Source organism: Sphingomonas sp. C3-2 (assembly GCF_033025475.1).
Taxonomy (GTDB): domain Bacteria; phylum Pseudomonadota; class Alphaproteobacteria; order Sphingomonadales; family Sphingomonadaceae; genus Sphingobium_A.
In genome coordinates, this window is record NZ_CP130322.1 from 3,305,686 (window position 1) to 3,362,371 (window position 56,686).

At 63.9% G+C, this 56,686-nt stretch carries 51 protein-coding genes and 1 riboswitch (1 of these 52 cut by a window edge); of the genes, 24 read left to right on the top strand and 27 right to left on the bottom strand.

All coding sequences use genetic code 11. The features are described 5' to 3' along the window. Nucleotides 1-18: 18 nt before the first annotated feature. The 5 genes from QYC26_RS15880 to QYC26_RS15900 all read right to left on the bottom strand — a co-directional run bounded on the left by QYC26_RS15880 (nucleotide 19) and on the right by QYC26_RS15900 (nucleotide 3,284). Nucleotides 19-636: a 50S ribosomal protein L25/general stress protein Ctc gene (locus QYC26_RS15880; protein ID WP_317513193.1), complete on the bottom strand. Its 618-nt coding sequence runs from the start codon at nucleotides 634-636 to the stop codon at nucleotides 19-21. 110 nt (nucleotides 637-746) lie between these two features. Then, nucleotides 747-1,631: a TraB/GumN family protein gene (locus tag QYC26_RS15885; protein ID WP_317513194.1), complete on the bottom strand. Its 885-nt coding sequence runs from the start codon at nucleotides 1,629-1,631 to the stop codon at nucleotides 747-749. 68 nt (nucleotides 1,632-1,699) lie between these two features. Further along, the gene (locus tag QYC26_RS15890; protein WP_317513195.1) at nucleotides 1,700-2,611 is read right to left on the bottom strand and encodes a TraB/GumN family protein; all 912 of its coding nucleotides are present in this window, start codon (nucleotides 2,609-2,611) and stop codon (nucleotides 1,700-1,702) included. 48 nt (nucleotides 2,612-2,659) lie between these two features. After that, nucleotides 2,660-3,079, bottom strand: a complete 420-nt coding sequence (locus QYC26_RS15895) for a hypothetical protein (protein ID WP_317513196.1) — start codon at nucleotides 3,077-3,079, stop codon at nucleotides 2,660-2,662. Beyond that, the gene (locus tag QYC26_RS15900; protein WP_317513197.1) at nucleotides 3,072-3,284 is read right to left on the bottom strand and encodes a helix-turn-helix transcriptional regulator; all 213 of its coding nucleotides are present in this window, start codon (nucleotides 3,282-3,284) and stop codon (nucleotides 3,072-3,074) included. Before QYC26_RS15900 ends, QYC26_RS15895 begins: the two co-directional genes overlap by 8 nt. 279 nt (nucleotides 3,285-3,563) lie before the next feature. Here QYC26_RS15900 and QYC26_RS15905 point away from each other — a divergent pair, with 279 nt between their 5' ends. The 3 genes from QYC26_RS15905 to ppdK all read left to right on the top strand — a co-directional run bounded on the left by QYC26_RS15905 (nucleotide 3,564) and on the right by ppdK (nucleotide 9,288). Next, complete coding sequence (locus QYC26_RS15905; protein ID WP_317515089.1) at nucleotides 3,564-4,418, top strand: glycine--tRNA ligase subunit alpha; 855 nt, start codon at nucleotides 3,564-3,566, stop codon at nucleotides 4,416-4,418. Further along, complete coding sequence (gene glyS / locus QYC26_RS15910) at nucleotides 4,418-6,529, top strand: glycine--tRNA ligase subunit beta (protein WP_317513198.1); 2,112 nt, start codon at nucleotides 4,418-4,420, stop codon at nucleotides 6,527-6,529. The genes QYC26_RS15905 and glyS overlap by 1 nt, the downstream gene beginning before the upstream one ends. A 95-nt stretch (nucleotides 6,530-6,624) precedes the next feature. Then, the gene (gene ppdK / locus QYC26_RS15915; RefSeq protein WP_317513199.1) at nucleotides 6,625-9,288 is read left to right on the top strand and encodes a pyruvate, phosphate dikinase; all 2,664 of its coding nucleotides are present in this window, start codon (nucleotides 6,625-6,627) and stop codon (nucleotides 9,286-9,288) included. A 96-nt stretch (nucleotides 9,289-9,384) separates the two neighbouring features. Here the strand turns inward: ppdK and QYC26_RS15920 are convergent, their stop codons facing one another. The 7 genes from QYC26_RS15920 to QYC26_RS15950 all read right to left on the bottom strand — a co-directional run bounded on the left by QYC26_RS15920 (nucleotide 9,385) and on the right by QYC26_RS15950 (nucleotide 16,329). Continuing rightward, entirely contained in the window at nucleotides 9,385-10,380 is a 996-nt protein-coding gene (locus QYC26_RS15920) for a type II secretion system F family protein (protein ID WP_317513200.1), read from the bottom strand. A gap of 17 nt (nucleotides 10,381-10,397) precedes the next feature. Continuing rightward, nucleotides 10,398-11,366 carry a type II secretion system F family protein gene (locus tag QYC26_RS15925; protein WP_411197610.1) on the bottom strand — a complete coding sequence of 323 codons (969 nt, stop codon included), beginning with the start codon at nucleotides 11,364-11,366 and terminating at the stop codon, nucleotides 10,398-10,400. 62 nt (nucleotides 11,367-11,428) lie between these two features. Next, on the bottom strand, nucleotides 11,429-12,706 hold the full coding sequence (locus QYC26_RS15930) for a pilus assembly protein CpaE (RefSeq protein ID WP_317513202.1): 1,278 nt from the start codon (nucleotides 12,704-12,706) through the stop codon (nucleotides 11,429-11,431). Nucleotide 12,707: 1 nt separating this feature from the next. Continuing rightward, nucleotides 12,708-13,349, bottom strand: a complete 642-nt coding sequence (locus QYC26_RS15935; RefSeq protein ID WP_317513203.1) for a CpaD family pilus assembly protein — start codon at nucleotides 13,347-13,349, stop codon at nucleotides 12,708-12,710. Nucleotides 13,350-13,363: 14 nt separating this feature from the next. After that, nucleotides 13,364-14,833, bottom strand: coding sequence for a type II and III secretion system protein family protein (locus QYC26_RS15940; RefSeq protein ID WP_317513204.1), 1,470 nt, complete (start codon nucleotides 14,831-14,833; stop codon nucleotides 13,364-13,366). A gap of 1 nt (nucleotide 14,834) precedes the next feature. Beyond that, nucleotides 14,835-15,827: a Flp pilus assembly protein CpaB gene (gene cpaB / locus QYC26_RS15945; RefSeq protein WP_317513205.1), complete on the bottom strand. Its 993-nt coding sequence runs from the start codon at nucleotides 15,825-15,827 to the stop codon at nucleotides 14,835-14,837. Between the two features lie 52 nt (nucleotides 15,828-15,879). Continuing rightward, nucleotides 15,880-16,329, bottom strand: coding sequence for a prepilin peptidase (locus QYC26_RS15950; protein ID WP_411197655.1), 450 nt, complete (start codon nucleotides 16,327-16,329; stop codon nucleotides 15,880-15,882). Nucleotides 16,330-16,402: 73 nt separating this feature from the next. Between QYC26_RS15950 and QYC26_RS15955 the strand changes: the two genes are divergently transcribed. Both QYC26_RS15955 and QYC26_RS15960 read left to right on the top strand, forming a co-directional pair. Next, complete coding sequence (locus tag QYC26_RS15955; protein WP_317513207.1) at nucleotides 16,403-17,347, top strand: alpha/beta hydrolase; 945 nt, start codon at nucleotides 16,403-16,405, stop codon at nucleotides 17,345-17,347. Further along, nucleotides 17,344-18,435 (top strand): FAD-binding oxidoreductase, encoded by a 1,092-nt coding sequence (locus QYC26_RS15960; RefSeq protein WP_317513208.1) that lies wholly within the window; start codon nucleotides 17,344-17,346, stop codon nucleotides 18,433-18,435. The genes QYC26_RS15955 and QYC26_RS15960 overlap by 4 nt, the downstream gene beginning before the upstream one ends. 18 nt (nucleotides 18,436-18,453) lie before the next feature. On the opposite strand, the gene QYC26_RS15965 is transcribed toward QYC26_RS15960, so the two are convergent. Beyond that, nucleotides 18,454-19,215 (bottom strand): SDR family NAD(P)-dependent oxidoreductase, encoded by a 762-nt coding sequence (locus QYC26_RS15965; RefSeq protein ID WP_317513209.1) that lies wholly within the window; start codon nucleotides 19,213-19,215, stop codon nucleotides 18,454-18,456. Nucleotides 19,216-19,389: 174 nt separating this feature from the next. Between QYC26_RS15965 and QYC26_RS15970 the strand changes: the two genes are divergently transcribed. Continuing rightward, nucleotides 19,390-19,566, top strand: coding sequence for a YegP family protein (locus QYC26_RS15970; RefSeq protein WP_317513210.1), 177 nt, complete (start codon nucleotides 19,390-19,392; stop codon nucleotides 19,564-19,566). Nucleotides 19,567-19,602: 36 nt separating this feature from the next. On the opposite strand, the gene rnhA is transcribed toward QYC26_RS15970, so the two are convergent. Genes rnhA through ispH form a run of 3 tightly spaced genes read right to left on the bottom strand, consistent with a single transcriptional unit; the run spans nucleotide 19,603 to nucleotide 21,982 of the window. After that, a complete protein-coding gene (rnhA, locus tag QYC26_RS15975; protein ID WP_317513211.1) occupies nucleotides 19,603-20,052 on the bottom strand; it encodes a ribonuclease HI in 450 nt (149 codons plus the stop codon). Beyond that, nucleotides 20,049-21,011, bottom strand: a complete 963-nt coding sequence (gene thrB, locus QYC26_RS15980; RefSeq protein WP_317513212.1) for a homoserine kinase — start codon at nucleotides 21,009-21,011, stop codon at nucleotides 20,049-20,051. Before thrB ends, rnhA begins: the two co-directional genes overlap by 4 nt. A gap of 11 nt (nucleotides 21,012-21,022) precedes the next feature. Then, on the bottom strand, nucleotides 21,023-21,982 hold the full coding sequence (ispH, locus tag QYC26_RS15985) for a 4-hydroxy-3-methylbut-2-enyl diphosphate reductase (protein ID WP_317513213.1): 960 nt from the start codon (nucleotides 21,980-21,982) through the stop codon (nucleotides 21,023-21,025). A 124-nt stretch (nucleotides 21,983-22,106) separates the two neighbouring features. On the opposite strand from ispH, the gene QYC26_RS15990 reads away from it, so the two are divergent. The 8 genes from QYC26_RS15990 to QYC26_RS16025 all read left to right on the top strand — a co-directional run bounded on the left by QYC26_RS15990 (nucleotide 22,107) and on the right by QYC26_RS16025 (nucleotide 31,244). Next, nucleotides 22,107-22,748, top strand: coding sequence for a hypothetical protein (locus tag QYC26_RS15990; RefSeq protein WP_317513214.1), 642 nt, complete (start codon nucleotides 22,107-22,109; stop codon nucleotides 22,746-22,748). 68 nt (nucleotides 22,749-22,816) lie between these two features. Next, nucleotides 22,817-22,922: riboswitch (glycine riboswitch) on the top strand. Nucleotides 22,923-23,093: 171 nt separating this feature from the next. Beyond that, nucleotides 23,094-24,239 carry a glycine cleavage system aminomethyltransferase GcvT gene (gcvT, locus tag QYC26_RS15995; RefSeq protein ID WP_317513215.1) on the top strand — a complete coding sequence of 382 codons (1,146 nt, stop codon included), beginning with the start codon at nucleotides 23,094-23,096 and terminating at the stop codon, nucleotides 24,237-24,239. Then, entirely contained in the window at nucleotides 24,236-24,607 is a 372-nt protein-coding gene (gcvH, locus tag QYC26_RS16000; protein WP_317513216.1) for a glycine cleavage system protein GcvH, read from the top strand. Before gcvT ends, gcvH begins: the two co-directional genes overlap by 4 nt. Beyond that, nucleotides 24,604-25,374: a class I SAM-dependent methyltransferase gene (locus QYC26_RS16005; protein WP_317513217.1), complete on the top strand. Its 771-nt coding sequence runs from the start codon at nucleotides 24,604-24,606 to the stop codon at nucleotides 25,372-25,374. Before gcvH ends, QYC26_RS16005 begins: the two co-directional genes overlap by 4 nt. Continuing rightward, nucleotides 25,374-26,732: an aminomethyl-transferring glycine dehydrogenase subunit GcvPA gene (gene gcvPA / locus QYC26_RS16010; protein ID WP_317513218.1), complete on the top strand. Its 1,359-nt coding sequence runs from the start codon at nucleotides 25,374-25,376 to the stop codon at nucleotides 26,730-26,732. Before QYC26_RS16005 ends, gcvPA begins: the two co-directional genes overlap by 1 nt. Next, a complete protein-coding gene (gene gcvPB / locus QYC26_RS16015; protein WP_317513219.1) occupies nucleotides 26,729-28,297 on the top strand; it encodes an aminomethyl-transferring glycine dehydrogenase subunit GcvPB in 1,569 nt (522 codons plus the stop codon). Before gcvPA ends, gcvPB begins: the two co-directional genes overlap by 4 nt. Next, a complete protein-coding gene (locus QYC26_RS16020; RefSeq protein ID WP_317513220.1) occupies nucleotides 28,294-28,929 on the top strand; it encodes a DUF938 domain-containing protein in 636 nt (211 codons plus the stop codon). Before gcvPB ends, QYC26_RS16020 begins: the two co-directional genes overlap by 4 nt. Continuing rightward, nucleotides 28,926-31,244 (top strand): transketolase, encoded by a 2,319-nt coding sequence (locus tag QYC26_RS16025; protein ID WP_317513221.1) that lies wholly within the window; start codon nucleotides 28,926-28,928, stop codon nucleotides 31,242-31,244. Before QYC26_RS16020 ends, QYC26_RS16025 begins: the two co-directional genes overlap by 4 nt. Here QYC26_RS16025 and QYC26_RS16030 read toward each other — a convergent pair. Continuing rightward, nucleotides 31,234-32,358, bottom strand: coding sequence for a hypothetical protein (locus QYC26_RS16030; protein ID WP_317513222.1), 1,125 nt, complete (start codon nucleotides 32,356-32,358; stop codon nucleotides 31,234-31,236). The two genes, QYC26_RS16025 and QYC26_RS16030, sit on opposite strands and share 11 nt — an antisense overlap. 11 nt (nucleotides 32,359-32,369) lie before the next feature. Then, nucleotides 32,370-33,296: a DMT family transporter gene (locus QYC26_RS16035; protein WP_317513223.1), complete on the bottom strand. Its 927-nt coding sequence runs from the start codon at nucleotides 33,294-33,296 to the stop codon at nucleotides 32,370-32,372. A gap of 103 nt (nucleotides 33,297-33,399) precedes the next feature. Here QYC26_RS16035 and proS point away from each other — a divergent pair, with 103 nt between their 5' ends. The 3 genes from proS (at nucleotide 33,400) to QYC26_RS16050 (ending at nucleotide 36,306) form a co-directional block, all read left to right on the top strand. Further along, a complete protein-coding gene (gene proS, locus QYC26_RS16040; protein ID WP_317513224.1) occupies nucleotides 33,400-34,929 on the top strand; it encodes a proline--tRNA ligase in 1,530 nt (509 codons plus the stop codon). A gap of 174 nt (nucleotides 34,930-35,103) precedes the next feature. After that, nucleotides 35,104-35,805 carry a glutamine amidotransferase gene (locus QYC26_RS16045; protein WP_317513225.1) on the top strand — a complete coding sequence of 234 codons (702 nt, stop codon included), beginning with the start codon at nucleotides 35,104-35,106 and terminating at the stop codon, nucleotides 35,803-35,805. A gap of 75 nt (nucleotides 35,806-35,880) precedes the next feature. Next, the gene (locus QYC26_RS16050; protein WP_317513226.1) at nucleotides 35,881-36,306 is read left to right on the top strand and encodes a GFA family protein; all 426 of its coding nucleotides are present in this window, start codon (nucleotides 35,881-35,883) and stop codon (nucleotides 36,304-36,306) included. Nucleotides 36,307-36,706: 400 nt separating this feature from the next. On the opposite strand, the gene glpD is transcribed toward QYC26_RS16050, so the two are convergent. Further along, the gene (gene glpD, locus QYC26_RS16055) at nucleotides 36,707-38,197 is read right to left on the bottom strand and encodes a glycerol-3-phosphate dehydrogenase (protein ID WP_317513227.1); all 1,491 of its coding nucleotides are present in this window, start codon (nucleotides 38,195-38,197) and stop codon (nucleotides 36,707-36,709) included. Nucleotides 38,198-38,249: 52 nt separating this feature from the next. On the opposite strand from glpD, the gene QYC26_RS16060 reads away from it, so the two are divergent. Together QYC26_RS16060 and QYC26_RS16065 are read left to right on the top strand one after the other, a co-directional pair. After that, nucleotides 38,250-40,550: a ribonuclease R family protein gene (locus tag QYC26_RS16060; protein WP_317513228.1), complete on the top strand. Its 2,301-nt coding sequence runs from the start codon at nucleotides 38,250-38,252 to the stop codon at nucleotides 40,548-40,550. 461 nt (nucleotides 40,551-41,011) lie between these two features. Then, a complete protein-coding gene (locus QYC26_RS16065; RefSeq protein ID WP_411197611.1) occupies nucleotides 41,012-42,064 on the top strand; it encodes an LPO_1073/Vpar_1526 family protein in 1,053 nt (350 codons plus the stop codon). Nucleotides 42,065-42,378: 314 nt separating this feature from the next. On the opposite strand, the gene QYC26_RS16070 is transcribed toward QYC26_RS16065, so the two are convergent. The 3 genes from QYC26_RS16070 to QYC26_RS16080 form a co-directional block, all read right to left on the bottom strand. Next, nucleotides 42,379-43,437 carry a nitronate monooxygenase gene (locus tag QYC26_RS16070; protein WP_317513230.1) on the bottom strand — a complete coding sequence of 353 codons (1,059 nt, stop codon included), beginning with the start codon at nucleotides 43,435-43,437 and terminating at the stop codon, nucleotides 42,379-42,381. A gap of 84 nt (nucleotides 43,438-43,521) precedes the next feature. Continuing rightward, complete coding sequence (locus QYC26_RS16075) at nucleotides 43,522-44,043, bottom strand: phosphoribosyltransferase (protein ID WP_317513231.1); 522 nt, start codon at nucleotides 44,041-44,043, stop codon at nucleotides 43,522-43,524. A 111-nt stretch (nucleotides 44,044-44,154) separates the two neighbouring features. Further along, nucleotides 44,155-45,168: an LLM class flavin-dependent oxidoreductase gene (locus QYC26_RS16080; protein ID WP_317513232.1), complete on the bottom strand. Its 1,014-nt coding sequence runs from the start codon at nucleotides 45,166-45,168 to the stop codon at nucleotides 44,155-44,157. 247 nt (nucleotides 45,169-45,415) lie between these two features. Here QYC26_RS16080 and QYC26_RS16085 point away from each other — a divergent pair, with 247 nt between their 5' ends. Next, complete coding sequence (locus QYC26_RS16085; protein ID WP_317513233.1) at nucleotides 45,416-46,975, top strand: hypothetical protein; 1,560 nt, start codon at nucleotides 45,416-45,418, stop codon at nucleotides 46,973-46,975. On the opposite strand, the gene QYC26_RS16090 is transcribed toward QYC26_RS16085, so the two are convergent. Beyond that, nucleotides 46,922-48,088: a glycosyltransferase family 4 protein gene (locus QYC26_RS16090; RefSeq protein ID WP_317513234.1), complete on the bottom strand. Its 1,167-nt coding sequence runs from the start codon at nucleotides 48,086-48,088 to the stop codon at nucleotides 46,922-46,924. The two genes, QYC26_RS16085 and QYC26_RS16090, sit on opposite strands and share 54 nt — an antisense overlap. Before the next feature lie 259 nt (nucleotides 48,089-48,347). Between QYC26_RS16090 and rfbF the strand changes: the two genes are divergently transcribed. From rfbF to QYC26_RS16110, 4 genes are read left to right on the top strand one after another with little or no spacing between them, the layout of a single operon-like run. Next, nucleotides 48,348-49,157: a glucose-1-phosphate cytidylyltransferase gene (gene rfbF, locus QYC26_RS16095; protein ID WP_317513235.1), complete on the top strand. Its 810-nt coding sequence runs from the start codon at nucleotides 48,348-48,350 to the stop codon at nucleotides 49,155-49,157. After that, entirely contained in the window at nucleotides 49,150-50,283 is a 1,134-nt protein-coding gene (gene rfbG, locus QYC26_RS16100) for a CDP-glucose 4,6-dehydratase (protein WP_317513236.1), read from the top strand. The genes rfbF and rfbG overlap by 8 nt, the downstream gene beginning before the upstream one ends. Then, entirely contained in the window at nucleotides 50,274-51,491 is a 1,218-nt protein-coding gene (locus tag QYC26_RS16105; RefSeq protein WP_317513237.1) for a DegT/DnrJ/EryC1/StrS family aminotransferase, read from the top strand. Before rfbG ends, QYC26_RS16105 begins: the two co-directional genes overlap by 10 nt. Nucleotides 51,492-51,530: 39 nt before the next feature. Beyond that, nucleotides 51,531-52,754, top strand: coding sequence for a class I SAM-dependent methyltransferase (locus QYC26_RS16110; RefSeq protein ID WP_317513238.1), 1,224 nt, complete (start codon nucleotides 51,531-51,533; stop codon nucleotides 52,752-52,754). Between the two features lie 100 nt (nucleotides 52,755-52,854). Here the strand turns inward: QYC26_RS16110 and QYC26_RS16115 are convergent, their stop codons facing one another. The 4 genes in view from QYC26_RS16115 to QYC26_RS16130 are tightly spaced (at most 45 nt apart) and all read right to left on the bottom strand, a layout consistent with a single transcriptional unit that may run on beyond the window. Further along, nucleotides 52,855-54,249, bottom strand: a complete 1,395-nt coding sequence (locus QYC26_RS16115) for a pectate lyase (RefSeq protein WP_317513239.1) — start codon at nucleotides 54,247-54,249, stop codon at nucleotides 52,855-52,857. Nucleotides 54,250-54,294: 45 nt separating this feature from the next. After that, nucleotides 54,295-55,542, bottom strand: coding sequence for an outer membrane beta-barrel protein (locus QYC26_RS16120; RefSeq protein ID WP_317513240.1), 1,248 nt, complete (start codon nucleotides 55,540-55,542; stop codon nucleotides 54,295-54,297). A 27-nt stretch (nucleotides 55,543-55,569) separates the two neighbouring features. Further along, nucleotides 55,570-56,136, bottom strand: a complete 567-nt coding sequence (locus QYC26_RS16125; protein WP_317513241.1) for a polysaccharide biosynthesis/export family protein — start codon at nucleotides 56,134-56,136, stop codon at nucleotides 55,570-55,572. A 32-nt stretch (nucleotides 56,137-56,168) separates the two neighbouring features. Then, nucleotides 56,169-56,686, bottom strand: partial view of an O-antigen ligase family protein gene (locus QYC26_RS16130; protein ID WP_317513242.1) — the final stretch only. The gene runs 775 nt beyond the window's last position; 518 of the gene's 1,293 nt are visible here — the last part of the coding sequence; its start codon lies beyond the right edge, outside the window; its stop codon occupies nucleotides 56,169-56,171.

A 56,686-nucleotide genomic window follows, 5' to 3' on the forward strand; every position in this document is an offset into this window, starting at 1 on the left:
GCCGGCCCTTTGCCTGCGTTACTCGCCGGCTGCTTCTGCAGCGGCGTCTTCGCCTTCGCTCGACTTGAGCGCCGAAGGAGCAACGATGGTTGCGATCGTGAAGTCGCGGTCGGTGATGACCGATTCGGTGCCCTTGGGCAGCTTCACGTCGTTGATGTGGATCGCCGCGCCGACATCGAGGCCAGCAAGCGAGATCACGATTTCGTCGGGGATGTTCGCTGCGTCGCAAGCCAGTTCAAGCTCGTGGCGAACGATGTTCAGAACGCCGCCGCGCTTGATGCCCGGTGCGTCGTCTTCGTCGGTGAATGCGACGGGAACCTGAACGTTCACCTTGGCGTGCTCGCTGATGCGCAGGAAGTCCACGTGCATCGGACGATCGGTGACGGGGTGGAACTGGACGTCCTTGGGAAGCGTGCGAACGGCCTTGCCGCCGACTTCGACCATGATGACCGAGTTCATGAAGTGACCGGTGTTCAGGAGCTTAGTCAGCGCCTTTTCCTCGAGGTGGATCGAGGTCGGTTCTTCGTTGTTACCGTAAATGACGGCAGGTACGCGGCCTTCGCGGCGGTGAGCACGGGAGGCTCCCTTGCCAGCCCGATCGCGCGCCTCGGCCGACAGCTGAAGCAGATCGCTCATGTGCATGTCTCCAAATTGCTTGCTTGTTCAACCCGTCACGCCTCCAGGGATGACCATAACGGGAAGCGGGCCCTATAGGCGGCAGGCCCTCGAAACGCAAGCGCGGCGGCTCACTGGATGCGCTTCACCTTCAGCCCTTCGGCCTTCAGCATTTCCTGCACCGATTCCTTGCCGGCCAGATGGCCCGCGCCAACCGCCATCAGCACGGTTCCCGGCGTGTCCATCCGCGCCTTCACCCAGCGCGTCCAGTTCTGGTTGCGCTTGCGCAGCAGCACGTCGGTCAGCTCGGGGGTCATCTGCAGTTCGTCGTCAAAGGTCATCGCGATCTTCGACGTGTCGCCGCTCGCCCAGGCGCTCATCATCTTGTGAAACTCGCCCTCGGCATCCTTGCTGCTGTCGATGACGCTCAGCAGGAACTGGCGCTGCACCGTTTCGGGCAGCGTGTCGAAATAGCCCAGCTGCTGCTCGGTCGTCTCCAGCCCCGCCACGGTCTTGCCGGCCTTTTCGAAGCTGCCGGTCAGCTGGCGTTCGACGCCGTCGCTCGCACGGATGTTCGCCTGCGCCAATGTGGTGGCGGCCAGCGTCGTCGCCGCGGCCCAGGTTTCCATGCCGTCGAGAAAGTCCATCGGGATCTTCGCGCTCTCGATGATGGTCTTCAGCTCGGCGCGCTTTTCCTGCGGTACGCGGTCGAGCAGCGGGGGCAGGCCGGGGGATCGGCCCAGCCGCGTCATGATCTCGGCGGTCTTGGCCGGGTCCTTGTCCATCACGACTTCGAGCATCAGCTCGTTCGCCTGCGCTGCTGCCTTGTCGAAATTCTTCGTCCGCCACGCATAATCGGGCGGCAGCATATGGATCGTCCCGAACAGATAGATGGTCGTGTCATGGTCCGACACTTTCCAAAGCCCGGGCTTTGCGGGCGCAACCGCTTCGGTGGGGGAGGAGCAGCCGGTGATCAGGCCGAATGCGGAGAGAATGATCGTCAAGGGGCGCAACATGGCGCCCCTTATTCCCGCTCCTTCCTGAACGGGCAACAACGGCGTGTTGCCCGTCGTCGGCTTTCGCATCAATATTGAACGCGCTGCGTGTCGATGCTCAGCGCCTTCAGCTTGGTCTGCACGCTCGCTTCACCCGCAAGGTGCCCGGCGCCCACCGCAAGGAACACCGTGCCGGGCTGCTCCAGCCGGGTCTTGATCCAGCCGGCCCAGTTGGTGTTGCGCTCGCCCAGCAAGACGCGGTCCAGCGCTGGCGTGTTGCCCATGCCCTCCTTCATCGCATTGCCCACGCCCTCGACATCGGCGGCAGACCACAGCGCGATCAGGTTTTCGATGGCAGGCGCGATCTCGTCCTGCATGCGGACGGTCACGTTCAGATAGTCGATCTGCTCGGCATCGGTCAGCTTGGCGAAAAAGCCCAGCTGCTCTTCGGCCGTCTCCAGCTGGCCAATCTTCTTGCCCGCGCGCTCCGCCGCGTCCTGCAGAATGCGTTCGGGCCCATTGGCTGGATCATAGCCGAGCTTTGCGATCGGCAGCGCGGACAGCGTCATTGCCGCAAACCAGGGACGCGCCTGTTCGAACGCCTGATAAGGGATGCCCAGGGCTTCCAGCGCCTTGGTATAGGCGGCCCGGTCCTGCGCGCCCAGCTGCTGGCTCAACGGGGCGGCGCCCGGGTTCATCGCCAGTTTCTGGATCACGCCCATCATCGTCTGCGAGTCGGGTTCGATCATCTCGATCACCAGTTCATCCGATGCATCGAACGCTTTTTTCACGCCATCATCGAACCATCCGAGGCCGGGCTTCAGCATATGGATGGTGCCGAACAGATAGATTGTCGTGTCCTCATCCTTCACCACCCAGAGCGCGGGATCGATGTCGACCGTCGGTTGTGCGGCGGGCGCGGCGGTCGTGGCCGGTTCGGCGGCAATGGCCGGGGCACAGAACAGGGTGGCGCCAAGCAGGGCGCTGATCAGTTTTTTCATGGAAAGTCGTCCTTTGAGAAGGGGAGAAGGGGAGAGGGGCGGCGCCGGTTAGCGCCGCAGCTTCATCGCGAAATAGGAAAGCGCGCCGCCAAGCGCGGAGATGATGAACATGCCTTCGGCGCCGGGGGCGGACAGCAGCCCCGCCTTGCCGAGCAGCAGCCATGGCACATAGGCGGCCAGTGCCAACGTACCGCCGATCGCCGCCGCGTTCACATTCTGCGTCCATTCATGCTCGTCCATGATCCGGCGCGACCAGAAAAGCATCAGGGCGAATGCCGCGATCACCATCGCCGATAGCGCGATCGCTGTCATCGGTGCAAAGGCCAGCGCATCGGCGCCTTGGCCGAGCCGTGCGGCAAAAAATCCGAACGCCGCGCCCAGCAAGCCCACGCCGGCAATCCCGCGCAGATACCGGCGCGTGCGGAGCCGTGCGCGGTCCTCGCCCGAAAGAATGGGGGTGTCAGCCATTGGAAGCCTCATCATGTTCGTCATCGAAAATCTCCTCGATCGGCATGCTGAAAAGCCGACCGATCTTGAAGGCGAGGGGGAGCGACGGGTCATATTTGCCCGTCTCGATGGCGTTCACCGCCTGTCGCGAAACGTCGAGCCTGCCGGCCAGCTCAGCCTGGCTCCAGTCCCTCTCGGCTCGCAACACCTTGAGCCGGTTCTTCATGCGCTCTCCTTGGATCCTTCGAGGTCGCGGCATCCGAAGCAACATCGCGCGCTCCTCTCCGGTGTATGTCACTATCGCGCGACTTTGTGTCAAGTATGCTTGACTAAATGTCATCGACTCATGTCCATGTCAAGCATGCTTTACAAATCGTCGCTAGGGGCTGACATTCCTCGCGATCCTTGACCGCACGGGGCGCATCCGCCAAAGGGCGGCCGGGTAACTTTTTGCATCTGCGAAGGCTCTAAATTGACCGATTCGAACGCGGCAAAACGCCCGGGAATGAGTTTCCAGCGGCTGATCCTCACGCTCCATGATTATTGGAGCGACAAGGGGTGCGTGATCCTCCAGCCCTATGACATGGAAATGGGTGCGGGCACCTTCCACCCGGCAACGACGCTGCGCGCGCTTGGTCCCGATCCGTGGAACGCTGCCTTCGTCCAGCCCAGCCGCCGCCCGACCGATGGCCGCTATGGTGAAAACCCCAATCGCCTGCAGCATTATTACCAGTATCAGGTGGTTCTGAAGCCGAGCCCGCCGAACCTCCAGGAACTCTATCTGGGGTCGCTCGAGGCCATCGGCATCGATTTCACCAAGCACGATATCCGCTTCGTCGAGGACGATTGGGAAAGCCCGACACTGGGCGCCTGGGGCCTTGGCTGGGAAGTCTGGTGTGACGGGATGGAAGTCACCCAGTTCACCTATTTCCAGCAGATGGGTGGTTTCGACTGCAAGCCCGTGACCGGCGAGCTGACCTATGGTCTCGAACGTCTCGCCATGTACATCCAGGGCGTCGACAATGTCTACGACCTCGCGTTCAACGATCACGGCGTCACCTACGGCGATATCTATCACGAGAACGAGGTGCAGATGAGCACCTGGAACTTCGAGATCGCCGATACCGATCGCCTGTTCGATGCCTTCCGCAAGGCCTCGGCCGAATGCGAACTCTGCCTCGAAAACAAGCTGCCGATCCCCGCTTATGAGCAGGCGATCAAGGCAAGCCATTATTTCAACCTGCTTCAGGCGCGCGGCGTGATCTCGGTCGCGGAGCGTCAGGCATATATCGGCCGCGTCCGCGATCTCGCAAAGGGCGCGTGCGCTGCGTGGATGGAAAAGAACGGATGGGCGGCGTAATGGCGGATTTTCTTCTCGAGCTGCTGTCGGAGGAAATCCCGGCGCGCATGCAGGAAAAGGCGTCGGCTGATCTTGCCCGTCTTTTCGCGGAAGAGATCGGCAAGGCCGGTCTCAAGCCCGCATCCATCGAAAGCTTCGTCACCCCGCGCCGCATGGCGCTGATCGCACGCGGCCTCCCGCTTGAAACCGAGGCGGTGAGCGAGGAACGCAAAGGTCCCCGTGCCGATGCGCCCGAACAGGCGCTGCAGGGTTTCCTGAAGTCCACCGGATTGACGCGCGAACAGCTTGTCGAGCGCGCGGACAACAAGGGCAATGTCGTCCTGTTCGCGGTGATCGAAAAGCCGGGCCGCCCGACCGCCGAGGTGATTGCAGAGGCGATCCCGGCTGTCATCCGCGCCTTTCCCTGGCCGAAATCGATGCGCTGGGGCGCGGCGTCTTCGTCCACCGAAAGTCTGCGCTGGGTGCGCCCGCTTCAGGGTATCATCGCGCTGCTCGGCAACGATGTCGTTCCGCTCGAGGTCGACGGCGTCGTCTCGGGCTCCGACACGGTCGGCCACCGTTTCCATCATCCGGGCCGCATCACCATCGGCAATGCCGATGATTATGCCGCCAAGCTGCGCGCCTGCCATGTCATCGTCGACGCCGCCGAACGCCGCCGCATCATCGCCGACGGCGCGGCCGCTGCGGCCAGCGCCGCGGGGCTGACGTTGGTCGAGGATCATGGGCTGGTCGCCGAAAATGCCGGCCTCACCGAATGGCCGGTGCCGCTGCTTGGGGGCTTCGACCCGGAATTTCTTCAGGTCCCGCGCGAGGTGATCCAGCTCACCATGCGCACCAACCAGAAATATTTCGTGCTCAACGATGCCGACGGCAAGCTCGCGCCCAATTTCGTCTGCACGGCGAACATCGCGGCAGCCGATGGCGGCAAGCTGATCGCCGACGGCAATGCCAAGGTGCTCGCCGCGCGCCTCTCCGACGCCAAGTTCTTCTGGGAACAGGATCTGAAGGTTCCTCTCGAGGAACAGGCAAAGAAGCTCGAACAGATCGTCTTCCACGAAAAGCTTGGAACGGTCGCCGACAAGGTCGATCGGATCGCCAAGCTCGCGCGTTGGCTGGTTGAAGGGGGCATCATAGAGGGCGCGAACCCCGATCAAGCCGAACAGGCCGCACGCCTCGCCAAAGCCGATCTCGTCACCGGGATGGTCGGCGAGTTTCCTGAGCTTCAGGGCGTCATGGGCGGCTACTACGCCCGCGCGCAGGGCTTACCCGATGCGGTCGCCGACGCGATCCGCGATCACTATAAGCCGGTCGGGCAAGGCGATGATGTGCCAATTGCGCCGGTGACGGTGGCGGTGTCGCTGGCGGATAAACTGGATACGCTTGTTGCATTTTTCTTCGCGGATATGCCGCCCACGGGCTCGAAAGATCCTTTCGCACTGCGGCGTGCCGCACTTGGCGTTTTGGAGTTGGTTACGCGCAACAAGTTACGGATGAGCTTGTGGGAAGCGATAACCCGTGGGCTCCATGGAATGACGACGTTACGTTGTTCGCCCGACATGACGGACGAAGCTTTCGAAGCGCACAATCAAGCAATGCGGGCGACTTTCGAAACACTGCCTCCATTTTTCGCGGACCGCCTGAAAGTCCAGCAGCGCGAAGCGGGCGTCCGTCACGATCTCATCGACGCGGTGTTCGCGCTCGGCGGTGAAGACGATCTCGTGCGCCTGCTCGCCCGGGTGAAGGCGCTTCAAGCGTTCGTCACCACCGATGACGGCGTCAACCTGATCGCCGGCTACAAGCGCGCCGCGAACATCCTGAAAAAGGAAAAGTTCGAGGCCGCATCGGTCAATTACGAACCGCAGGCCGAGGAAGCAGCACTTCTCGCCGCGCTCGACGCGGCCGAGCCCAAGGGCGCGGCGGCCGTCGCGGCGGAGGATTTCGAGGGCGCGATGGCCGCGCTCGCCTCGCTGCGTGCGCCGATCGACGCCTTTTTCGACAAGGTGACGGTGAATGACGCTGATCCCGAAAAGCGTGCAGCCCGTCTGACGGCGCTGGCGCGCGTGCGGGATGCGGTTCACCGGGTCGCGGATTTCTCGAAGATCGAAGGCTAACCGCGCGCCAAGACGCGGGGCAGGGTAAACTTTAGCATGTCAACTTAGTCGCCAACGTGTGGAGACAATGGCGGCCAGGCAGGGACGGACGATTGATGACGAAATATGTGTATCGCTTCGGCGGCGGCGTGTCCGACGGCGGCCAGGGGGACAAGAACCTCCTTGGTGGCAAGGGGGCCAATCTCGACGGCATGGCCTCGATCGGCCTGCCGGTGCCGCCGGGCTTCACGATCACGACCGAAATGTGCACCCGCTATTATGACGATGGCGAGGTCTTCCCCGAATCCCTGCGGGAAGAAGTTGCCAACGGCATCGCGCATATTGAGGGCGTGACCGGCAAGAAGTTCGGCGACGTCGCCGATCCGCTGCTCGTCTCGGTCCGTTCGGGCGCGCGCGTCTCGATGCCGGGCATGATGGATACTGTCCTCAACCTCGGTCTCAACGACGAAACCGTGACGGGTCTCGTTGCGGCTTCGGGCGATGCGCGTTTCGCCTGGGACAGCTATCGTCGCTTCATTCAGATGTATTCGGACGTCGTGCTCGAACTCGATCACGGCTCGTTCGAAGAAGCCCTTGAAATCGCCAAGGAAGATAAAGGCTTTACGCTCGACACCGAACTGTCTGCCGAGGATCTTCAGGCGCTGGTCTCCACCTATAAGAAGCTGGTCGAGGAACAGTGGGGCAAGCCGTTCCCGCAGGATGTGAACGATCAGCTCTGGGGCGCGGTCGGCGCGGTGTTCGGCTCGTGGCAGTCGGAACGCGCCAAGGTCTATCGCCGTCTCAACGATATTCCCGGCGGTTGGGGCACGGCCGTCAACGTCCAGGCCATGGTCTTCGGCAATATGGGCGATACCTCGGCCACCGGCGTTGCGTTCACGCGCGATCCGGCAACCGGCGAACGCGCCTATTACGGCGAATTCCTCATCAATGCGCAGGGTGAAGACGTCGTCGCCGGCATCCGCACCCCGCAATATCTCACCAGGCAGGCGCGTGAGCGCGCCGGCGCCAAGCCCGCCTCGATGGAAGAGGCGATGCCTGAAACCTATGTCGAGCTCGCACGGGTCTTCGATCTGCTCGAAACCCATTACCGCGACATGCAGGACATCGAGTTCACCGTCGAGCGGGGCAAGCTCTGGATGCTCCAGACGCGTTCGGGCAAGCGCACCGCCAAGGCCGCGCTCAAGATCGCGGTGGACATGGCCAATGAAGGCCTGATCACCGAGGCGGAAGCCGTCGCCCGCGTCGATGCCGCCGCGCTCGATCAGCTTCTCCACCCGACGCTCGATCCCAAGGCGCCGCGCGATGTGCTCACCAAGGGCCTGCCGGCCTCGCCGGGTGCGGCTTCGGGTCAGGTCGTGTTCGATGCCGACACCGCCGAGCGTCTCGCCGAAATGGGCGAAGCGGTCATCCTCGTCCGCGTCGAAACCAGCCCCGAAGACATCCACGGCATGCACGCGGCCAAGGGCATTCTCACCGCGCGTGGCGGCATGACCAGCCACGCCGCCGTGGTCGCGCGCGGCATGGGCCGTCCCTGCGTCTCGGGCGCGGGTTCGCTCGCGATCGATTCCAAGGCGAAAACCATGCGCATCGGTTCGCGTGAGGTGAAGGAAGGCGACATCATCACGATCGACGGCGCAAGCGGCGAAGTGATGTTCGGTTCGGTCGCCACCGTCCAGCCCGAACTCGCCGGCGATTTCGGTACGCTCATGGTCTGGGCCGACAAGGTGCGCCGCCTCAAGGTGCGCACCAACGCCGAAACCCCCGCCGATTGCCGCACCGCGCGCGAATTCGGCGCGGAAGGCATTGGCCTGTGCCGTACCGAGCATATGTTCTTCGACGCGGCGCGCATCACCGCCGTCCGCCAGATGATCCTCGCCGACAGCGAAAAGGGCCGCCGTGCGGCACTCGACAAGCTGCTGCCCGAACAGCGCAAGGATTTCGCCGAGATCTTCGAGGTGATGGCCGGCCTTCCGGTGACCATTCGTCTGCTCGATCCGCCGCTCCACGAATTCCTCCCGCATCAGGAAAGCGAATTTGCCGAAGTCGCGCAGGCGGCGGGCGTCAGCGTCGACGAACTCAAGCGCCGTGCGAACGAACTGCATGAATTCAACCCGATGCTCGGTCACCGTGGCTGCCGTCTCGGCGTCACCTATCCTGAAATCTACGAGATGCAGGCGCGCGCGATCTTCGAGGCGGCCTGCGATATCGCCGAAAAGTCGGGCGCGGCACCCATTCCCGAAGTCATGGTTCCGCTCGTCGCCACCAAGCGTGAGCTTGAGCTGATGAAGGACGTGATCGACACCACGGCGAAGGCGGTGTTCGCCGAAAAGGGGCGTACGATCGACTATCTTGTCGGCACGATGATCGAACTGCCGCGCGCTGCGCTCAAGGCTGGCGAGATCGCCGAGGTTGGCGCCTTCTTCAGCTTCGGCACCAACGATCTCACGCAGACGACGCTGGGCGTCAGCCGCGACGATGCGGGCCGCTTCCTGACGACCTATGTCGACAAGGGCATCTTCCCGCGCGATCCGTTCGTCAGCATCGACGTCGAAGGCGTCGGCCAACTGATCGAACTCGCGGCCGAACGCGGCCGCGCGACCCGTCCGGACATCAAGCTCGGCATCTGCGGCGAACATGGCGGCGATCCGGCGTCGATCGCCTTCTGCGAGCAGACCGGCCTCGATTATGTCTCGGCCTCGCCCTACCGCGTTCCCATCGCCCGCCTCGCGGCGGCGCAGGCGGCGCTCAAGGCACGCTGATGGATCGGGGCGTCCGCGCCCCGACACAGCCAATTAAAAAAAAGGGGCGGCCGGATCATCCGGTCGCCCCTTTTTATTGCCTTGGTGAGCCGGGTGTCAGGCCTTGCCGTTGACGAAGGTATCGCTGATCGAACAGGCCGCCGGGCCGAGAATGACGACGAAAAGCACCGGCAAGATAAACACGATCAGGGGCACGGTCATGATTGCGGGCAGACGGGCCGCCTTTTCCTCGGCGCGCATCATGCGTTCGTTGCGGAACTCGGCCGAAAGCACGCGCAGCGCGGAGGCGAGGGGGGTGCCGTATTTTTCGGTCTGGATCATGGTCGTGACAACGCCGCGCACGGCATCCAGATCGACGCGCGATGCCAGATTTTCGAATGCCTGGCGGCGTTCGTTCAAAAAGCTCAGCTCGATCCCGGTTAGCGCGAATTCCTCGCCCAGTTCGGGATAGGCGCGGCCCAGTTCACGGGCGACGCGGTGAAAGGCCGCATCGACGGTCAGGCCGGCCTCCGCACAGATCACCAGCAGGTCGAGCGCATCGGGCAAGCCCTTGCGGATCGCGTCGGACCGCTTCTGAATCTTGTTCTTCAGGAAGATGTCGGGCGCCTTGTAGCTGCCGATCAGCGAGGCGGCGACGAGCCCGTATTTCTTGATCGGCGTCCAGTCGGGGAACCAGTCCAGAAAATACACGCCGACGATCATGGTGCCGCCGATCACGATGGGCAGCACCATCCGGCTGAAGATGACGACAACGGCCAGGTCTTTGGACCGGATACCCGCCTGCGCCAGCTTCACCTGCGCAACCTTCACCTGATCGTCCTGAAGAACCTTCAGCGATTTCAGGAAATTGCGGATGCGGTCGGTGGTGTCGTTCTGGTGAACGATCTTGGCTCGGCGCTTCGACGTGGAGGCGACGATGCCGGCTTTCAACTGTTCGCGGCGTTCGTTGAGCGCTTTTACGCGTTTGCCCATCGGGTCACGCACGGTCGCCGCCGAATAGATGGCGACAAGCATCGAAAAGGTGGCGATTGCGGCCAGCACGGTCGCCAGCCAGATCGCGTCGATGCCCATGATGGTGGTCGGTTCTTCCATCTCGCTCTATCCCACCGTCAAATTTCGAAACTGACCATCTTCGCCATCATGAAGGCGCCGATGGACATCCAGATGAGCCCGCCAATCCCCGCGATCATCAACCGCGTATCGACGAAAAAACCGCCCATATAATCGGGGCTGATCGTATAGATCAGCGCAAAGACGATGAAGGGCAGCGATCCGACGATATAGGCGGATGCCTTGGATTCAGACGACATCGCCTTGATCTTCAGCTTCATCTGCGCGCGCTTGCGCAGCACCTCGGCAAGGTTGGAGAGCGTCTCGGCCAGGTTGCCGCCGGTCTCGCGCTGGATCGCCAATGTGATGCAGAAAAACTGGAATTCGGGCGTGCCCAAGCGATCGGCGGTTTCCTGAAGCGCGGCATCCATCGTCCGCCCGATCTTGATCTTGTCGCTTACAATGCTGAATTCCTGCCCCACCGGGCCGGGAATTTCGCTGGCCACCACGTTCAGCGTTTCCGAAATCGGAAGCCCTGCGCGCAGGCCGCGAACCAGCAATTCGATCGCGTCTGGAAAGCGCACGGTAAAATCGTTGACGCGCTTCTTCATCAGATGGCCAACCGCGACGTGCGGAATGGCGAGACCGAGCAGCAGGCCGATGAAAAGTGCCAAAAGGAACGGCAAGCCCTTCAGCAGCACCAGTACGAAAGTGACGAGCGCAATCCCGCCGGAAACTGCCAGATATTGTCCAAGCGTCCAGTTCTTGCCGGTGGCGCCAATGCGCTTGCGCAATTGTTCTGGGTTGGGAATGATCTGCGAAGCCAGTCCGTCTCCCTTGCTGCGCCGGGTCGAGATGGCGCGCCGCATCTGGGCCTCGATCGAAGCCGAGGTTGATGCTGCGTGGCGATCCTTGAGCGCCGCCAGGCGCCGCGTCTTGGCCTTGCCGACGGATGGGCCGGAAAAGGCGAAGAACAGCATCGCGATCGCGACAAGGCTTCCTGCCAATAGTCCGAAAATGGGCAACATCGCGCTCATTCCTCGTCAAAAGCCTTTGCCGCGCGTGCATTTCTGCGTACGCGGCAAAGGCATCATGCCGGCAGTTTCACCGATTTCTTGGGCATCAGTGCCTTGAAATCACCCAGCTTGCCGAGCAGCGACTTGCTCTTTCCCGATGCAACGGGGTCTGTCCCATCGACCTGGGTAAGAACGTGCTCAGAAAGCGCGCTGAGGGCGGATCCCGCCTTTGTCGTCCGCGCGGCTTCGACCAAAGCCTTGCCCATCTGGGCGGCCTGAACCGCCGACTTGCTGTCGAAAGGAACGACAAAGTCGACACGTCGCTCGATCGAGCTTTCGAAATCCTTGCGGCTCACTTCCTGCGGCCCAGTCGTATGGACCCGGTTGGCCACGATCGTCACACGGGCTTGCGGGCTGGAGGATTTGAGATGCGAAAGCACGCGGATCGTATCGCGCGCGGATGCCAGCGTCATCTCGGTCACGAGCACGATCGAATGCGCGTCGTGAACAAGATGGGCATGCTGGACCAGCATGTGCCGCGGAATGTCGATCACTGTGCTTTCGAACGACGAACGCATCTCTTCCTGAAGCTGATAAAATGCGCTTCCGTCGGTCATGAGCGGTTGGTGAAGCGGCGCCTCGGCAGAGAGGATAGCGAGCTTTTCCGTCGCCCGAACCATCGCGCGTTCAAGGAAAAGCCCGTCGATGCGCGCGGGGTTTTCGATCGCATCGGTCAGGCCGCGGCCGGGCTCAAGGTCCAGCGCAAGCGCGCCGGTTCCGAAATGGACGTCGAGATCGAGCAGCGCGGTCGAACGCCCTGCCTTTTCGGCAAACAGCCAGGCCAGCGAGTTTGCAACGGTCGATGCACCAGCACCGCCACGCACACCGATGACCGCCGTCGTTACATGCGGCTGTTCCGAGCCGGCATCATTGGCGCGCGGTGCGCTGAAGATCGCCTGTGCCTGTGTGAAGGCGTCGCGCAATTGCTCGACGTTCAGCGGCTTGAGCAGGTAATCCTGAATGCCGCTGGCCACCAGATCGCGAAACAGGCGGACATCGTTGATCTGGCCGGCGGCGATCACCACGGTACCGGGTTCGCATACTTCGGCCAGTCCATTGATATCATTCAGCGGATCGCTGCTTTCCGAAATGTCGACCAGCAGGATGCTGGGGCTCGCGGACACCGAGAGCGATTGCACGGCGTTGCGCAGTCCGCCCTTGTTCACCTTTTCCGGCGGCCAGCCCATTTCAGTGGCAACCTGTCGGATCGTGTCGGCGGACGCATCGTCGCAGACATAGGCGGTGAAGGGGTCGCGCTGCAACGGACCACGGCTAGACCAGGGAGCGTTCATCTCAATTGCCTTTCGTGGTTTCGGACTTGAGCGCACCCGCCCCGGTGGGCGGCTTGGTACGGAAGGTACGAATTGCCTTGGCGGCGGTGCTCGGATCGCTCGTGCTGCTGCTCTGACCCCGGATCAGATCTTCGGGGTTTGCGATCATCGCGGCGAGATTGCTGTTGGTGGCGCAGCCATAGTTGGACATGTTGGCATTGCCATATTCGGGCTGGGATGGCCGGCTCCAGTCAGGGCAGCCGGGAACCGAAGCCGTCACGCGGCTCACCACCACTCGAACATGCCCGGCGGGAATGCTGCCGGCCGTCACGGGCGCGCCGTCGGCAAGCAATATTCCATATTGGTTCGCCTGCGCCGCCACGGCATCGCGCGCGGCGCTGTCATAATCCGGCGCATCGACGGAAACCCGGTCGCCATAGCCGATTTCAAGGGACTGGAACCATCCGGCCAGACGCTTTGCCTCGCCATAATCCAAACCATTCCCGCCTGTGCGCAGGTCGATGGCATAGTCGGTCCGCGCCACCACTGGCTGGTGTGTCGGCTCCATCCCGGCATTGTACGTTCCGGTGCCGCAAGCGGGAAGGGCAAGCGCGATGGCGAGGCCGCTCGCAATGCGGAATGTCCTGAAGAAAGGGCTTTTCATGGTCATTTTCCCTATCAATCCAGATTGAAGCCGGGCTGTGCGCTTTGGGCGTCGGCGTCGGGCTTTACAGTTCGGGGGGCACCGGCGCGCGGAGTCGGCCGCGTTTCGCCCGTGGTGCCTTCGAAAGTTTGCCCGAGCAGGAAGTTCTCGCCGTCGTTCGGTGCGCGATAGCCATCGGTCGGCAGTGCGATCCGGTTCGCGGAGACTGGTTTCACCAGATAGGGGGTGACGATGATCACCAGCTCGGATTCGGTGCGCCGGAACCGCTTGGAGCGGAACAGGGAACCCAGCACCGGCAAATCGCCCAGCATCGGCGTCTTGTCGACGGAGTTATTGTGCAAATTGCTGAGCAGGCCGCCGATCATGAAGCTTTGCCCGGAGCCGAGCTCCACGGTCGTCTCGGCCCGTCGGGTCAACAGCCCCGGAATGGTGAAACTGTCCATCTTGATCGAACCGGCATCGGACAATTGCGACACTTCGGGACGTACCCGCATCGAAATTCGGCCATCGGCCAAAACGGTGGGCGTGAACGCTAGGCTGACACCATATTGCTTATATTCGATCGAAACCGAGCCCAGCCCCTGCGACGCCGGAACCGGAATTTCGCCGCCCGCAAGGAAGCTCGCCGTTTCGCCCGACAAAGCGGTCAGGTTCGGGTTCGCAAGCGTCGTGATCAATCCGTCGCTTTCGGCGAGGTCGAACGCTGCCTGCATATCAAGCCCAAGGAACTTATCGATAAAGCCCGTGGTCGCGCCTGAACCCGTACCCTTGATGATATGACGAACATCGTTGGGAATGGCCGGCGTCAGCGGATTGAGTTCGGTCGTGATCGCGTCGGCGCGGCCCTGTGAAAAGAAGAAGCCGCCGCTGCTCGCCAGCAGGTTTACCCCGACCGATTTGACAAAATCGCGGCTCACCTCGGCGATGCGCACCTGCAGATTGACCTGCAGCGGCGTCGCGGTCTGGAGCCGGGTCACGATCTGGGTCGCTTCGCCGACAAAGGCCTGCGCGAGGCGTTCGGCCTCGGCCACGTCATCGGGGGAGGCGACGGTGCCGGTCAGCAGCACCATGCCGTTCATCGGCGTTGCGGTGATCTTGGCATCGGGCATCGCCAGCTTCAGCATCTGGTCGACGCTGCCGATATTGGTGCCCACGCGGACATTGGCGGCATAAACGGTACGGCCGTTGCGCCCCGAGGCGTAGATCGTGGTTTCACCCGGCGCCTTGGCAAAAATGTAAAGCTGGGTGGGAGAGCGCACCTGGACATCGGCGATCGCGTCGTTCGCGACGAACAGGTCGCTCATCGGCGATGACAGGTTTACCAGCGTGCCCTTGCCGGTCGACAGGTTCACCGTGGTGCCCGGTTGCGAAGCGCTTGCCTGCGCCGCTGCGGTGGCAAGGCCGCCCGCGCTCGGCCCGGCGAGCAGCGCCAGCGCAAGCGCGGAGCCAGCACCGGCCCGTTTCAGCTTGGATATGAAATCCATCTTATTTTCCCCCCACAGGAACGACGGTCACATTGTTGCCGCGCGCGACGCGGACGACCGGACCGGAATGATAGACGGCGGCCGGCGCATCTGCCGGGGCAGCATTGCTTTGTGCAGGTGCCTGGCTGGGCACGGTGCGGCGCTGGAAGCGCGACACGTCGCCGCCGGTGACGAAAGTGGTGTCGCTATCGATCGGGCGCGAGGCCACGGCGATCAGCATCTGGCGATCCGCCTTGGCGTCCTGCCCATCGGGCACGGTCACTTCACCGGCAGCAATGGCGCGCTCCAGATCGGCGGTATTGTCGGCGATCGAACGCAGCGACAGGGAAAGCTGGCCGATGGTCTGCGCAACCGCAATCTTTTCAGCGATACGGGGTGTCGCTTCAAGCGTGACCGTCGAGAAGGTGCGAACGTCGGCCTTGCCTTCTTCATTGGTGTTGGTTGTGCGCTGGTCGGTGGCGAGCACGCGCAGGTTGCGCACGATCGTCTCCGACGCATTGAGCGTGGGGCCATCGCCCGACACCGATTGCGTCAGCACCAGATCGATCCGGTCGCCGGGGAAGACGAAACCGGCCACGCCGCTTGCGGCCGAAACCGAAACCGTCACCGCGCGCATGCCCGGGCCAAGCGCCGCTGCCAGGAAGCCGCGGTCGCCCGGCTTTACGAGCGCGCCCTGGGTGATCGGCTGGCCCGCGGTCATCGCATAGCGAACGACCGTGCCGGCAAGCGCTGCCGGGTCGGCCTCGTTCTTCAGGAAATAGGCGCTCTGGACCAGGTCCTTGGGCCAGGGCTGGAAGCGGAAGCTGCCAGGGTCGATGATCGTGCCGACCGGCAATGGCCGAGTCGCGACGAGCACTTCCGGGCCGCCGGGCTCGGGCATTGATGCGTTGGCCTGCGGCGATGCCGCGCCGCTGAACATATTCTTGGCCATGATTGCGGTAAGGGCGGCAATGAACAGCGCTCCCACCAGCAATGCGATTTTCTTGACATCCATGATGACAACCGCCTCCGAAGAGGGCCCCCCATTGGCCCCTTGCGTAAATTAATCAGGTAAATTGGTTAAAATATAGTTCGGGCGAAACCCACAATCCCCCGGCGGCAATCGCGACGCCGTAGGGAATTTCCAGTTCCGCCTGCGATTTCGTGATCCTGTGATGGATCAGCATCGCGGCGGTGAGCACGCCGCCGGCAATCGCCATCACGAACAGCATCGGCATCAGCAGCCCGAGGGGCAACCAAAGCGAAAGTGCCGCGATCATCTTCACATCGCCGCCGCCCATTGCGCCCATCGCAAAGAGGATGGCGAACAGCGCGAGGACGATCAGGCCGGTCAGGATCTGCAGCGCCATGTCGGGCCAGACGGGCAGTCCCGCGCTCCACCAGAAAAGGGGCGCCATCAGCGCAATCGTGCCATTCAGCCCATTGTCGATCTCGCGTCGGCGGATATCCGTCCACGCGGCATAGATCATCATCGCGGCCAGCGCAGCGATCAGCACAAATGGCAAAATTCCCCCGTTCATGCGGGCAGGGCTAGACGCGAGGCATTACGAAACCGTAACCCTCCCGGTCATGGCCGAACATAATTTCGATCGTCGATCCATTCCGGCGGGCGCCGTGATCGGCGCGTGCACCGTCAATGGCTGGTCGCTGCGCACGCTGGATTGGGCACCCGGGGGCGATCCGCGCGGCACCATGCTGGTCCTTGGCGGGCGCGGGGATTTTCTCGAGAAATATATCGAGCCGATCTGTCATTGGCACTCGCAAGGCTGGCATATCGCTTCGTTCGACTGGCGCGGGCAGGGCGGCTCGGGGCGACTCACCCGTAATCCGCTTGTTGGGCATATTAACGATTTGTTAATCATGATCAATGACCTCGCGGCTATCTGGTCCGAATTGACGTTACGGACACCGGGGCCGCATGTCGTTGTCGCGCATTCGATGGGGGGGCATCTGGCGCTGCGCGCGTTGGTCGAACATCGGATTGATCCGGTTGCTGCTGTGCTCGTCGCGCCGATGCTTGGCCTCAACGCCGATCCTTTGCCGCCGCGCGTCGCGGCGTTCGTTGCCAGCATCATGGCACGGATATGCAGCCCCGAGCGCCCCGCCTGGCGCAGCAATGAGCGGCCCTCGCTCGGCATTTCCCGTCAGAAACTGTTGACCCATTCGCTTGAACGCTATGCCGATGAAATATGGTGGGGTGAAACGCATCCCGAACTGGTGCTCGGGCCGCCAAGCTGGCAATGGCTGCGCGCAGCCTATCGCTCGACTCTGGGCAGTTTCGCTCCGGGGCGGCTGGAAGGCGTGGAGGTGCCCAGCTTGTTGCTCTGTGCGGATCATGACCGGCTGGTGCGCCCGCGCGCGATCCATGAGGCCGCCGCGCGCATGCCCGATGCCCTGCTGGTCCGCTTCGGCGCCGAGGCCGCGCACGAATTGTTGCGGGAGGCCGATCCGGTCCGCCACCGCGTCTTTGCCGAGATTGACATGTTCCTGAAGGAAAGGGCGCCGCGCCCGTGAAGCGTTACGATATCGTGATTGTCGGCGCCGGCATTGCCGGGGCCAGCCTGGCAGCAGAAATCGGCGGCAGGGCAAGCGTCGCGATATTGGAGGCGGAGGACCGGCCGGGCGTTCACGCCACGGGCCGTTCGGCGGCGTTCTGGAGCGAGACCTATGGCGGCCCGGGGATCGCGCCGCTCACCACCGCGTCGGGTCCGGCACTATGGGCGGGGGGCTATCTCGCCCCGCTCGGTTCGCTCCATATCGGCCGACGCGAAGATCGCGCCGCGATCGACGCCCTTCTGCAGGAATTTGAGGGGACGGGGATCGAACTCCACGAAACCGATCCCGCCACCGCGATACCTGGTCTGCGGGGTGACTGGGTGTACGGCATCAGCGAACCGACCTGCGCCTATATCGATGTCGCCGCGCTCCACGGTGCCTGTCTGGCACGCGCGCGGCACGCTGGTGTCGATATCCTCGTTCGGTCTGGGCTGGTGTCGGCTACGCGCGACGGGGATGGCTGGCTGCTTGAAACCGCCTCCGGGGCCATCCGCGCCGGCGTGCTGGTCAACGCGGCTGGCGCCTGGGCCGATCAGGTGGCGGCCTGCGCGGGCATCCCGCCCATCGGCATTTCGGCCTATCGCCGCACCATGGCGCAACTGCGCGTCGATCCGCCCGTGCCCGAAGGCATGCCGCACGTCGCCGACATTGGCGGCAAATTCTATTTCAAGCCCGAAGCGGGGGGGAAGATCTGGCTCAGCCCGCATGACGAGATCCCGTCGCCGCCCTGCGATGCCGCGCCCGAGGAAATCGATGTCGCGGTCGCGATCGACCGGCTCGAACAGGTCGTCGATTGGCGCGTCGACGCGCTCGAGCATAAATGGGCGGGGCTGCGCAGCTTCGCGCCGGATAGGCTTCCGGTCTACGGCTTCGATCCGACCGATCCGGCATTCTTCTGGTGCGCGGGGCAGGGGGGCTTTGGTATCCAGACCTGCCCTGCTGGCGCGCGGCTCGCCGCATCGCTGCTGCTGGGCGAGGCGGCGCATGAAAGCGTCGCCGCCATCGACCCGCGCATCTATGCGCCCGCCCGGTTCGAGCGCCGATAAGGGGCGATCAACGGCGTCTCAGCGCGCCACGGTCGCCATATCGACGAGCAGCGAGTCTCCGCTCACATAGCTGGCCCGGTCCGAACAGAGCCACACCACCGCTTCGGCAATTTCCCTCGGCGCCGCCATCCGGCCCGAAGGGATGCTCGCCATGATCATCTTGCTCACATCCTCGTTCGCATCCATCCCCTCGCGGATCATCGGGGTGTCGGTGGAACCTGGGAGGACTGCGTTCACGCGGATGCCATGCGCCACATATTCGCGCGCCGCGGTCTTGGTCAGGCCGAGCACGCCGTGCTTGGCGGCGCAATAAGCCGACAGGTTGGGCACCGGGATCAGCCCGCCGCCCGAGGATGTGTTGACGATCGATCCCGCGCCGCGTTCCTTCATCAGACGCAGTTCGTGCTTCATGCACAGGAACACGCCGGTCAGGTTGACCGTAATCACCCGGGTCCATTCGGCCAGATCGAATTCATCGATCGGCATGCCGACGCTGTTGACCCCGGCATTGTTGAAGGCGCAGTCCAGATGGCCGAAACGCGCTTGCACATCGCCCAGCAAAGCCTCCACCTCGGGCTCGCTGCTCACATCCGCCGCCCGGAAATAAACCTCATGGCCCTGCGCCCGCAACTCCGCGGCCAGCGCCTCGCCGGCATCGGCATTCCAGTCGGTCAGAAACAGCCGCGCGCCTTCCTCCGCAAACAGATGCGCCGCCGCCGCCCCGATCCCGCTCGCCGCCCCGGTGATCAGCGCGGTCTTGCCGTCCAGCATTGCTGCCATATTCCTCTCCATTATTGTTTTCGGATTGGCTCAATCACACGAAAAATCGCACGGGAACAGCCTTTTATGGAGGTTGTTTCAGTTCCGAGCGAACATCGGTCCGCTTGAACGTATTTGTCTTTTCAACCCGATGCTTCGTGCTAGCCTGCGCTTCTCATCTCCAGGGAGAGAAGAATGGCGCACAAGTTTGTGATCGAAAAGAACAAGGCCGGCGAATATGTCGCCAAGTTCAAATATAACAGCGAACTTATCTGGTGGACCGAAGGCTATACGAGCAAGGCCTCGGCCCAGAATGCGATCGATTCCATCCTGAAGAACGGGCCGAACGCCGTTCAGGAAGACAATAGCTGATAAATCTCTGATTCGTGCGGCGCCGTTTCCTGATCGTCAGGGCCGGCGCTGCGCTTCCGCCGCGGCTGAGGCAAGCTGGTCGGCGCGTTCGTTTTCGGGGTGGCCGGCATGGCCCTTCACCCATTGCCATTCAATCTGGTGCGGGCGGATCGCTTCGAGCAGTTCCTGCCACAGCTCGGCATTCTTCACCGGCTTTTTCGCGGCCGTCATCCAGCCGTTCTTCTGCCAGTTGAACACCCATTTCGTGATGCCGTCCTTCACATAAACGCTGTCGGTGTACAGCGTCACGCGGCATGGGCGCTTCAGCGCCTGCAACGCGCGGATGGCGCCCAGCATTTCCATGCGGTTGTTGGTCGTGTGCGGCTCGCCGCCCGACATTTCCTTTTCATGCGCGCCCATGCGCAGCACCGCGCCCCAGCCGCCGGGGCCGGGATTGCCCTTGCACGCGCCGTCGGTAAAGATTTCGACATGCGACATTTCGCTCATGCGCCCAGCAGGTTCTTGAGATCGGCGTCGCGGTAGAAATCGAGCCGGCGCAGAAAGGCGATCGGATCCTTGCGCGTCACCATCGCATCCGCCGGGGTGTTCAGCCAGTCCCAGGCGCGGGTCAGCAGGAAGCGCAGGCACGATCCGCGCGCCAGCACCGCAAAGGCCGCGCGTTCCTCGGCCGAAAGCCCGAAGCTCTCGTCATAACCGGCGATCAGTTCGCGGGCATTGTCGGCGTGATAGCCGGTGCCATCGCTTTCGAAACACCAGGCGCTGTGCGTCACCGCCACGTCCCATGCGCGGATTTCGGTGCAGGCGAAATAGAAGTCGATCACCCCAGTCACCGTTTCGCCCAGCATCAGGACATTGTCGGGAAACAGATCGGCATGGACCACGGCCTTGGGCAGGTGATGGGGCCAATGCGCTTCGAGGAACGCCAGCTCGTCTTCCACGCGCTGCTTCAGCCCCGGCTGGATCGCATCCAGATCGTCGCCGCAGCGCGTCGCCAGTGCGCGCCATCCGGCAAGCCCCAGCGTGTTCGGGCGGGTTTCCTCAAAATCGGCAAGCCCTGCATGCATCCGGCCCAGCGCGGCGCCGGCGGCGTGCGCTTGCCCGGCGGTCGGGTGGCTCACCGAGACGCCCTGAAGGAATTCGATCAGGCAGGCGGGGCGCCCCGCCACCGTCTGGATCTGGACGCCGTCGCTGTCCTTCAGCGCGCGGGGGACGGGGTTGCCCTTGTCGGCCAGATGGTCGAGCAGCTTCAGGAAAAAGGGCAGGTCGCCCGCATCGACGCGCTTTTCATAGAGCGTCAGGATGAAGCGGCTAAGGTCGGTCTCGACCAGATAGTTGCTGTTCTCCACCCCTTCGGCAATGCCCTTGGCGGAAACCAGCTGGCCGCCATTATAGCGATCCAGAAGCGCGGCCATCTCCTCGGCCGAAACCTGCGTGTAAACTGCCATGTTCGTATATCTCAGGCGGGTTCGAGGCCGCGGGGAAGCTTGAAGGAAATATCCTCGACCGCCGTTTCAACCTGGCGTTCGTTGACGGTGAAGCGTTCGGCCAGCCGGTCGACAACCTCGCGCACCAGCAGTTCGGGCGCAGAGGCGCCCGCCGTGATGCCCAGCGTGGTCACGCCGTCCAGCCATTCGAAATCGATCTCGCTCGCGCGCTGGATCATCCGCGCGGGAACGCCCGAGCGTTCGGCCACTTCCACCAGCCGCAGCGAGTTCGACGATTTGGGCGATCCGATCACCAGCACCAGCCCGCATTGCTCGGCGATCGCCTTTACCGAGGCTTGCCGGTTCGACGTGGCGTAGCAGATATCCTCGCCGCGCGGCGACTGGATGGTGGGAAAGCGCTGCTGCAGCACGGCTACCATCTGCGCGGTGTCGTCCACCGACAATGTGGTCTGCGTCAGGAAGGCGAGATTGTCGGGGTCGGCGGGCTGATAGGCCAGCGCATCCGCGACCGTCTCTATGAGCGACATCGATCCCTCGGGCACCTGGCCGAAGGTGCCGATCACCTCGGGGTGGCCCTTATGGCCGATGAACAGGATATGTCGGCCGGCCGCGACATGGCGTTCGGCCTGGCGGTGGACGCGCGACACCAGCGGGCAGGTCGCGTCGAGATAGCTCAGTCCACGCTCCTGCGCCTTGGCGGGCACCGCCTTGGGCACGCCGTGCGCCGAAAAGACGACGGGTACGTCGTCGGGCACTTCATGCAGTTCCTCGACAAAGATCGCGCCCTTGGCCTTCAGCGTGTCGACCACATATTTGTTGTGGACGATTTCGTGGCGCACATAGACGGGTGCGCCGAACTTCTCGATGGCCAGCTCGACAATGCGGATCGCGCGGTCAACGCCTGCGCAAAAGCCGCGCGGCGCGGCGATCAGCAGGTCGAGCGGGGGGAGGGGAGCAATGGTCTCGGTCATGTCACGCGCCCCTCTACGCTATTGCTCGGTCGCACGAAAGCGCTTCCTAAAGCCTATCGCGCTATTGCCCATCGCCTCGCTTGCTGGCAATCGTGCCGTCTCAGAATATTCGGGGATCCTGTCTGTGCCACGTATCAAGCCGCTTCTCGTCTGCACCGCGCTCGTTGCGCTTTCGGCCTGTGGAGGCAAGGACAACCAGCTCGTGATCGGCGGCATCACCGCCACGCGGTCGGCCTGCACCGCGGTCGGCGTGCCCGCGCAGACCGGCGATATCACGCTGTTCAGTCCCGAAAACAGCCGCGACGCCAGCGCGATCGACGTGGTGGCAACGATCACCAACGTCCAGTCGACCTGCGACGATACCGGCCCTGAAATCCTCACCAACGCCACGTTCGACGTGCTCGCAACGCGCACCGATCCGCGCGGCGCGCGCGAAGTGGTGCTGCCCTATTATTCCACCGTGCTGCGCGCCGGTCGCGTCGTCGTGTCCAAGCGGGTGAGCCATGTCGCCATCCGTTTCGAGGATGGTCAGACCCGTGCCACCGGCCGCGGCGGCGCCTCCGCGCAGGTCAACCGCGCCGCCGCCACGCTGCCCGACGATATTCGCGAACGCATCACCCGCAAGCGCAAGCCGGGGGAAGAAGACGCCGCGATCGATCCGATGGCGCTGCCCGAAGTGCGCGACGCGGTCTCGCGTGCCAGTTTCGAACTGCTGATCGGTTTCCAGCTTACCGACGCCCAATTGCGCTACAACGCGACGCGGTGATCACGAGCGCGATTGACTCGAATCGCTTGTACGACCAAGGCTGAAAAGGTCATCGGCGGGCAACCGCCGGGGATCGCGCGGGAGAGCGTATCCGGTGGGCTTCAAGCCCATCCGGGTTCCGCCGAAGGAGCAACCGCCCCGGAATCTCTCAGGTAAAAGGACCGCGCGGCCCTGTGACACTCTGGAAAGCGCGACGGATCAGCCCGTCGCCACCGAAGGGGTAAGTCCGTCTCCCATATGGAGGCGAACGAAAGCTCTCAGGTTCCCGTGACAGAGGGGGCAGTGAAGGACGGCACGAATCCGTGCGTCGTTCATTGTCTCTTTATGATGTTACGGAGTGCCCGAATGAGCGACGACGCTGAACAGAACGACATGACCCCGCTGCCCCTCGATGCTTGGCATCGTGCCCAGGGCGCGCGCCTCGTGTCCTTCGCCGGCTATGCCATGCCCATCCAGTATGAAGGCATCATGGCCGAACATCAGTGGACGCGCGAAAATGCGGGCCTGTTCGATGTCAGCCATATGGGCCAGCTCGGCTTTGGTGGGGCAGGCGTTGCCAAGGCGCTCGAACTGATCCTGCCCGGCAATATTCAGGAACTCGCCCCCGGCAAGATGCGCTATTCGCTGCTGCTCGACGAAAGCGGCGGCATCCACGACGATCTCATGGTTACGCGCCTGCCTGAAACCGGCCCGTTCGACGATGCCGCCATCTACATGGTCGTGAACGGCGCCACCAAATATGACGATATCGGCTATCTGCGCGAATATCTGCCCGACGAAATTTCCATGAACCATATGGACGATCAGGCGCTGCTCGCGCTGCAGGGCCCCAAGGCGGTCACCGTGCTCCAGCGGATCGTTCCGGGCGTCGAAAATCTCTATTTCATGGAAGCCGGCGCGTTTGAATGGAACGGCACCACGCTCTGGATCAGCCGTTCGGGCTATACCGGCGAGGACGGCTTTGAAATCTCGGTCCCGGCCGACAATGTCGAACAGCTGGCGCAGGCACTCGTCGATCAGGACGAGGTGAAGCCCATCGGCCTCGGCGCGCGCGATTCGCTGCGCCTTGAGGCGGGGTTGCCGCTCTACGGCCATGACGTCACGCTCGAAACCGATCCCATCACCGCCGATCTCACCTTCGCCATGCAAAAGCGCCGGCGCGAGGAAGGCGGCTTCATGGGCGCCGATATAGTGCTGAAGACGCTGGCCGAGGGCCCCGCGCGCAAGCGTGTCGGCCTGTCGATCACCGGGCGTCTGCCCGCGCGCGAAGGCGCTGAAATCTTTGTCGGCGATGAAAAGGTCGGCGTCGTCACCTCGGGCGGTTTCGCGCCCAGCGTCGGCGCTCCCATCGCCATGGGTTATGTCACGGCGGCGCTCAGCGCGCCGGGCACCCCGCTGCAGATCGAGGTCCGGGGCAAGCGGATCGACGCGGTCGTCGCGTCGACGCCCTTCGTGCCCCATCGTTATCATCGCAAAGGAGCTGCGAAATGAGCCGTTATTTCACCGAAGATCATGAATGGGTTGATGTAGACGGCGAAACCGCGACGGTCGGCATCACCGACTATGCGCAGGAACAGCTGGGCGACATCGTGTTCGTCGAAGTCCCCGAAGAGGGCAAGGCCGTCTCGAAGGGCGATGAAGCCGCCGTGGTGGAATCGGTGAAGGCTGCATCGGACGTCTATGCACCGGTTTCGGGCACCGTCGTCGAAGGCAACGCCGCCCTGGTCGACGATCCCGCGCTGGTGAACAGCTCGGCCGAAGAAGATGGCTGGTTCTTCCGCATCACCCTGTCCGACGCGTCGGAACTCGACGGGCTGATGGACGAAAACGCTTACAAGGCGTTCGTGGAAAAGCTGTGACCGAGCCGAACGCCGCGAGCCGCTGGGATGCGGGCGATTACGCGAAAAACGCGGCGTTCGTTCCTGCGCTTGGCGCGCCGGTGCTTGCCCTGCTCGCGCCCCGTGCGGGGGAGCGGATCCTCGATCTCGGCTGTGGCGACGGCGTTTTGACGCAGGCGCTGGTCGAGGCCGGGGCTTCGGTCCTCGGCGTCGATGCGTCGGCGGATATGGTTGCGGCGGCGGTGGCGCGCGGGCTCGATGCTCATGTCGCCGATGGCCAGGCGCTCGATTTCGTCGAGGCGTTCGACGCGGTGTTCAGCAACGCCGCGCTCCACTGGATGCTCGACGGTGCCGCCGTTGCGGCGGGCGTGTTCCGCGCGCTTCGGCCCGGCGGGCGCTTCGTCGGCGAAATGGGCGGCCACGGCAATGTCGCGGTGCTCCGGCGGGCGCTGCGCGCCGAACTCGCCGAACGCGGCTATCCGCTTCCGGCAGACGACCCGCAATGGTATCCGACGCCCGAGGCCTTTTCGGCGATCTACGCCGCGGCGGGCTTTGTCGATATCGAGGCGCGGCTCATTCCGCGTCCCACCCCGCTGCCCGCCGGTGCCGCCGGCTGGTACAAGACTTTCCGGGCCGGTTTCCTCGATACCGCCCAGGTGCCCGATGCCGAGCAGGACGGCGTTGCCGCCGCCGCGGCAGAGCGCGCTGCCCCCGAATTGCTTCAACCCGATGGACAATGGATCGCAGACTATGTCCGCCTGCGGTTCACGATGAGAAAGCCTGATTGATGCGCTATTTGCCCCTCACTGCCGAGGATCGCACCGCGATGCTCGCCAAGATCGGCGCCAAGTCGATTGACGATCTGTTCGCCGATGTGCCGGCCGTCGCCCATCTCGACGGCCCGGTTGCCGGTCTGCCCAACCATGCCAGCGAACTGGCGGTCGAACGCCATCTGACCAGGCTCGCCCGGCAGAACCTCTCGGCCTCCGAAGCGCCGTTCTTCCTCGGCTGCGGCGCGTACAAGCATCATATCCCCGCATCGGTCGATCATCTCATCCAGCGCGGCGAGTTTCTGACGGCGTACACGCCCTATCAGCCGGAAATCGCGCAGGGCACGCTCCAGATGCTCTTCGAATTCCAGACTCAGGTCGCCCGCCTGTTCGGGTGCGACGTGGCGAACGCCTCGATGTACGACGGCTCCACCGCCTGCTGGGAAGCGATCGTCATGGCCCGCCGCGTCACCAAGCGCGGCAAGGCGATCCTCTCGAACGGTCTCCACCCGCATTATGTCTCGGTCGCCAACACCATGGCGGGCTTCACCGGCGATGTGCTCGAAACCGCGCTTCCCGAACTCGATGCCGCCGGCGACGCCGAAAAGCTTCTTGGCATGATCGACAAGGACACTTCCTGCGTCGTCGTCCAATATCCCGATATCCTCGGCCGGATCACCGATCTTGAACCGATCGCCGCCAAGGCGCACGAAAATGGCGCGCTCTTGATCGCGGTCGTCACCGAACCCGTGGCGCTCGGCGCGATCAAGTCGCCCGGCGAAATGGGCGCGGACATCGTCGTTGGCGAGGGGCAGTCGCTTGGCGTCGGCCTCCAGTTCGGTGGTCCCTATGTCGGCCTCTTCGCGTGCAAGGAACGCTTCGTCCGCCAGATGCCGGGTCGTCTCTGCGGTGAAACCGTCGATGCAGAGGGCAAGCGCGGCTTCGTGCTCACGCTCTCGACGCGCGAACAGCATATCCGCCGCGAAAAGGCGACGTCGAACATCTGCACCAACGCTGGGCTCTGTGCGCTCGCTTTCTCGATCCACATGACGCTTCTGGGCGAAGAGGGCTTGCGCGATCTCGCGGCGCTCAACCATGCCCGCGCGGTGCAGGCGGCCGATGTGCTCGCCGCGGTTCCCGGTGTCGAACTCGTGAACGACAGTTTCTTCAACGAATTCACGCTCAAGCTCAGCAAGCCCGCGCGCCCCGTCGTGCGCCAGCTTGCCGAACAGGGCATTTTGGCGGGCGTCTCGCTCGGCCGCCTCTATCCGGGTGAAGAGGCGCTTGAAAACGCGCTTGTGGTGGCTGTCACCGAAACGGTGACGGCGGAAGATGTCGATGCGCTGGCCGCAGCGCTCAAGGAGGTGCTGGCATGAGCATGAACCGCGAAGGACGCGTCACGCGCCCCGAAGTCGAAGGCATCGCGCCCGCTGCCGCAACCTTTACCGGCAACCGCGCGCTGATGCTCGAAGAAGCGCTGATCTTCGAGATCGGTGACACGCATACGACGGGCGTCGATATCGATGCCGCGCCCAAGGTGGCCAGCCGTCTCGGCAATCTCGCGCGTTCGCGCCCGATCGGCCTGCCGGGTCTGTCCGAACCCGAAACGGTGCGCCACTATACGCGCCTCAGCCGTCAGAATTACGCGATCGATCTCGGCCTGTTCCCGCTCGGTTCGTGCACGATGAAGCACAATCCGCGTCTCAACGAAAAGCTTGCGCGCCTGCCGGGCTTTGCCGACGCCCACCCGCTTCAGCCGATCGATACAGTTCAGGGCGGCCTCCAGCTGATCCATGAACTCGCCGACTGGCTGTGCAAATTGACCGGCATGCCCGCCGTCGCGATGAGCCCCAAGGCGGGCGCGCACGGCGAACTGTGCGGTCTGCTCGCGATCCGTTCGGCGCTTGAGGCGCGCGGTGACAAGCGCTCGGTCATCCTCGTTCCCGAAAGCGCGCACGGCACCAACCCGGCAACCGCGGCGTTTTGCGGCTATGCGGTCGAAAACATCCCCGCGACCCCCGATGGCCGCGTCGATCTCGAAGCGTTGAAGGCGCGCCTCGGCCCCGATGTCGCGGCGGTGATGATCACCAATCCCAACACCTGCGGCCTGTTCGAACGCGATATGAAGGCGATTTCGGACGCGGTCCACGCGGCCGGCGCGCTGGTTTACTGCGACGGTGCGAACTTCAACGCGATCGTCGGCCGCGTCCGTCCGGGCGATCTCGGCATCGACGCGATGCACATCAACCTGCACAAGACCTTCTCCACCCCGCATGGCGGGGGCGGTCCGGGTGCCGGCCCGGTGGTGTTCTCGGCTGCGCTCGCGCCCTTCGCGCCGCTGCCCTTCGTCGAAAAGACCGAGGAGGGGTACCGCCTCGTCGAAGAGGAAAATGCCGGCGAGCATCACCCGCAGACCTTTGGCCGCATGACCGCGTTCAACGGCCAGATGGGCATGTTCACCCGCGCGCTCAGCTATATCCTCAGCCACGGCGCCGATGGCCTGCGCCAGGTTGCCGAGGATGCGGTGCTCAACGCCAACTATGTGCTGCGCAGCCTTGATGACGTGCTCGACGCGCCCTTCGCCGCCAGCGGTCCGTGCATGCACGAGGCGCTGTTCTCCGATGCGGGCTTTGCCGAGGGCTTCACCACGCTCGACGTCGCCAAGGCGCTGATCGACGAGGGTTATCACCCGATGACCATGTATTTCCCGCTGGTCGTCCACGGGGCGATGCTGGTCGAACCCACCGAAACCGAAAGCAAGGCCGCGCTCGATCAGTTCATCGGCGCGCTGCGTTCGGTCGCCGAACGCGCGCGTGCGGGGGATCCGGCGCTCAAGTCCGCGCCGCACTTCGCGCCGCGCCGCCGCCTTGATGAGACGCTTGCCGCGCGCAAGCCGGTGCTCGTCTGGAAGGAAAAGGAGGTGGCGCTCGCCGCCGAATGACCGGAGACGCACGGCCCTGGTTCGTGAACGAGGCTGGCGGGGAAGCGCGCAAGCACGCCCCCGCCACGCTGCGTAACCGGGAACCGATCGTCGATATTCTCCGCACCGTGCTGCCCGAAAGCGGCACGGTGCTGGAGGTGGCGAGCGGCAGCGGCGAACATGCCGCCTGGTTCGCCGCGGCTTTTCCCGAACTGCGCTGGCAGCCCAGCGATCCCGACGGTCAGGCCTGCGCCTCGATTGCCGCATGGTGCGACGGACTTCCCAATGTCCTGCCGCCGCTCATGCTCGATGCGTCGGCGTCTGACTGGCCGGTGGGCGCGGTCGATGCGATCCTGTGCATCAACATGATCCATATCAGCCCGTGGGAAGCCACTATCGGCCTGATGCGCGGGGCAGGGGAACGGCTTTCAACCGGCGCACCGCTCTATCTTTACGGCCCCTATCGCCGCGCAGGTGTCGAGACCGCCGAAAGCAACGAGGCGTTCGATCGCTCGCTCAAAAGCCGCAACCCCGCATGGGGGCTGCGCGATGTTGACGATGTAGTTTCAGTTGCTACTAGATATGGCCTTGCATTCGAGACGGTGGTCGAGATGCCGGCCAATAATCTCTCCCTAATCCTCAGGAAAACATGACCCAAAACGCCCTGGACCGTATTCAGACCATCGAGCTTCTCGACGAACGGCTCCGCTGGCTGTCCTCCTGGACGATCCATAATGCCAATCATGTCCGCGAAAGCCGCGACGGGCTGAAGGTCGGCGGCCATCAGGCCAGTTGCGCCTCGATCTCAACGATCATGGCCGCGCTCTATTTCCATGCGCTCGGCCCCAACGACAAGGTCGCCGTCAAGCCGCATGCCGGGCCGGTTCTCCACGCCATCCATTATCTGCTCGGCAATCAGTCGCGCGAGCAGCTTCAGAATTTCCGCGGTCTTGGCGGCGCGCAAAGCTATCCCAGCCGCACCAAGGATCGCATTCCCGTCGATTTTTCGACCGGGTCGGTCGGTCTCGGCGTCGCGATCACCGCCTTTGCCAGCCTTGTTCAGGATTATCTGATCGCGCATGGCGGGCTGGCAGAGGGCGATGCCGGCCGCATGATCGCGCTGATGGGCGATGCCGAGCTCGACGAGGGCAATATCTACGAATGCCTGATCGAGGCGTATAAGCATCAGGTCCGCAATTGCTGGTGGGTCGTCGACTATAACCGCCAGTCGCTCGACGCGACGACGGCGGACCGCATGTTCCGCCGCTTCGACGATATTTTCGAAACCTGCGGCTGGCGCGTCGTCACGCTCAAATATGGCAAGCTGCAACAGGCGGCCTTCCGCGAGCCGGGCGGCGAAGCCTTGCGCGACTGGATCGAAACCACCCCCAATGTCGAATTCGCGGCGCTCACCTATCAGGGCGGCGCGGCCTGGCGCGCGCGGTTGCTCGCCGATCTGGGCGGTGTTCCGGGGATGGCCGATCTTCTCGCCGCGCGCGATGATGCGGCGCTGGCGCGGCTGATGACCAATCTGGGCGGGCACTGCGCCGAATGTCTGGTCGAGGCGTTCGACGCCTGCCAGGACGATGTTCCCACGCTCTTCATCGCCTATACGGTCAAGGGCTATGGTCTGCCCTTTGCCGGGCACAAGGACAATCACGCCGGGCTGATGAACCCCGCGCAGATTGAGGGGTTTCGCGATCAGCTCGGCATCGCGCCGGGGGCGGAATGGGAACCCTGGGCCGGGCTCGGTGAAAATGCTGCTGCTGCGGCGCGCGCGCTGGCAGAGGCATCGCCGCTCGTCCGCGCCAAAAGGGGCCGGGCAGCATCTGTCGATGTGCCCGCGCTCGCCACGCCCGAGGGGGCCGAGCAGTCGACCCAGGCGGCCTTCGGCAAGATCCTGCTCGATCTCGCCAAGGGCGGCTCCGAATTTGCGCGGCGCATCGTCACCACCTCGCCCGACGTAACCGTCTCCACCAATCTCGGTGCCTGGGTTAACCAGCGCGGGCTCTTCCGCCGTCAGGAACTCGAAGACGTGTTCCTAAAGGCCCGCATTCCCTCGGCGCAAAAATGGGGCGGCAGCAGCGCGGGCCAGCATATCGAACTTGGCATTGCGGAAAATAACCTTTTCCTGATGCTCGCCGCGCTCGGGCTGGCGGGCGATATTTTCGGCGAACGGCTGATCCCTGTCGGCACCGTCTATGATCCCTTCATCGCGCGCGGGCTCGATGCGCTCAACTATGCCTGTTATCAGGATGCGCGCTTCATGCTCGTCGCCACGCCCTCGGGCGTCACGCTCGGGCCCGAAGGCGGCGCGCACCAGTCGATCAACCCGCCGCTCATCGCCATGGGGCAGCCGGGGCTCACCCATTACGAACCCGCCTTTGTCGATGAACTCGCGGTGCTCATGCAGCACGGCTTTGCGCTGATGCAGCAGCCGGACGGCGAAAGCGTCTATCTGCGCCTGTCCACCCGCGTGATCGATCAGGTCGCACGCGAGGGCGCGGATTGGGCGGCGGATGCCGTCAAGGGTGGCTACTGGCTGAAAAAACCGGGGGCGGGCGCGCAGGCCGCAATCGTCTATATGGGCGCGCTGGCGCCCGAGGCCCTGGCTGCATGGGACGCGATGGCAGAGGACATGCCCGGCCTCGGCCTGCTCGCGATCACCTCGCCCGATCTTCTCCACCGTGATTGGTCCGCCGCCGAGGCACGGCGCTGGACGGATGGCGCGCGCACCCCGGCGCATGTCGAAACGCTCCTGTCCGTGCTGCCTCAAGGGGCCGGGCTGGTGACGCTGCTCGACGGTGCGCCCGCCGCGCTCTCATGGCTCGGCGGCGTGCGCGGCCAGCGCGTGGTGCCGCTCGGCACCGATCGCTTCGGCCAGACCGGCGATCTTCCCGATCTCTACCGCGCCTACCGGCTGGATGTGGACGCGGTGGTGGAGGCGATGGCCGGGCTTATCGCCTGATCGCGGCCATCACCGCGTCGGCCGCGCGCGCGATCGCGCCCTGCCAGCGCCCCATGGCATATTCCACGGCCGCGCGCTGGCGCGGGGCCGTGGTGTCATGGCCGGCCACCGCGCGGTCGATCGCGGCGATCATGTCGGCGGGGCCGTTCGCCACTTCGCCCAGATGCCAGTTGGCGTAGCGCAGGTCAGTTTCCCAGGCCACGCCGTGCGTGTTCAGGAAGGCGGCCGGGCGCGGCTGCGCGATGAATTCGTAAAACTGGCTCGATACGTCGCCCAGATAGATGTCGGCGCCCAGCGTATAGGTCATGTCCGTCAGTCGGGGGGAACGCAGGTCGATCATGATCTGGCCCGGTATCGCCAGCGCCTGCCACGCGGCCATGGTTTCTGCCGACATGTCGTCGGACGCGCGGATATGCGGGGCATAGACAAGATTATACCGATCCTGCGCTGCGAACGCCGCGATCACCTCGCGCGCCGCATCCAGCGATGAAATCGCCGGGTCGAAATGCGGGTTGTAGAGTACTACCGGCCGGTCATTGTCGAACAGCGGCGGGCGGGACGCCGCCCCGCGCGCCAGATAATCGAGCTTCACATAACCGATCTCGACCAGCCTTTCGCGCGGGATCGCCTGTGCCTCCACCGCGCGCTTGGTGTCCTTTTCGCCGGGAACGAGGATCAGGTCGAATGCCTTTAACCGCTTTTCCGACTTGGGCGCGCGGTCGCCCGCGCCGTGGCGGAAATGGATGAGCGGCGCGCGCGTCAGGTGAAACGTCTTCAGCGCGGCCGATGTTCGCTCGGGCGTCGCGATCACCGTCGCTTTGCGCAGCATCCGGGCAAAGCGCAGCAGCAGCGGCCCCTTGGTCGCGGTCTTGCGCCCGGTGATACGCGCCAGCCAGTGGCCGCTCGCCGGAATGGCGACTTCCTCGATCGACAGGGCCGGGGCCTCCATCGCGCGCGCCACCTCGGCAATGGCCTTGCCCGTTTCCGGGTCGGCGTGGAGGCAGCGTACGTGTGCATCTGGCATCCGGCGGCTCAGTTCGGCGGCCACGGGGGCAACATGCGCCACATGGTGCGTGCCACCGATGAACAGAAAGGCGATTTCGGTCTTGGCCATCTTGGTCGTGATCAGCTCGGTTGTGATGTGGTTGCCGCCACCGTGTTGGCGCGCGCCAGACGGTGCTCGCGCCACACGATGTAAAGTCCGCTTGCGATGATGATCGGCGCCCCGATCCAGGTCGCGGGCGTCGGCAACATCGCAAAGAACACCCAGCCATATAGCGTGGCCCAGATCAGCGCCGAATAGTCCATCGGCACCACCAGCGATACCGGGGCCCAGCGCAGCGCGGCGGTCAGCGCCATCTGGCCCAGCCCGCCGATCACGCCGATCGCGAGCAGCAGCGCCCAAGTGACGGGGTCGTGTGATTGCGCGACGAAGAGATAGGCGATGCCCAGCGGCGGCATGGAGAGGAGCGAGAACCAGAACACCGTCGTCGGCGCGGTTTCGGTCCGGCCGATCTGGCGCAGCAAGATACTGATAAACGCCACCATGAACGCCGCGAACAGCCCCACCGCTGCGCCGTAAAGCGGGAAATGATCGCCCCCCGCACCGGGCTGGACGACGATCAGCACGCCGACAAAACCGACGATTACCGCGCCCCAGCGGTGGATGCCGGGCATTTCGCGCAGCATCATCACCGACAGCAGCGTGGCAAAGATCGGCACCGTGAACTGCAGCGTCGTCGCTTCGGCCAGCGGTAGCAGGATCACCGCGCCGAAATTGGCGATCATCCCGATAACCCCCGCCGCGGTGCGCGAGATGTGCGCGCCGATCCGCCGCGTCGCGAGCGACTGGATGCCCGGTCCCATCATCACGAACGCAACGACGATCGGCACCGCCATCCCCTGGCGAAAGAACATGATCTCGAACAGATGCGCGCCGCGCTCGGAGGCGATCTTGATCAGCGCCGACATGGTCGAAAGGCAGAAGATCGCCGCAAGGCGCAGTCCCAGCGCGTAGAAGGGACGTTCGCGATGCGCTGGATTCTGACTCATGCCAATGCTTTATAGGCTGGACCGTCCGGATCAAGGACGATCCGGTTGAAACCCGGTCGCGAACTGCTTAAGCGCGATGGCGAACGTCTATCGAAAGAGAACCATGAAACACGCGTTGCCCGTCACCCGCGAACAGGATTTCGCCGCCTGGTATCAGGCGGTTGTCTCGGAAGCCGATCTTGCCGAGGAATCCGGCGTGCGCGGCTGCATGGTCATTCGTCCCTGGGGCTATGGCCTGTGGGAACGTATCCAGAAGCTGCTCGATGCCGAGATCAAGCGCACGGGCCACGAAAACTGCTATTTCCCGCTCTTCATTCCCTTGAGCTATTTCGCCAAGGAAGCTGAGCATGTCGATGGTTTCGCCAAGGAAATGGCGGTCGTCACGCATCATCGCCTGACCGCGAAGGACGGCACGCTCATCCCCGATCCCGAGGCGAAGCTTGAAGAACCGCTGGTCGTTCGCCCCACTTCCGAAACCGTCATCGGCACGGCCTTTTCGCGCTGGGTGCAGAGCTGGCGCGATCTGCCCGTGCTCGTCAACCAGTGGGCGAACGTCGTCCGCTGGGAAATGCGCACGCGCATGTTCCTGCGCACCACCGAATTCCTCTGGCAGGAAGGGCACACCGCCCATTCCAGCCGCGAAGAAGCGCTCGAAGAAACGCTCAAGATGCTCGAGGTCTATCGGAATTTCTCCGAATCCTGCCTCGCCATGCCCGTCGTGGCCGGCGAAAAGCCGGAAAATGAACGCTTCCCCGGCGCCGATGCCACCTATTCGATCGAAGCGATGATGCAGGACGGCAAGGCGCTCCAGGCGGGCACCTCGCATTTCCTCGGCACCACCTTCTCCAAGGCGCAGAATATCCGCTTCCAGAACAAGGAAGGCGAGCTTGAACTGGCGCAGACGACCAGCTGGGGCGTCTCCACCCGCATGATCGGCGGCGTCATCATGACGCATGGCGATGACGATGGCCTGCGCGCGCCGCCGGTGATCGCGCCCTGGCAGATCGTGATCGTGCCGATGCTGCGCGACAATGACGAGGACGAAGCGATCCTCGATTATTGCAAGGCGCTGGCAAAGGAATTGAACGCCCAGTCCGCCTTCGGCGAACCGGTTCGCGCGATGGTCGATGCCCGCGCGCAGAAGGCGTCGAACAAGCGCTGGTCGTGGGTGAAGAAGGGTGCACCGCTCATCGTCGAGGTCGGCCCGCGCGATCTGGCGCAGGGCAATGTCGCCGTGCTCCGCCGTGATCGCCTGTACAACGAAGCCGGCAAGCCCGCTTCGGCCTTCCTGCCGCGCGCCGATTTCGTCGCGCAGGCCGCTGAAACGCTCGTCGACATCCAGAACAACCTCTATGCCGAGGCAAAGGCGCGCCAGGACGCGAATATCGTCCGCGGCGTCACCGACTTTGCCGAACTGGAAGCCTTCTACACCTCGGGCAAGAAATTCCCCGGCTGGGTAGAGGTGCAGTGGGCCAAGCCCACCGGCGAGGCGCTCGACAAGGTCGTCGAACGGCTGAAGGCGCTCAAGCTCACCATCCGCAACACCGCGCAGGATGCGCAGCCTGCGGATGGCGCCTGCATCTTTACCGGCGAACCGGCGGTCGAACGCATTCTGGTCGCCCGCGCGTACTGATCCTTTCGGGCGCATGCGGTGGGGCCAGGGCATTGGCCCGCTCCCGCCGCATGCGCCTTTTCTATCTATACGATAGAAAAATTATCAGCGCTTTCATCACTTCTGTTTTTGCCATGGCGCCGCGTCTGGTTAGACATTGCATGTCATCAACGCTGACCGGATCACCGGAAGACCATGTCAAAACGCGCCCTTATCGTTCGTCACGTTCCTTACGAAGGCATTGCCGGCTTTCGTGCGCCGGTTGAGGCTGCGGGCTACACGATCGAACGGATCGATGTGTCCGACCCCGAATTTCCGGGCGTCGATCTCGTCTCGCCCGATCTCGTCCTGCTCATGGGCGGCCCGATGGGGGTGTACGAGCATGCGGAAAATCCCTGGATCGTGCACGAGATTGAGCGGCTCGCCGAACGCATGGCGGCTGATCGGCCCACCATCGGCGTCTGCCTTGGCGCGCAGATGATCGCCGCCGCGCTCGGCGCGCGCGTCTATCAGGGGCCGGAAAAGGAAATCGGTTTCTATCCGCTCGCGATCAACGACAATGGCATCCGCTCGCCGGTCGCGCATCTCGCCGATCAGCATATCCTGCAATGGCATGGCGACACGTTCGACCTGCCCGACAATGTTGAACTGCTCGCCTCCACCCCGCGCTATCCGCATCAGGCGTTCCGGCGCGGGCGTAACGTGCTGGCGCTCCAGTTCCACGCTGAAATGGGGCTCGATCCGCGGATAGAGGCGTGGATCGATCAGTCGCAGGACAGTCTCGACCAGCTTGGCCTGTGCCCGCACGGCCTGCGCGCCGATTATGCGCGGATCGGCCCCTCGGCGGTCGATGCGGGGCAGCGCATGGTGGGGGAATGGCTCCAGGCGGTCGGCTGATCGTCGCGCTTCGCGATTGCGCTTTGTCCTTCCCGCTTCCATCATCGCATGGTGATGGGGAGGGGAGGCGGTTCGATGGACCTCGATGTTTCGGAACTGGACGGGGCCTGCCACTGCGGCGGCGTGAAATTCCATGTCCAGCTGAAAAACGGGCTGCGCACCGCGCGGCGCTGCACCTGCTCTTATTGCCAGATGCGCGGCGCGGTCGCCGTATCCGCCGCGCTGGGCGGGCTTACCATCACCGAGGGGCAGGATCTGCTCACGCTCTACCGGTTCAACACCGGCACCGCGCAGCATTTCTTCTGTTCGCGCTGCGGTATCTACACCCATCATCAGCGGCGCTCAAACCCGCAGGAATATGGCGTCAACGTCGCCTGTCTGGAGGGCCTCGGCCCGTTCGATTTTCCCGAAGTCCCCGTCAATGACGGGGTCAATCACCCCTCCGATCCCGGCAATGCGCCGCGCCTTGCGGGCTGGCTTCGCTTCGAACCGGCGGGCTAGGCGGGGCCTGAGATGCTTTTGGTTCGAACAAAGCTTGCACGGCCTATCCCCCCGGGCGTAGGGGAAGATAACGTCGATCGGATCGGTGTCAGCGCGGGTGATGATCCGCGCAAGGGCATCGCAGAGATACGCATAGGGGGTGATGCCCAGCAGCAGGTTTCAACCTGAAGCAGCGTTTTGAGGCAGGGCACCTCACGATAGAGAGCGTTAGGTAAAAGCGATGGAATGGGTTCCGATAGTCTTCGTTATATTCAAGGTTGGCGCGTTCGGCACCTGCATGTTCTTCGCCATCAAGTGGCATTACGATAAGGACAAGCAGAAGAAAAACGAAGCCAAACGATCGCAAGCGCCCGTCGAGCGCGCGCCTGACGCTTCAGAGTAATCGGCCGATATTCAAAAACTAACGCGCGCGACCTGCGTCCGTTCTCACATCGCGAACGTCAGCCGTCTCGCCCCACCAGCGCGTGAACGCCGCGCGTTCGTCCGCCGTCATGTGCAGCCCCAGCTTGCTGCGGCGGTACAGGCAGTCCTCGGCGCTCTGCGCCCATTCGCGTGTGCGCATCCAGTCCGCCTCCAGCGCGGTGAACCCGGCGCCAAGCGGGGTGCCCATGTCCGCCGCGCTGCGCACCGCCGCCAGCATCTCGTACAGCCTTGTGCCATAGGCGCGCGCCATCCGGTCGGACCTTGCATCGCCCAGAAACGGCCAGCGCGCGCGCACGTCCGCCAGAAAGGCCGTAAAATCGGCGATATCGCCGCCCGGAAAGGCGCGACTGCGGGTCACCCGTTGCGCGGCGAACCCCATGGCGGGCGCCAGACGTTCCAGCGCGTCCTCCGCCAGATGCCGCGCGGTGGTAATCTTGCCGCCGAACACGCTCAGCAGCGCGGGGCCGTCACCGTCCAGCTCCAGCACATAATCGCGCGTTACCGCCTTGCTCTCCTTGGCGCCGTCATCATAGAGCGGCCGCACCCCGGCATAGCTTGAGGCGACGTCGCCCGGCCCGATCTTTGCGGTGAAATAGCGGTTCGCCGCCGCGCAGAGATAGGCGATCTCATCGTCCGTAATCCGCGCGTCCCCGGCCGTCTCCACGGCAATATCGGTGGTCCCGATCAGCGTCTGGCCTTCCCAGGCGATCGCGAAGACGATCCGGCGGTCGGGCTGTTGCAGCATATAAGCGTGCTGCCCCTCGAACAGGCGCGGCACCACGATATGGCTGCCCTTCACCAACCGCACCCGGCTCGTGCTGTGTCCGCCCGCGCTTTTGAGCACCTCGGTCACCCAGGGCCCGCCCGCATTCACCAGCCCGCGCGCGGCCACCATGCTTCCGTCGGACAGCCGCGCCTGCCACTGCTCCCCGTCGCGCGCAGCAGAGATCAGCGCCACATGCGTGCGGATTTCCGCGCCATTTTCAGCGGCGTCGATCGCATTGGCCAGCGTCAGCCGCGCATCGTCTACCTGGCAGTCCGAATAGACGAACCCCCGATGCACGTCCTTCAGCGGCACGGTATAGGCCGCATCGCCCCGCCGCAGCCCGCGTGATCGGGGCAGGCTGATCCGCCCGCCGATCCAGTCGTAAAGATACAGCCCCAGCCGGACGAGCCACCAGGGGCGCACCGCATGCGCATGGGGCAGCACGAAGGGCAGCGGGTGGATGAGGTGCGGCGCCGCCGCCAGCAGCCGCTCGCGCTCCTTCAGCGCCTCGCGCACCAGCGCGAATTCATAATATTCCAGATAGCGCAGCCCGCCGTGAATGAGCTTGGTCGAGGCGGAGGAGGTGTGCGCCGCCAGATCGTCGCGCTCGACGAGCAGGACCGACAGCCGGTTCAGCGCCGCCTCGCGCGCAATGGCGGTTCCGTTGATGCCGCCGCCGACGATCAGGAGATCATAGTGCATCGCTATCTTCTTAGCCGTTGGACGTCGGCCTGCGAAAGCCTATGTGAGCAGAATGTCTAAGCAAAAGCGCGGCACGCTGCCGACCCCCAAACAGATTCTCGATTTCATCACGAAATCCGATCAGCCCGCCGGCAAGCGCGAAATCGCCAAGGCTTTCGGGCTGGGGGGCGCCGAAAAGATCGCGCTCAAGGCGCTCTTGAAGGACATGACCGATGAGGGGCTGGTCGATATCGCCCCCGGCCGTGCCTTCCACAAGATGGGCGGCATCCCCAAGGTCACCGTGCTGCGCGTCACCGATGTCGACGATGCCGGGCAGGCCTGGGCCGTGCCCGAACGCTGGGAGGCCTCGGGCCCCGAGCCGCGGCTGCGCGTCAAGGAAAAGAGCCGCAAGGGCGCGCTGGGGGTGGGGGACCGTATCCTCGCGCGCACCGAGGAAGCGGGGAAGGGCTGGATCGCCCATCCGCTCAAGCAACTGGCGCGCGGCTCCGAACTCATCATGGGGGTGCTGCACGATGAAGGCGGCAAGCTCTGGCTGAAGGGGCTGGACAAGAAGGAACGGCGCGACATGGCGGTGTCCGATGCGGGCGGCGCCGAGGCGGGCGATCTCGTCCTCGCCGAAAAGACCGGGCGTCCGCCGCGCATCACCGCGCGCGTCACGCAGCGTCTGGGCGATCCGTTTGAACCGCGCAGCTTCTCGCTCATCGCGATCCACAAGCTCGGCATCCCGCACATCTTCTCCGAAGAGGTGATCGCAGAGGGGCGCCGCGTCGCTGATTACGACATCACCAAGGACCGCGAAGACCTGCGCCATCTTCCCATCCTTGCGATCGATCCCGTCGACGCGCGCGACCATGACGATGCCGTCTGGGCCGCGCCCGATGAGGATCCCGCGAACAAGGGCGGCTGGCAGGCGATCGTCGCCATCGCCGATGTCAGCTTCTATGTCCGCCCCGGCTCGCCGATCGATCGCGAGGCGCGCCGCCGCGGCAACAGCGTCTATTTCCCCGATCGCGTCGTGCCGATGCTCCCCGAAAACCTCTCGGCCGATATGTGCTCGCTGAAGGCGGGCGAAGACCGCGCCGCCATGGCCTGCCATTTGCGGATTTCGAAGGACGGGGAGATCAAGTCCTGGCGCTTCACCCGCGCCATCGTCCGGCTCGCGGCGAACATCGCCTATGAAAACGCGCAGGCCGCGATCGATGCCAGCGCCGCATGCGCCGGCGGCACCGAGGTGTCCTCTTCGCCCTGCAGCCTCGATCCCGCCGATCTCGCGGGGCACGGCGTCGATGCCGCGCTGGTCGAAGGCGCGCTCAAGCCGCTCTGGGCGTGCTGGCGCGCGCTCAACAAGGCGCGCGAGAACCGCGAGCCGCTCGATCTCGATCTGCCCGAACGCCGCGTTGTGCTCGATGAAATGGGGCGCATCCTCTCGGTCGCCCCGCGCGAACGGCTCGATGCGCACAAGCTGATCGAGGATTATATGATCGCCGCCAACGTCGCCGCCGCCAAGGCGCTCGAGGCGAAGAAGGCGCCCGTCATGTACCGCGTGCACGAGCCGCCCGCGCGCGAAAAGCTCGCTGCGCTCAAGGAATATCTCAAGACCTTCGATATCGAATTCGCGCTGGGGCAGGTGATCAAGCCGCAGACCTTCAACCGCGTCATCGCGCGGGTGGGGGATGCCGATTTCAAGCCGCAGGTGATGGAACAGATCCTGCGCACCCAGACCCAGGCCTATTATGCGCCCGAAAATCACGGCCATTTCGGCCTGTCGCTCGGCTCCTATGCGCATTTCACCTCGCCCATCCGCCGCTATGCGGATCTGCTCGTCCACCGCGCGCTCACGGCGGCTTACGGGTTGGGGGACGGCGCGCTCTCGGCCGAGGATGCGGGCGCGATGGGCCGGGTGGGCGAATTGATCAGCCAGCTCGAACGCCGCGCGATGGAGGCCGAACGCGATACCGTCGATCGCTATGTCGCCGCCTATCTCAGCGAAAAGATCGGCCAGATCCTCGACGTGCGGATCACCGGGGTGCAGAGCTTCGGCTTCTTCGCGACGGTGGAAGGGCTAGGGGGCGACGGCCTCGTTCCTGCGCGCGATCTGGGCGACGAATATTTCCGCTATGACGAGGCGAGCCAGAGCCTGATCGGCGACGACACCGAAACCCGCTACACGCTCGGCCAGCGCCTCCAGCTGCGCCTCGCCGAAGCCAACCCGGTCAACGGCGCGCTCCGCTTCGAACTCCCCGAGGGCAGCTACGGCAACACCCGCCCCAAAAGCGGCCGCGACAAACGCGGCCGCCCCATCGTCCGCCGGGGGCGGCCTGCCAATATCCGCCATCAGGGTAAACGGCGTTAGGTGGGGGGAGGGGCACTCAGAAACAGCAGGGTAATGGCAGCGTTTGGCCGATCTCGGAATGGCGACTTACCCCTTAGGAACAGCAGATAGCTGCCTATCGCCTTCCGGTGCGGTGCGTCACCGACTAACGAGATTTTCTGCCGTTCGGAAAGCATCTACACTCTAGCCATTCCGTCTCTTCGCGCCGAGACCGAAACTGCCCCCAATTCACTTAAGGGACTAATTGCATTTGCTGCTAACAACGGCGCGTGCATATGAATTCTCAGCAAGCAAAGGGCAGAGGGTATGACAGAAGGGCAATGGCAGATCGTTATCGGTGTGGCGGCTTTGATTGTGGCTATAATCAGTATCCGCGTTGGCGCGGCGGTTATAAATCGTCGCCATGTCAGTCAGCGACAGCGAACCGCTAAAGGATCAATTTCGATCCAATCAGGCCGGGACACGAAGGTCGATCGTATCAAATGAGCTCACGGCAAGATCAGAGGGTGGGGGAAGGGGCTACCGCTATTCAGAGTCAGCGGGACACCATTATTCATCAAGGCCTTAGTTCCGAAGATGTGCGGACTATTGTGGAGTCGTTGGCCGACCAGATGCCGAAGTTAGCAGCAACCGCTGCAGCCGTGATGGAGGTCAGACTTAAAGCGTTCGAAGAAAGCATAATGAAGCGTTTCGACGAGGATGCTGCAAGCAAGAGAGAGGCCTTTTCTGATCCTGACTTCCAGCACGTTGTCATTGAGGCACAACGCGCCTATGCCCGAACGGGCGATACGGAAACGCATGGAACCTTGGTTGATCTCATCGCCAAAAGGTCGAGTGAGGGCACCGGATCACGCCGCGCTTTTGCAATAAATGAGGCGATTACAATTATATCGCGGCTCACTAGAAATGAAATAAGCGAACTTGCATTCGTATTTTTTTCGAGGTTTACGCAGAATTTTCGAGTCAATAATTTAACCTCATTCTGCGCGCATTTGAATTCATATATAGATGAATTATTGGATGATTTAGAGACTGATCAACAGTCCTACGAATATTTGGTGGCACAAAGGTGTGCCACGATATCCATAGGGGAAATTGGTCTTCTTCAGATTTGGAAGAACGTTTATCCAGGCCTCTTCATGAAGGGTTTTAGTGCTGAACAGGTCGATAAAATCGTTGGGGAGACATCGCCGGATATTAAGTCGCTGCTGGTTCCATCTGTATTCAACCCAGCATGCTACCAACCTCGGGCGATGTCCTTGGAAGTCTTATTGAGTATCCAACGGCCGCCATCAGTTAGCGAGGAAAACGTTCAGCATGTATGGGCCCAGGCCATCGCAGATCTAGCTGACGATGCTGCTATCGTACAGAAGTTGAAGCCGCTATGCCCTCGAATTGAGGAAGTCATCGGCAAGTGGCATTCCACTCCGTTGAAGTCGCTTGATCTCACTACACTTGGTCAAGTCATCGGTCATGCTAGATTGACGCAAATCCCCGATTTCGGAACACCAGATCTCAGTATTTGGATCAAGTGAGCGGAAAGTGGCGGATTCAACAATTCATAACCTGTAATTCTCGTCATAGTGCGGCGAGGTCAGATCCACGCTTGCGGTCGTCACAACCTAGCTGGCCGCACCCACTCATCCCAGTTGGTGGCCGATCATTTCGGCTACCTTACCGGACAGGCGGCTTCCTGGATCGTCAGATGCCGTCTTGAGCGACTGACAAGGGCGCATAGTGGACATTGTGCTTCATGCTGTCAGGCAGCCAAAATTGGTCGTTTTCTATCGGGCCGTTTAAAGCCGTCTGGGTGGTTCAAGTCTACCCGCTTCTTGCACAACATAGCCACTCACCCCCCACATCCCTCAAACTCCCGCCGCAGCGTCTGCACCAGTTCGGCGGCGGGCATATTGCGGGCGAGGGGGGCGCCTTGTCCGGCCCAATGCGCGCCAAAGCGGTGTTCGCCGCGCGCCCTGGCGGCGGCGTGGAGCGCCTTTCCAGCATCATAGGCGATGGGATAATCGGGCGGGGTTCGCCCGCCGTATGGGGCGGCGAGCGCGGTGAAGCGGTTGGGAAGCGCGCGCGCCGGGCGGCCCGAAATGAGCGGCGTCAGCACCGTGTGATACGCGGCTGGCCCCGTCAGCGCGGCGCGATAGCCATCGTCCGCCGCCGATTCCGGGCAGGCGATGAACGCGGTGCCGAGCTGCGCCGCAACCGCGCCGAGATTGCGCGCGGCGGCAATCCCGGCCCCGTCCATGATCCCGCCCGCAGCAATCACGGGCAATCCGGCCTCGCGCACCAGCAGCCGGGTTAGTGCGAAGCTGCCAAGCGCATCGTCGGGTGCGTTTGGATCGAAAACGCCCCGGTGGCCGCCCGCCTCGATCCCCTGCGCGACGACGGCGTCGATCCCCGCCGCCTCGATCGCCCGTGCTTCCGCAAGGCTGGTCGCGGTCGCCATCAGATAGATGCCCCGCGCGCGGAGCGCCGCCAGTGCTTCAGCGGGGGGCAGTCCGAAATGAAAGCTGACGACGGGCGGCGCCAGTTCGATGAGCAGCGCGAGCATGTCGGGGTCGTCGGCAAAGCTCTTGTAGATGGTGCGCAACTGCGCGGGCGGTTCGGCGCCGAATTCGGCGAACCGCGGCGCGAGCCATTCGAGCCATGCGGCCTCGCGCACGGGATCCGCCCTCGCGGTGCCATGGGCGAACAGATTGACGTTGAACGCCCGCGCCGTGCGCCCGCGCACGTCCTCGATCATCGCGCGCGCGCCCGCCGCATCGGTCGCGCCGACCGCGATCGAGCCAAGCCCGCCGGCCTCGCACACCGCAGCCGCCATCCGGGGTGTCGATACCCCCGCCATCGGCGCCTGGATCAGGGGCAGGGCAAGGTCGAACCGCTCGGTAAAGGACATAGGGGCGCCGCATCCATCAATGGGGGATCGCCCCGGTTATGGGGATGGCAGCCCAAGGTGTAAACGCGGCGAAGCGCGCGCGCCTCATGCGGTGCGGCTGGGTTCCTCGGCGGCGTCGCGTTCGATATGCTCCTGGGTGCCGACGGCTTCCCACGGAAAGACGAACCAGTCCTTGGTCACTTTGCGGTCGATCGTCTGTACCGAATAATCGACCTGCTCGATCGAGCTGACATTGTTGATCATCACCGCGACGCGGACGTTGCTAAGATCGCCGCCCGCCGCTTCGATCGCCTCGCGCAGCACGCAGATCGTGTTGCCGCTGTCGTTGATGTCGTCGACCAGCAGCACCTTCTCCCCCGAAGCCGAGCGGAGCGCGACCTCGGCCAGCAACTGCTCGCCAAAGCCATAGATTTTCGAGGAATAGTCGATGGAAAGCATCCGCACATCCATCGCATGCGAAAGATACACCCCCGGAACCAGGCCCCCACGGCCGATCCCGATGATGAAATCCGGAATCCATCCGCTCGCCCGCACCTTTGCGGCAAGGGTGTGGATACCGCTTACGAACTCTTCCTGCAGGATCGGCGTCAATATCGGTGTTGTCATGGCTTTGGCTGCCTTGGCAAATATCTGGTCGCAGGTGCTGCTATCCGATTTCTCTCGCGCTGCAAGCTAATTATTAATGATTTGTAAAAGCGATCAAAGTTATGAATTTCCTCAATTAGTTGCCATGGCCGGGGCGCTGGCAAGCGCATCGCGCGCCTCGATCGTGATCTCGTAGGAACGCTTGCGCGCCTCATGGTCGAACATCTGGCACGCGATGATCAGTTCGTCGGCCTGCGTGCGTTCGATAAAGGCACCCATCTGCCGGCGGATCGTCTCGGGGCTGCCCACGGCCGAGGCATTCAGCATATGATCGAGCAGCGCGACCGAGGGGGGCGGCAGCGTCGCGCGGTAATTGGGCACGGGCGGCGGCAGCTGGCGCGGCTCGCCGGTGCGCAGCGCGACATAGATCTGCTGGACCGATGTGGCGAGCAGCTCGGCCTCGGCGTCGGTTTCGGCGGCATAGACGTTGTACCCGGCGATCACATAGGGGCGCGAAAGCTGGGCAGAGGGGGTGAACTGGCTGCGATAGACGGCGATCGCCTCGTCGAGCTGCGCGGGCGCGAAATGCGAGGCAAAGGCATAAGGCAGGCCAAGCGCCGCCGCCAGATGCGCGCCAAACAGGCTCGATCCGAGGATATAGAGCGGCACATTCTCGCCCGCGCCGGGCACGGCGTGGATGCCCAGTTCCGGGTTGGCGGCGAAATAGGCCTGCAGCTCCACCACATCGCGCGGGAATTGGTGCGGATCGGTGTCGAGGTTGCGGCGCAGCGCGCGCGCGACGCGCATGTCCGATCCCGGCGCGCGGCCCAGCCCAAGGTCGATCCGCCCCGGATGCAGAGCATGGAGCGTGCCGAACTGCTCGGCGATCACCAGCGGCGAATGATTGGGCAGCATGATCCCGCCCGCGCCGATCCGGATGGTCGATGTCCCCGCCGCAACATGCGCCAGCGCCACTGCGGTCGCCGCGCTCGCAATCCCGTGCATGCCGTGATGCTCGGCCATCCAGAAGCGCTTGTAACCCAGCTTTTCGCCGTGGCGCGCCATGTCGAGCGAGTTGTTGAGCGCAACGCCAGCGGTGCTGCCCTCGGCGATGGTCGATACATCGAGAATGGATAATGCCGTCATGGCGCGAATATGGAGAGCCAAGGGCCTAGGGGCAAGCCGCTGGGCTGCGCATTATACCCCCTTTTGCCGCCGCGCTCATGCGGTTGCGCAATGTCGCCCCGTTTCTCCCCATGCCATCTTGGCGGTGATGCCAGACAGGGCCAGACAGGGGACAGCCATGGATATCGCCAGCAACCATCGCCGGGCCGCGGCCGGCTGGCCATGGCGCAGGCCGCCTATGGCGGGGCGCAGGGCCGGGGAGGGGGTGGTGGCGCGCGTCAATGCGCTGCTCTCCGCCGCGCTTGTCGTGATGGCGCTCGCGCTGTTCGGGCGGATCATGGCCTATCCGCTCCAGCATGACGAACAGCTCTTCATGGCGGCGGGCATCCTGCTCTCCGACGGGCGGCTCTATGCCGATCTCGGTTTCAACCATCTGCCCAACTATCCCTGGCTGCTGAGCGGCGTATTCCAGCTGACGGGAACCGACCATTATCTCCTCGTCGCGCGGCTGCTCACCTTCACTTTCTGGCTCGCGGCGGGGGCGGCGCTCTGGTGCATCGCGCGCGATCATGCGCGCAGCCGGCTCGTCGGGCTCGTCGCCATCATCCTGCTGTTCGGCAATGCCACGCTGCTCGGTTCGCCGGGGGTGCTCGCCAGCAACAATTTCGCGCCGATGACCTTCGCGCTCTGGGGCTTCTACGCCTTTCTGCGCGGGGTGGAGGCGGCGCCCTTGCGCCCCGGCCTTGTCGCGCTCGGCGGGCTGCTCCTCTCGCTCGCGATCGGGTTCAAGGCCAATTACGTCTTTCTGGCGATCCCCTTTGCGGTCGCCTCGCTCTTCGTCCCAAGCGGGCTTTCGCTGCCCCGTCGCCTCCTCCTCGTCACCCTGCCGCTTGCGCTGGGCGGGGGGATCGGCGCGCTGCCCACGCTTTATTATCTCCTCTCCGATCCCGCGGGCTTCTTCGCGCACACGCTGTATTATTTCACCGATCTCCACGTCGCGCATTGGCAGGGGCTCGATGTTCCCAAGGTGATGGGGATCGCCGGCAAGGTAATTCTTGCCGAGGGGATATGGCTTTCGGGCAACATCCTCCTCGCGCTCACCGGTGCGCTCGCCTTCCTCCTCGCGCGCGGTCTTGCGGGGGCGGGGGGCTGGCGCCAGCCCTGGCCGATCTGGGTTGCGCTCGCGCTCGTCCTTGCCGGCATGGCGGTCTCCTTCGTGCCCACCCCGGCGTTCCCGCATTATTACGTCCCGCCCATCGCCTTCATCCTGCTGCTCTTCATCCTCGCCTTTGCGCCGCTCCCGGTGGCGCCCCGGCGGATGATGGTGCCGCTGCTCGTCGCGCTCGGGCTGCTCGGCATGGTCGGCGGCGCATCGCGCCTTGCGCCCTCGCTCTTCGATCTCGTGCGCCCCGCGCAGTGGACGGGCCTGCGCATCCACGCCGCCGCCGCCCAGATTGCGCAATTGAGCGGGGATGAAGGCACCCGGATCGCAACGCTAGCCCCGCTCTATGCGCTCGAGGGCGGCCGCCCCATCTACCGTGAACTTTCGGCCGGCCCCTTTGTCTACCGCGTCGCCGCGAGCATCCCGGCGGAGCAGCGCCGCCATTATGCCGCCGTCTCACCCCAAGGGCTGCCCGCGCTCCTCGATGCTGATCCGCCCGCCGCCATTCTCGTCGGGCTTGAGGGGGAGCTGGATGACGGCTTTACCCGCTATGCTCAGGCGCGCGGCTATCGCGAGGTGGTGTTTCCGGGGGCCCGCGCACGCGAGGGCGATCTACGCCTCTATGTCCGCTCGGACGGCGCCGCGGTCGTCACGCCCGACAACTGAGCCTTGCGCCGCGCGCCGCGTGGCTGGCGGTGTGCCATCGGGAAAATCGGGCGTGATCACCAAATTGGTCCAGCGCTCGATGATCGGGTCCATCGCGAATTTGGTGATCGACCGGCGCGCCGCCATGCCCAGCGCGCGGCGCTGCTCGGGGGCAGACAGCAGCGCATCGATCGCGCGGCTCAGTCCGGCGACGCTGTTCTGGGGGACGAGCAGCCCATCCTCGCCGTGCGTGATCATCTCGGCGGGGCCATAGTCGCAGTCAAAGGCGATTGCGGGCAGCCCCGCCGCCATCGCCTCCGCCAGCACATTGGGAAAGCCTTCGAAGCGAGAAGGCAGTACGAAGAGCCCGCTCTGGTGCACCCAGTCGCCAGGTGTCGGGCTCAAGCCCGGAAACGCGATGCGCTCGGCCAGCCCCAGCGACGCCGCATGAGCGACCAATTTGGCGCGCGCCGGGCCTTCACCCCAGATGACAAGCCGCCACGCGGGATGGCGCTGCGCAATCCGGGCAAAGGCGTCGATCAGCCGGTCGAACCCCTTTTGATGCGTCAGCCGGCCCACTGCGGTGATGATCGGCGGCGGATCGGCGGGGGCAGGGATGGTCGCCACTGGGGTCAACACGGGGTTGGGAATGGTCGTCGCGCGCAATCGGTCGGGCGCGGGCAGCGCGGCGCGGCTCGCCTCGGTCTGGATCACGATCTGCCGCGCGCGGCGATACAGCAGCGCCAGCGCGATCTTCCACGCCGGGTTCACCGCCTGCAGCCGCGCATTGTTCCGTTCGGATACGATCACGCGCAGCCCCGTGCCCAGCGTGGCGAGCAGCGTCAGCGCATTGATCTTGGTCAGGAAGGAAATCGTCACATCGGGGGACAAGCGGTTCAGCGCGGCGCGCAGCTGCTGCGCGCGCCCGATCACCGCACCCAGGCCGCTGCTCGGAATGGCGAGGCGGATAAACTCCACCCCAGGCGCAAAGGCGTGGAAAACCGGGTCCTGCGGGGCATCGAAAGCGATGACGCTGACCTGCCAGCCCCATTCCACCCATCTGGATGCGATCAGGCTGACCACGCGTTCGGCGCCCCCGGCGCCAAGGCCGGCCAGTACGAAAGCGATCCGCATGGCGCAAAACTATGCACGGCGCGCTGTCAAACAAGCGCGCCTTGCGACGTAATCCTTAAAGACAGTCAAATTTGCCAATCTCCGAGGTAAAAATCCCCACGCAAACCAAGGGGGGAGGTGCCCCCCATAGTTGATAGCTCCCCTTGCGTACCTCTCCTGCGCCCGTCCGGTCGGGGTGGTTGGGATGTAGGATGTCTTCCGAAGCCGGATCGCCGGTCCCGAACGGGGCCGAGCCGGCATGGAGAAGGGGGCATCCCAGATGAAGACGGTACTTCTGGCGGGCGGGCTCGGTTCACGGCTTGCTGAGGAAACGAGCCGCATTCCAAAGCCGATGGTCGAGGTCGCCGGGCGGCCGATCATGCTCCATGTCATGGATATCTACAGCCATTGGGGGCATCATGATTTCATCGTGGCATGCGGGTATAAATGCATGCTTATCAAAAGCTTCTTTCACGAACTTCATCTGCTGACGAATGATTTCACGGTCGCGCTCGGCAATGGCGGGATGACGCTGCGGCCCACCCAGTCGATCGACTGGAACGTCTCGGTCGTCGATACCGGCCAGTTGACGATGACGGGCGGCCGCCTGCGCCGCCTGCGCGACTGGCTGGATAACGAGACCTTCATGGTCACCTATTCGGATGGCGTCGGCAATGTCGATATCGATGCGCTGCTCGCCTTTCACCGCGCCCATGGCGGGCTCGCCACGGTCACCGCGGTGCAGCCGCCCGCGCGCTTCGGCAATCTCGAGCTTCAGGGCAATCAGGTCGTCGAGTTCACCGAAAAGGTCCAGAAATACGAAACCTGGATCAATGGCGGCTTCTTCGTCTTCGAACCCGGCGTGCTCGATTATCTGCAGGGGGACGAGGAACCGTTGGAACAGGGGCCACTCGGTCGGCTGGCGCAGGATGGTCAGCTTTTTGCCTATAAGCACAAGGGCTTCTGGCACCCGATGGATACGGTGCGCGATCGCGATACGCTGGAGGGGCTGGCCGAAAAGGGCGCGCCGCCCTGGCTCCATTTTCACGACACAAAAGTTCCGGCATCGGCGCACTATATCCATGCATGACGCTACATTTTCCGGCGCGTTTCGCGGAAAGAACATCGTCGTCACGGGGCATAGCGGCTTCAAGGGCGGGTGGCTCAGCCTCTGGCTCGCATCGCTCGGCGCGCGGGTGACGGGTATCGCGCTCGCCCCGCCTGCGGGGCCGTCCTTCTTCGCCAGTGTCGGGCTGGACCGGCTGGTCGATCACCGCATCGCCGATATCCGCTCGGCCGAACAATTCGCTGCGGCCTGCGTGGGCGCGGAACCCGAAATTCTCATCCACATGGCGGCGCAGGCGCTGGTGCGGCCCTCCTATGCCGCGCCGGTCGAAACCTTTCACACCAATGTCGTCGGCACCGCCGTGGTGCTTGAAGCCGCGCGCGCCATGCCCTCGCTCAAGGCGATCCTCGTCGTCACCAGCGACAAATGCTATGAAAACCGCGAATGGGTCTGGCCCTACCGCGAAACCGATCCGCTGGGCGGCGCCGATCCCTATAGCGCGTCCAAGGGCTGTACCGAGATCGTCGCCGCCGCCTATCGCCGCTCCTTCTTCTCGGCTCCCGATGGCCCCCGGCTGGCAACGGTGCGCGCGGGCAATGTCTTTGGCGGGGGCGACTGGGCGGTTGATCGGCTGGTGCCCGATATCATCCGCGCGGCGATCGCGGGGTGCCCCGTCGTCATCCGCAATCCGCACAGCGTTCGGCCGTGGCAGCATGTGCTCGAACCGCTGTCGGGCTATCTCGCGCTCGCCGCGCGGCTGCTGGCCCCCGATGGCGCGGATTTCGCCGATGCGTGGAATTTCGGGCCCGATCAAAGCGCATTCATCGATGTCGAGACGCTGGCGCGCGGGCTGGTCGAATGCTGGGGCACCGACGCCCCTGAACTCGCCATGGCCGATCCCGGCAGCGGCCCGCACGAGGCGGCGATGCTCACGCTCGACAGCAGCAGGGCGCAGGCCCGGCTCGGCTGGCGGCCCCGGCTCTCCAATGCCGAAGCCGTGGCCATGACCGCCGCGTGGTACCGCGCTTATGCGTCGGGCGACAGTAATCTGCGCGCGCTCAGCCTGGCGCAGATCGCACAATTTTCGGGGTGCGGGGCCCCCGACATCCAGCATCAATCGCTTGAGGGAGGAACGCGGCAATGCGCGTGAATTATGGCCAGACCGTCCACGGCGAGGAAGAGATCGCCGCCGTTGTCGAGGTGCTGCGCAATTCAACCCAGATGGGCCGCAACGTCCGCGCGATGGAAGCCGGGGTGGCCGCGCTGTTCGACAAACCGCACGGCGTCATGGTCAATTCGGGCTCCTCGGCCAATTATCTCGCGATCGAGCTTCTGGGCCTTCCGGCGGGCAGCGAGGTGATCACCCCCGCGCTCACCTTCGCGACCACGGTCGCCCCCATCGTGCGCAACGGGCTCGTCCCCGCCTTTGTCGACGCGGCGGAGGGGACGTATAATATCGATGTCGACGCGATCGAGGCGATGATCACGCCCAATACCCGCGCGATGATGATCCCCTCGCTCATCGGCAACCTGCCCGATTGGGATCGTATCCGCGCCATCGCCGATGCGCACGGCCTGATGGTGGTGGAGGACAGCGCCGATACGCTTGGCGCCACGCTGCGCGGCAAGAGCACGGGCGCGCGGTCGCATATCAGCACCACCAGCTTTTATGGCTCGCACGTCATCAACGCGGGCGGCAATGGCGGGATGATCTGCATCGCCGATGACGAGATTGCCCGACGGGCGCTGCTCTTGCGCAGCTGGGGCCGGTCCTCCTCACTCTTCGTCGATTCCGAAACGATCGAAAACCGCTTCAGTGTTTCGCTCGACGGGATCGAATATGACGCCAAATTCCTGTTCGAGGAGCTTGGCCATAATTTCGAGCCTTCGGAAATGGGCGCCGCCTTCGGGCTCGTCCAGCTCGGCAAGCTCCAGCAGAATATCGCCGCGCGCGAGCATAATTTCGCCCGGCAATATGCATTCTTCGAACGCTATGCACACTGGTTCGTGCTGCCCCGCCAAATGCCGCAATCGCGCACCGGCTGGCTCGCTTTCCCGCTCACCGTGCGCGCCGACGCCCCGTTCACCCGGCGCGAGCTCCAGATCCATTTCGAGGAACGCGACGTCCAGACCCGCCCGGTCTTCACCGGCAATATCCTGCGCCAGCCCGCGATGCGGCAGGTCAGGACGCATGTCGCGCCCGGCGGCTATCCCGTGGCGGATGATGTCATGCGCGGCGGCATCCTGCTCGCCTGCCACCACGGGCTCGAAGACGCCCAGATCGATTTCATGCACGCCTGTTTCGAGGAATTCGCCGCCCGGTTCAGCGGGGACGAACGAAGCGCCGTGAATGGCTGACCCAACCCACGCCCAAATATTTTGATGGGGGAGAGAGACATGACCACACTCGATCACTGCCGCGCCTGCCTTGCGCCCGATCCGCATCTCTTCCTGCCGCTCGGCGATCATCCGCCCGCCAACATGTTCGTCCGGCCCGAAGAGCTTGGCGAGGCGCAGCCCGCTTTCCCGCTCAACACCCAGGTCTGCCTGAAATGCGGGCTCATCCAGGTCGCCGATCAGATCCCGGCCGATTTCTTCCGCCACTATCTCTACATTCCGTCCGCAGCCGCCTCGATGCATTCGCATTTCGAGGGGCTTGCCGCCGCGCTCAGCGAACGGGCGGGGGATGGGCTCATCGTCGATATCGGCTGTAATGACGGGCTGTTGCTCATGGCGTGCAACGCGCTCGGCTGCGCGACGCTCGGGGTCGATCCGGCGGCGAACATCGCCGAAATGGCGCGCGATCGCGGCGTTGACGTGCATCTCGCCTATTTCGGCCCCGAAACCGCGCAGGATCTGCTTCAGTCGCGTGGGCAGGCCAAGGTGATCGTCACGACGAACACCTTCAACCATATCGGCGATCTCCATGATTTCATGAAGGGCGTCGATGTCCTCCTCGCCGATGACGGCACCTTCGTGCTCGAATTGCCCTGGGCCAAGGATCTGCTCGATCGCAACGAATTCGACACCGTCTATCAGGAACATCTGTCCGAATTCAGCCTGTTGTCGCTGGTCAAGCTCGGCGGCTTTTTCGACATGCAGGTCACCGATGTCACCCGGCTCTGGGTCCATGGTGGCTCGATGCGCGTCTTCATGCGCCGCCGCTCGCAAAAGGATGTGCCGACCTCGATCGTCCGGCAGATGCTCGACGAGGAACTGGCCGCCGGCATGCTCGACGTCGCGACCTATGATCGTTTTACCGACCGGGTCGGAACCGTCCGCGAAGATCTGCTCGCCATGCTTGGCGATCTCAAGGCGAAGGGGCTCAAGATCGCTGGATACGGCGCTCCGGCCAAAGGCAACACGCTTCTAAACTATTTCAAGATCGGTCCAGAACATCTTGATTTCCTTGCCGATAGAAATCCTCTCAAGCAGGATCTCTATTCGCCCGGCATGAAAATCCCGGTGCGCTCGACCGATGCGATCTCGGCTGAAAAGCCCGATATCCTCCTCGTCCTCGCATGGAACTTCTTCGACGAGATCAAGGAACAGCAATCCGATTTCCTCGCGCGCGGCGGCAAGTTCCTCGTGCCCTTGCCAGAGCCCGTTCTCGTCGGCTGAACGCACGAAAAAGGGCGGCGGGGGAGTTCATCCCCGCCGCCCTTTTTGTGCCTGTCGCAAAGGCAACACTCAGGCGCGCGTCATGTCGCCTTTGAACGCATCAGTTCACCGCACGCCCTGCCAGCACCTGCGCATGGGCATAGTTCAGGAAGTCGTCGAGGTTCGACCAGCCATTGCCGTCCTTGTCGCCCCAGGCGTCATTCTGCGCGGGGTTCAGGCCGTTGGCGACTTCCCAGCTGTCGGACATTCCGTCCTTGTCGGCATCGGCATAGGGCCTGCCTGCGGCCAGCACGGGCAGGATTCCGGGGTCGGTGCGCTGCGCGCCGGTGCGGGTGCGCACTTCGCCCACGATCCGCTCGTCCACGCTGTCGCGGGGGAACGCGCCCGAGGATTGCAGCACCTGGGTATAGGCGGCGCTTGCCGGCATGACCGGGCTGGCCAGCGGGCAGGTGGGATTGCGCACCAATATGGGGGCCACATTGGGCGTCTGCGCGCTCAACAACCCGTCCAGCTGGTTGTCGAGCACATAGACCTGCGCATTGCCCTTGCTCTCCACCGTCTGGCGGGTGATCGCCGCGGCCACCGCCTTGGTGTTGGGGCCGGCCTTGAAATAATTGCCGACGATGCTGACCGGCGTTCCGCCATAGCTTTCCCAGACCTCGGCAAATTCGACGCTGGCATTGTAGAGCACGTTGTTGATCACCTCGACGCACGAACCCGGCATGAAATTGATATCGGGGTTCCTGTCGCCATTATGCGCGCACAGGTTGCGGATGAAGCTCAGCCGCTGCGGCCCGCGCGGGTCGCTGCTCAGCAGCGCGCATTTGTCGTGCCGCGGAATCCCCTCGGCAAAGATCGACGACGAAATGGTGACATCGGTATTGGTGGCATAGCCGCCGACATTTTCATCGAGAGCCCAGGATGCGCTGACATGGTCGAGCACCACTTTCGAGCTGTTTTCGATGATGAAGGCGCTGTTGCTCGCCCGGTCCGTACCGCGCCGGTCGGTGCGTACACGGATATGGCGGACGATGACGTTGCTCGTATTCTTTACCACCAACGGGGTCAGCCCGTTATTGCCGCCCGCATGGGTTAGCAGGATGCCGCCGCCCGGCGCGGTCTGCCCCGCGATCGTCAGGTTGCCATTGCGGATGATCGGGCGCTCATTGGTAAAGCGGATCACCCCGCCCACGCGAAACACGCAGACGCGCGGGCCCGATGCATCGATGCACGCGCGCAACGAACCCGCCCCGCTATCGGCCAGCGTCGTCACCTGGATGATCCGTCCGCCGCGTCCGCCCGTTGCCACCTTGCCATAGCCCTCGGCGCCGGGGAATGCGGCGTTGTTGAGGTTGGCGGCCAGCGCCTCGACGGTCCCGCTTTCCGAGCATCCCGAGAGCGCCGCGCCAGCGCATCCCAGAAACAGCCCCGCCGCCACCGCCCGCATTTTGCGGGCATGGGGAATTTTCGATCGCTCCGAATGGCTCTGGCTCATGCGCCGCTTCCTTCTCCATGATCGGGCGTGGCGGCGCCCCGCGCTTCAGAAACGAAGCCGGACGCCCAGCGTGCCCATGAATTTGTCGAACTTGTCCAGCCGCTGCTCGGCGGTCCGCTTCATGTAGCTGAGGTTGAAGGTGATCGCCGAAAAGCGGTTGAGCAGCCATTCGCCGCCCACATCGCCGCCCCAGTTGGTCTGATCACGCAGCGCCGCGCCGCGATAGGATGTGTCGCGCATCGAAACCCCGGCGCGCGCGATCAGGTTATGGCGCACTTCCTGATCCACCCGCAGCCCGACGCGCGTATCGATACGCCCGGTCGCGCCCGAACGGATGGTTGCCACATTGCCGCGAAACACGTCGAGCGACACGGCGGTGCGGATGCGCGGTCGCCAGGTGATCCGCCCATTGGCCGAAACGCCCGAAAAATTGGGCGTGCGCGGGTCTTCGGGGTTGGCGTTGAAATAACCGATACCCATTTCGCCGGTCAGCCGGTCGGCAATCGCCACGCTTGCGCCCAGCGTCCCGCCCCAGGTCGTCGTATCGCGGTCAATCCCGTTGCGGTCGAAGGGCAGGCGCGCATCGCGGAAATTGCCATAGCCTTCAACGAACAGGTCAACCTTGCCCGACAGCTGATAAATACCGCGGATCGCCGCGCGGTAGGTGGTGAGATCGCGGTCTGCATCCTGCGCCGAGCGATAGTCGACCTTGGAAATGCCAGCACTTGCGCCCACGCCGATCCGGCCGGGCTTGTAGCGATAGCTGTATTCGGCATCGACCACATCGATATTCGACGGCTTCAGGCTGAGATCGGGGTTGGCTTCCGGATCGGTGCGGCGCTCGAAGGTGCGGTCGTAACGCACCGAAAGATTGGCGGTGTGCTGCGGGTCGCCGATATAGCCGATATTCGTCTCTGCGCCGAAACTTTCGGCATTTTCGCGCTTGTGGTCGGCAAAGCGCAGGATCGAGGCATAGACATCCGCCTCCACCCGTACCTTGCTCATCTCGCGGCTGGCGCGCAGGCTGGGCGCGATCCGGAAGATCGCGTCATCCTCTTCATTGGCCGATGTCGCATAGACATTATTGTCATAGGTCGCGTCGAGCGAGAGCGTGGGCTCGAGGATCGTGCCGCCAATATTGATGTTGCGCGGTTCATAACCGGGGCGGGGCAGGTTATCGATCGATCGGTCGCGGTTGCGATCCTGCGCGATCGCGCTGCCCGATCCGGCAAGCCCTATGGCGATGAGGGAAATGGCTGCGGTCGCCTGGCTGAAGATTGTCCGTGTTTTCATGGTCGTCCAGGCCCCCCTTGGCCATTGTCAGAACCAGCTTTCGGATACCTCGATTGTGTCACCGGGCCATACCTGGCCATCGGGGCCGGTCTGGCCCTTCACCATCCCTGTTTTGGTCTTGCGCTTGATCACGACCGCCTTGGTGTTGGCCCGAAACGTATATCCGCCAGCAATCGACACCGCCGAATTTACAGTCAGCCCGGGCACATAGGGATATTGCCCCGGCCGCTGGACTTCTCCCATGATGAAGAAGGGGCGGTATTTCTGGATCTGCGCGCTCACGCTGGGCGCGCGGGCCACAAGCTGGCGCGCGCTGATCGCGCTGGCGATCGCAGATTCCACTTCGGGAATGGTCTTGCCGTCCACCGCGATCGTCTCGATCAGCGGCATTGATATCGTGCCGGCATCGCCCACGACATAGCTGTTGTTCATCGGGTCCAGCCCGTACACCGTCACCCGGATCTCATCGCCCGCGCCCAATCGATATTCGCCGGCCGCCAGCGTCGGCAGGGCGGACATGCCGCCCTGGGCCGAGGTGCAGCCCGTTGTCAGGGCAAGCGAGAGCACAATGAGTGCGGTGCGAAAGCGGGTCATGACGGTCAAACCTCCCCACGGACGTAAAATCTCTATCGAAATCGCGGCTTTGACAAGAGGGCGCCTGCAGACCAACGCTGCCATGCCCGTTCGGGCATTGCCACTGGTCTTGCGAGGTAGAAGCAGGGCGCCATCCCCAACAGCAGCGGCGCGATCCACGCGCGGGCGTACATGTGCGGCGCGGCGTTCGAAAAGGCGACGAAGGTCAGCAGCACCGACAGGCCAAGCGCGGCCGCCAGCCGATCCTGCGGCACCGCCCGTATCGCGCGGACGGCGAGCAGGATCATCAGCCCCAGCCATCCGAAAAGCGAAATCAGGCCGCCCTCCGCCCAGAGCAGCAGATAGATATTGTGCACGGGCGCGCCGTCCTTGCTCATCTTGCGATACTGGTCGACGCCAAGCCCCACGACCATGCGGTTCTCGACGATGCCCCAGGCCTCGCGCATCAGCTCGGCCCGGTCGGAAAAGGTGCCCGCCTGCTGCAGGTCGCCTTGTTCCAGCGCGGGGGCCACGCGGTTCTCGAACGCCTTGGGAAGGCCATATCCCATGC

Coding starts and splice junctions, on each gene's coding strand:
- QYC26_RS15880 (WP_317513193.1), bottom strand. CDS start 636: ATGAGCGATCTGCTTCAGCTGTCGGCCGAGGCGCGCGATCGGGCTGGC.
- QYC26_RS15885 (WP_317513194.1), bottom strand. CDS start 1,631: ATGTTGCGCCCCTTGACGATCATTCTCTCCGCATTCGGCCTGATCACC.
- QYC26_RS15890 (WP_317513195.1), bottom strand. CDS start 2,611: ATGAAAAAACTGATCAGCGCCCTGCTTGGCGCCACCCTGTTCTGTGCC.
- QYC26_RS15895 (WP_317513196.1), bottom strand. CDS start 3,079: ATGGCTGACACCCCCATTCTTTCGGGCGAGGACCGCGCACGGCTCCGC.
- QYC26_RS15900 (WP_317513197.1), bottom strand. CDS start 3,284: ATGAAGAACCGGCTCAAGGTGTTGCGAGCCGAGAGGGACTGGAGCCAG.
- QYC26_RS15905 (WP_317515089.1), top strand. CDS start 3,564: ATGAGTTTCCAGCGGCTGATCCTCACGCTCCATGATTATTGGAGCGAC.
- glyS (WP_317513198.1), top strand. CDS start 4,418: ATGGCGGATTTTCTTCTCGAGCTGCTGTCGGAGGAAATCCCGGCGCGC.
- ppdK (WP_317513199.1), top strand. CDS start 6,625: ATGACGAAATATGTGTATCGCTTCGGCGGCGGCGTGTCCGACGGCGGC.
- QYC26_RS15920 (WP_317513200.1), bottom strand. CDS start 10,380: ATGGAAGAACCGACCACCATCATGGGCATCGACGCGATCTGGCTGGCG.
- QYC26_RS15925 (WP_411197610.1), bottom strand. CDS start 11,366: ATGTTGCCCATTTTCGGACTATTGGCAGGAAGCCTTGTCGCGATCGCG.
- QYC26_RS15930 (WP_317513202.1), bottom strand. CDS start 12,706: ATGAACGCTCCCTGGTCTAGCCGTGGTCCGTTGCAGCGCGACCCCTTC.
- QYC26_RS15935 (WP_317513203.1), bottom strand. CDS start 13,349: ATGAAAAGCCCTTTCTTCAGGACATTCCGCATTGCGAGCGGCCTCGCC.
- QYC26_RS15940 (WP_317513204.1), bottom strand. CDS start 14,833: ATGGATTTCATATCCAAGCTGAAACGGGCCGGTGCTGGCTCCGCGCTT.
- cpaB (WP_317513205.1), bottom strand. CDS start 15,827: ATGGATGTCAAGAAAATCGCATTGCTGGTGGGAGCGCTGTTCATTGCC.
- QYC26_RS15955 (WP_317513207.1), top strand. CDS start 16,403: ATGGCCGAACATAATTTCGATCGTCGATCCATTCCGGCGGGCGCCGTG.
- QYC26_RS15965 (WP_317513209.1), bottom strand. CDS start 19,215: ATGGCAGCAATGCTGGACGGCAAGACCGCGCTGATCACCGGGGCGGCG.
- QYC26_RS15970 (WP_317513210.1), top strand. CDS start 19,390: ATGGCGCACAAGTTTGTGATCGAAAAGAACAAGGCCGGCGAATATGTC.
- rnhA (WP_317513211.1), bottom strand. CDS start 20,052: ATGAGCGAAATGTCGCATGTCGAAATCTTTACCGACGGCGCGTGCAAG.
- thrB (WP_317513212.1), bottom strand. CDS start 21,011: ATGGCAGTTTACACGCAGGTTTCGGCCGAGGAGATGGCCGCGCTTCTG.
- ispH (WP_317513213.1), bottom strand. CDS start 21,982: ATGACCGAGACCATTGCTCCCCTCCCCCCGCTCGACCTGCTGATCGCC.
- gcvT (WP_317513215.1), top strand. CDS start 23,094: ATGAGCGACGACGCTGAACAGAACGACATGACCCCGCTGCCCCTCGAT.
- gcvH (WP_317513216.1), top strand. CDS start 24,236: ATGAGCCGTTATTTCACCGAAGATCATGAATGGGTTGATGTAGACGGC.
- gcvPA (WP_317513218.1), top strand. CDS start 25,374: ATGCGCTATTTGCCCCTCACTGCCGAGGATCGCACCGCGATGCTCGCC.
- gcvPB (WP_317513219.1), top strand. CDS start 26,729: ATGAGCATGAACCGCGAAGGACGCGTCACGCGCCCCGAAGTCGAAGGC.
- QYC26_RS16020 (WP_317513220.1), top strand. CDS start 28,294: ATGACCGGAGACGCACGGCCCTGGTTCGTGAACGAGGCTGGCGGGGAA.
- QYC26_RS16025 (WP_317513221.1), top strand. CDS start 28,926: ATGACCCAAAACGCCCTGGACCGTATTCAGACCATCGAGCTTCTCGAC.
- QYC26_RS16030 (WP_317513222.1), bottom strand. CDS start 32,358: ATGGCCAAGACCGAAATCGCCTTTCTGTTCATCGGTGGCACGCACCAT.
- QYC26_RS16035 (WP_317513223.1), bottom strand. CDS start 33,296: ATGAGTCAGAATCCAGCGCATCGCGAACGTCCCTTCTACGCGCTGGGA.
- proS (WP_317513224.1), top strand. CDS start 33,400: ATGAAACACGCGTTGCCCGTCACCCGCGAACAGGATTTCGCCGCCTGG.
- QYC26_RS16045 (WP_317513225.1), top strand. CDS start 35,104: ATGTCAAAACGCGCCCTTATCGTTCGTCACGTTCCTTACGAAGGCATT.
- QYC26_RS16050 (WP_317513226.1), top strand. CDS start 35,881: ATGGACCTCGATGTTTCGGAACTGGACGGGGCCTGCCACTGCGGCGGC.
- glpD (WP_317513227.1), bottom strand. CDS start 38,197: ATGCACTATGATCTCCTGATCGTCGGCGGCGGCATCAACGGAACCGCC.
- QYC26_RS16060 (WP_317513228.1), top strand. CDS start 38,250: ATGTCTAAGCAAAAGCGCGGCACGCTGCCGACCCCCAAACAGATTCTC.
- QYC26_RS16065 (WP_411197611.1), top strand. CDS start 41,012: ATGAGCTCACGGCAAGATCAGAGGGTGGGGGAAGGGGCTACCGCTATT.
- QYC26_RS16070 (WP_317513230.1), bottom strand. CDS start 43,437: ATGTCCTTTACCGAGCGGTTCGACCTTGCCCTGCCCCTGATCCAGGCG.
- QYC26_RS16075 (WP_317513231.1), bottom strand. CDS start 44,043: ATGACAACACCGATATTGACGCCGATCCTGCAGGAAGAGTTCGTAAGC.
- QYC26_RS16080 (WP_317513232.1), bottom strand. CDS start 45,168: ATGACGGCATTATCCATTCTCGATGTATCGACCATCGCCGAGGGCAGC.
- QYC26_RS16090 (WP_317513234.1), bottom strand. CDS start 48,088: ATGCGGATCGCTTTCGTACTGGCCGGCCTTGGCGCCGGGGGCGCCGAA.
- rfbF (WP_317513235.1), top strand. CDS start 48,348: ATGAAGACGGTACTTCTGGCGGGCGGGCTCGGTTCACGGCTTGCTGAG.
- rfbG (WP_317513236.1), top strand. CDS start 49,150: ATGCATGACGCTACATTTTCCGGCGCGTTTCGCGGAAAGAACATCGTC.
- QYC26_RS16105 (WP_317513237.1), top strand. CDS start 50,274: ATGCGCGTGAATTATGGCCAGACCGTCCACGGCGAGGAAGAGATCGCC.
- QYC26_RS16110 (WP_317513238.1), top strand. CDS start 51,531: ATGACCACACTCGATCACTGCCGCGCCTGCCTTGCGCCCGATCCGCAT.
- QYC26_RS16115 (WP_317513239.1), bottom strand. CDS start 54,249: ATGAGCCAGAGCCATTCGGAGCGATCGAAAATTCCCCATGCCCGCAAA.
- QYC26_RS16120 (WP_317513240.1), bottom strand. CDS start 55,542: ATGAAAACACGGACAATCTTCAGCCAGGCGACCGCAGCCATTTCCCTC.
- QYC26_RS16125 (WP_317513241.1), bottom strand. CDS start 56,136: ATGACCCGCTTTCGCACCGCACTCATTGTGCTCTCGCTTGCCCTGACA.